The organism is Variovorax robiniae, assembly GCF_037889955.1.
Classification (GTDB): domain Bacteria; phylum Pseudomonadota; class Gammaproteobacteria; order Burkholderiales; family Burkholderiaceae_C; genus Variovorax; species Variovorax robiniae.
On record NZ_JBBKZS010000008.1, the window covers coordinates 225,267 to 276,237 of the forward strand.

The 50,971-nt window shown below is 67.4% G+C and carries 69 protein-coding genes and 1 pseudogene (2 of these 70 only partly in view); 40 read left to right on the forward strand and 30 right to left on the reverse strand.

Features of this window, described 5'->3' with window-relative positions:
- The 9 genes from WKW79_RS19960 to WKW79_RS20000 all read left to right on the forward strand — a co-directional run.
- Nucleotides 1–241 carry the 3' portion of a heavy metal translocating P-type ATPase gene (locus WKW79_RS19960; protein ID WP_340336932.1) on the forward strand. It extends 2,084 nt beyond the left edge of the window, so 241 of the gene's 2,325 nt are visible here — the last part of the coding sequence; its start codon lies beyond the left edge, outside the window; it ends in the stop codon at nt 239–241.
- On the forward strand, nt 241–378 hold the full coding sequence (ccoS, locus tag WKW79_RS19965) for a cbb3-type cytochrome oxidase assembly protein CcoS (protein WP_340336933.1): 138 nt from the start codon (nt 241–243) through the stop codon (nt 376–378). Before WKW79_RS19960 ends, ccoS begins: the two co-directional genes overlap by 1 nt.
- Nucleotides 379–447: 69 nt before the next feature.
- Nucleotides 448–1,887: a cytochrome-c oxidase, cbb3-type subunit I gene (ccoN, locus tag WKW79_RS19970; protein ID WP_340336934.1), complete on the forward strand. Its 1,440-nt coding sequence runs from the start codon at nt 448–450 to the stop codon at nt 1,885–1,887.
- 9 nt (nt 1,888–1,896) lie between these two features.
- On the forward strand, nt 1,897–2,526 hold the full coding sequence (gene ccoO / locus WKW79_RS19975; protein WP_340336935.1) for a cytochrome-c oxidase, cbb3-type subunit II: 630 nt from the start codon (nt 1,897–1,899) through the stop codon (nt 2,524–2,526).
- A 13-nt stretch (nt 2,527–2,539) separates the two neighbouring features.
- Nucleotides 2,540–2,677, forward strand: coding sequence for a cbb3-type cytochrome oxidase subunit 3 (locus tag WKW79_RS19980; RefSeq protein WP_340336936.1), 138 nt, complete (start codon nt 2,540–2,542; stop codon nt 2,675–2,677).
- A gap of 12 nt (nt 2,678–2,689) precedes the next feature.
- The gene (gene ccoP / locus WKW79_RS19985) at nt 2,690–3,616 is read left to right on the forward strand and encodes a cytochrome-c oxidase, cbb3-type subunit III (protein WP_340336937.1); all 927 of its coding nucleotides are present in this window, start codon (nt 2,690–2,692) and stop codon (nt 3,614–3,616) included.
- 17 nt (nt 3,617–3,633) lie between these two features.
- A complete protein-coding gene (gene ccoG / locus WKW79_RS19990; protein WP_340336938.1) occupies nt 3,634–5,061 on the forward strand; it encodes a cytochrome c oxidase accessory protein CcoG in 1,428 nt (475 codons plus the stop codon).
- A gap of 17 nt (nt 5,062–5,078) precedes the next feature.
- Complete coding sequence (locus tag WKW79_RS19995) at nt 5,079–5,357, forward strand: FixH family protein (RefSeq protein WP_340336939.1); 279 nt, start codon at nt 5,079–5,081, stop codon at nt 5,355–5,357.
- Nucleotides 5,354–5,620 carry a hypothetical protein gene (locus WKW79_RS20000; protein ID WP_340336940.1) on the forward strand — a complete coding sequence of 89 codons (267 nt, stop codon included), beginning with the start codon at nt 5,354–5,356 and terminating at the stop codon, nt 5,618–5,620. Before WKW79_RS19995 ends, WKW79_RS20000 begins: the two co-directional genes overlap by 4 nt.
- On the opposite strand, the gene fnr is transcribed toward WKW79_RS20000, so the two are convergent.
- Nucleotides 5,601–6,320 (reverse strand): fumarate/nitrate reduction transcriptional regulator Fnr, encoded by a 720-nt coding sequence (gene fnr / locus WKW79_RS20005; RefSeq protein ID WP_340336941.1) that lies wholly within the window; start codon nt 6,318–6,320, stop codon nt 5,601–5,603. The two genes, WKW79_RS20000 and fnr, sit on opposite strands and share 20 nt — an antisense overlap.
- 128 nt (nt 6,321–6,448) lie before the next feature.
- On the opposite strand from fnr, the gene hemN reads away from it, so the two are divergent.
- The 4 genes from hemN (at nt 6,449) to WKW79_RS20025 (ending at nt 9,948) form a co-directional block, all read left to right on the forward strand.
- The gene (gene hemN, locus WKW79_RS20010) at nt 6,449–7,867 is read left to right on the forward strand and encodes an oxygen-independent coproporphyrinogen III oxidase (protein ID WP_340336942.1); all 1,419 of its coding nucleotides are present in this window, start codon (nt 6,449–6,451) and stop codon (nt 7,865–7,867) included.
- Nucleotides 7,867–8,577 carry a sulfite exporter TauE/SafE family protein gene (locus WKW79_RS20015; protein ID WP_340336943.1) on the forward strand — a complete coding sequence of 237 codons (711 nt, stop codon included), beginning with the start codon at nt 7,867–7,869 and terminating at the stop codon, nt 8,575–8,577. Before hemN ends, WKW79_RS20015 begins: the two co-directional genes overlap by 1 nt.
- Nucleotides 8,578–8,840: 263 nt before the next feature.
- Nucleotides 8,841–9,089, forward strand: a complete 249-nt coding sequence (locus WKW79_RS37065; protein WP_422823928.1) for a PDZ domain-containing protein — start codon at nt 8,841–8,843, stop codon at nt 9,087–9,089.
- 16 nt (nt 9,090–9,105) lie between these two features.
- Nucleotides 9,106–9,948 carry a universal stress protein gene (locus WKW79_RS20025; RefSeq protein ID WP_340336945.1) on the forward strand — a complete coding sequence of 281 codons (843 nt, stop codon included), beginning with the start codon at nt 9,106–9,108 and terminating at the stop codon, nt 9,946–9,948.
- 6 nt (nt 9,949–9,954) lie between these two features.
- Here WKW79_RS20025 and WKW79_RS20030 read toward each other — a convergent pair whose 3' ends face one another.
- A complete protein-coding gene (locus WKW79_RS20030; RefSeq protein WP_340336946.1) occupies nt 9,955–10,149 on the reverse strand; it encodes a YgaP family membrane protein in 195 nt (64 codons plus the stop codon).
- Between the two features lie 205 nt (nt 10,150–10,354).
- Here WKW79_RS20030 and WKW79_RS20035 point away from each other — a divergent pair, with 205 nt between their 5' ends.
- Nucleotides 10,355–11,707, forward strand: a complete 1,353-nt coding sequence (locus tag WKW79_RS20035) for an MBL fold metallo-hydrolase RNA specificity domain-containing protein (protein WP_340337049.1) — start codon at nt 10,355–10,357, stop codon at nt 11,705–11,707.
- An 8-nt stretch (nt 11,708–11,715) separates the two neighbouring features.
- Here the strand turns inward: WKW79_RS20035 and WKW79_RS20040 are convergent, their stop codons facing one another.
- On the reverse strand, nt 11,716–12,261 hold the full coding sequence (locus WKW79_RS20040) for a hemerythrin domain-containing protein (protein WP_340336947.1): 546 nt from the start codon (nt 12,259–12,261) through the stop codon (nt 11,716–11,718).
- 19 nt (nt 12,262–12,280) lie between these two features.
- Complete coding sequence (locus WKW79_RS20045; RefSeq protein ID WP_340336948.1) at nt 12,281–12,796, reverse strand: flavodoxin family protein; 516 nt, start codon at nt 12,794–12,796, stop codon at nt 12,281–12,283.
- A 104-nt stretch (nt 12,797–12,900) separates the two neighbouring features.
- Between WKW79_RS20045 and WKW79_RS20050 the strand changes: the two genes are divergently transcribed.
- Nucleotides 12,901–14,463, forward strand: coding sequence for a bifunctional aminoglycoside phosphotransferase/ATP-binding protein (locus WKW79_RS20050; RefSeq protein WP_340336949.1), 1,563 nt, complete (start codon nt 12,901–12,903; stop codon nt 14,461–14,463).
- Nucleotides 14,464–14,491: 28 nt separating this feature from the next.
- Here WKW79_RS20050 and WKW79_RS20055 read toward each other — a convergent pair whose 3' ends face one another.
- The 3 genes from WKW79_RS20055 to WKW79_RS20065 form a co-directional block, all read right to left on the reverse strand.
- Nucleotides 14,492–14,860 (reverse strand): TraR/DksA family transcriptional regulator, encoded by a 369-nt coding sequence (locus tag WKW79_RS20055; protein WP_340336950.1) that lies wholly within the window; start codon nt 14,858–14,860, stop codon nt 14,492–14,494.
- Nucleotides 14,861–14,983: 123 nt separating this feature from the next.
- Nucleotides 14,984–15,637, reverse strand: a complete 654-nt coding sequence (locus WKW79_RS20060; RefSeq protein WP_340336951.1) for a BON domain-containing protein — start codon at nt 15,635–15,637, stop codon at nt 14,984–14,986.
- Nucleotides 15,638–15,749: 112 nt separating this feature from the next.
- The gene (locus WKW79_RS20065; RefSeq protein WP_340336952.1) at nt 15,750–16,532 is read right to left on the reverse strand and encodes a Rossmann-fold NAD(P)-binding domain-containing protein; all 783 of its coding nucleotides are present in this window, start codon (nt 16,530–16,532) and stop codon (nt 15,750–15,752) included.
- 158 nt (nt 16,533–16,690) lie between these two features.
- Between WKW79_RS20065 and WKW79_RS20070 the strand changes: the two genes are divergently transcribed.
- Nucleotides 16,691–17,428 (forward strand): Crp/Fnr family transcriptional regulator, encoded by a 738-nt coding sequence (locus WKW79_RS20070; protein WP_340336953.1) that lies wholly within the window; start codon nt 16,691–16,693, stop codon nt 17,426–17,428.
- Here WKW79_RS20070 and WKW79_RS20075 read toward each other — a convergent pair.
- Nucleotides 17,422–19,470, reverse strand: coding sequence for an ATP-binding protein (locus WKW79_RS20075; protein WP_340336954.1), 2,049 nt, complete (start codon nt 19,468–19,470; stop codon nt 17,422–17,424). The genes WKW79_RS20070 and WKW79_RS20075 overlap by 7 nt on opposite strands.
- On the reverse strand, nt 19,470–20,198 hold the full coding sequence (locus WKW79_RS20080; RefSeq protein ID WP_340336955.1) for a response regulator: 729 nt from the start codon (nt 20,196–20,198) through the stop codon (nt 19,470–19,472). The genes WKW79_RS20075 and WKW79_RS20080 overlap by 1 nt, the downstream gene beginning before the upstream one ends.
- A 95-nt stretch (nt 20,199–20,293) precedes the next feature.
- On the opposite strand from WKW79_RS20080, the gene WKW79_RS20085 reads away from it, so the two are divergent.
- Entirely contained in the window at nt 20,294–20,509 is a 216-nt protein-coding gene (locus WKW79_RS20085; protein WP_340336956.1) for a hypothetical protein, read from the forward strand.
- Between the two features lie 13 nt (nt 20,510–20,522).
- On the opposite strand, the gene WKW79_RS20090 is transcribed toward WKW79_RS20085, so the two are convergent.
- On the reverse strand, nt 20,523–21,449 hold the full coding sequence (locus tag WKW79_RS20090) for a histone deacetylase family protein (RefSeq protein WP_340336957.1): 927 nt from the start codon (nt 21,447–21,449) through the stop codon (nt 20,523–20,525).
- A 130-nt stretch (nt 21,450–21,579) separates the two neighbouring features.
- Between WKW79_RS20090 and WKW79_RS20095 the strand changes: the two genes are divergently transcribed.
- Both WKW79_RS20095 and WKW79_RS20100 read left to right on the forward strand, forming a co-directional pair.
- Complete coding sequence (locus WKW79_RS20095; protein WP_340336958.1) at nt 21,580–22,422, forward strand: universal stress protein; 843 nt, start codon at nt 21,580–21,582, stop codon at nt 22,420–22,422.
- A gap of 5 nt (nt 22,423–22,427) precedes the next feature.
- Nucleotides 22,428–23,006 carry an NAD(P)H-dependent oxidoreductase gene (locus WKW79_RS20100; RefSeq protein WP_340336959.1) on the forward strand — a complete coding sequence of 193 codons (579 nt, stop codon included), beginning with the start codon at nt 22,428–22,430 and terminating at the stop codon, nt 23,004–23,006.
- Here WKW79_RS20100 and WKW79_RS20105 read toward each other — a convergent pair.
- Together WKW79_RS20105 and WKW79_RS20110 are read right to left on the reverse strand one after the other, a co-directional pair.
- Nucleotides 22,983–23,753 carry a YoaK family protein gene (locus tag WKW79_RS20105; protein WP_340336960.1) on the reverse strand — a complete coding sequence of 257 codons (771 nt, stop codon included), beginning with the start codon at nt 23,751–23,753 and terminating at the stop codon, nt 22,983–22,985. The genes WKW79_RS20100 and WKW79_RS20105 overlap by 24 nt on opposite strands.
- Nucleotides 23,754–23,763: 10 nt before the next feature.
- On the reverse strand, nt 23,764–24,231 hold the full coding sequence (locus tag WKW79_RS20110) for a universal stress protein (RefSeq protein WP_340336961.1): 468 nt from the start codon (nt 24,229–24,231) through the stop codon (nt 23,764–23,766).
- Between the two features lie 284 nt (nt 24,232–24,515).
- Here WKW79_RS20110 and WKW79_RS20115 point away from each other — a divergent pair, with 284 nt between their 5' ends.
- Together WKW79_RS20115 and WKW79_RS20120 are read left to right on the forward strand one after the other, a co-directional pair.
- A complete protein-coding gene (locus tag WKW79_RS20115; RefSeq protein ID WP_340336962.1) occupies nt 24,516–24,743 on the forward strand; it encodes a hypothetical protein in 228 nt (75 codons plus the stop codon).
- A gap of 51 nt (nt 24,744–24,794) precedes the next feature.
- Nucleotides 24,795–25,070, forward strand: a pseudogene (locus tag WKW79_RS20120) (acetyltransferase); the annotation flags it as partial.
- 130 nt (nt 25,071–25,200) lie between these two features.
- Here WKW79_RS20120 and WKW79_RS20125 read toward each other — a convergent pair.
- The 6 genes from WKW79_RS20125 to WKW79_RS20150 form a co-directional block, all read right to left on the reverse strand.
- Nucleotides 25,201–25,620, reverse strand: a complete 420-nt coding sequence (locus WKW79_RS20125) for a hypothetical protein (RefSeq protein ID WP_340336963.1) — start codon at nt 25,618–25,620, stop codon at nt 25,201–25,203.
- Nucleotides 25,617–26,069 carry a universal stress protein gene (locus tag WKW79_RS20130; RefSeq protein WP_340336964.1) on the reverse strand — a complete coding sequence of 151 codons (453 nt, stop codon included), beginning with the start codon at nt 26,067–26,069 and terminating at the stop codon, nt 25,617–25,619. Before WKW79_RS20130 ends, WKW79_RS20125 begins: the two co-directional genes overlap by 4 nt.
- A 115-nt stretch (nt 26,070–26,184) precedes the next feature.
- Nucleotides 26,185–26,805 (reverse strand): PqiC family protein, encoded by a 621-nt coding sequence (locus tag WKW79_RS20135; protein WP_340336965.1) that lies wholly within the window; start codon nt 26,803–26,805, stop codon nt 26,185–26,187.
- Nucleotides 26,802–27,788 (reverse strand): MlaD family protein, encoded by a 987-nt coding sequence (locus WKW79_RS20140; protein ID WP_340336966.1) that lies wholly within the window; start codon nt 27,786–27,788, stop codon nt 26,802–26,804. Before WKW79_RS20140 ends, WKW79_RS20135 begins: the two co-directional genes overlap by 4 nt.
- Nucleotides 27,785–28,570, reverse strand: a complete 786-nt coding sequence (locus tag WKW79_RS20145; RefSeq protein ID WP_340336967.1) for an ABC transporter ATP-binding protein — start codon at nt 28,568–28,570, stop codon at nt 27,785–27,787. The genes WKW79_RS20140 and WKW79_RS20145 overlap by 4 nt, the downstream gene beginning before the upstream one ends.
- Nucleotides 28,571–29,344 (reverse strand): MlaE family ABC transporter permease, encoded by a 774-nt coding sequence (locus tag WKW79_RS20150; protein WP_340336968.1) that lies wholly within the window; start codon nt 29,342–29,344, stop codon nt 28,571–28,573.
- A gap of 228 nt (nt 29,345–29,572) precedes the next feature.
- On the opposite strand from WKW79_RS20150, the gene WKW79_RS20155 reads away from it, so the two are divergent.
- Nucleotides 29,573–30,001: a universal stress protein gene (locus WKW79_RS20155; RefSeq protein ID WP_340336969.1), complete on the forward strand. Its 429-nt coding sequence runs from the start codon at nt 29,573–29,575 to the stop codon at nt 29,999–30,001.
- A gap of 40 nt (nt 30,002–30,041) precedes the next feature.
- On the opposite strand, the gene WKW79_RS20160 is transcribed toward WKW79_RS20155, so the two are convergent.
- The 3 genes from WKW79_RS20160 to WKW79_RS20170 are packed head-to-tail and all read right to left on the reverse strand — an operon-like array spanning nt 30,042 to nt 32,283.
- Nucleotides 30,042–30,242: a hypothetical protein gene (locus WKW79_RS20160; RefSeq protein ID WP_340336970.1), complete on the reverse strand. Its 201-nt coding sequence runs from the start codon at nt 30,240–30,242 to the stop codon at nt 30,042–30,044.
- 8 nt (nt 30,243–30,250) lie between these two features.
- Complete coding sequence (locus WKW79_RS20165; protein WP_340336971.1) at nt 30,251–31,978, reverse strand: cation acetate symporter; 1,728 nt, start codon at nt 31,976–31,978, stop codon at nt 30,251–30,253.
- Nucleotides 31,975–32,283 (reverse strand): DUF485 domain-containing protein, encoded by a 309-nt coding sequence (locus WKW79_RS20170; RefSeq protein ID WP_340336972.1) that lies wholly within the window; start codon nt 32,281–32,283, stop codon nt 31,975–31,977. Before WKW79_RS20170 ends, WKW79_RS20165 begins: the two co-directional genes overlap by 4 nt.
- Before the next feature lie 145 nt (nt 32,284–32,428).
- Here WKW79_RS20170 and acs point away from each other — a divergent pair, with 145 nt between their 5' ends.
- Complete coding sequence (gene acs, locus WKW79_RS20175; protein WP_340336973.1) at nt 32,429–34,405, forward strand: acetate--CoA ligase; 1,977 nt, start codon at nt 32,429–32,431, stop codon at nt 34,403–34,405.
- A gap of 15 nt (nt 34,406–34,420) precedes the next feature.
- Here the strand turns inward: acs and WKW79_RS20180 are convergent, their stop codons facing one another.
- A complete protein-coding gene (locus tag WKW79_RS20180) occupies nt 34,421–35,854 on the reverse strand; it encodes a trypsin-like peptidase domain-containing protein (RefSeq protein WP_340336974.1) in 1,434 nt (477 codons plus the stop codon).
- 108 nt (nt 35,855–35,962) lie between these two features.
- Between WKW79_RS20180 and WKW79_RS20185 the strand changes: the two genes are divergently transcribed.
- The 7 genes from WKW79_RS20185 (at nt 35,963) to WKW79_RS20215 (ending at nt 39,064) form a co-directional block, all read left to right on the forward strand.
- Nucleotides 35,963–36,484: a universal stress protein gene (locus WKW79_RS20185; RefSeq protein WP_340336975.1), complete on the forward strand. Its 522-nt coding sequence runs from the start codon at nt 35,963–35,965 to the stop codon at nt 36,482–36,484.
- 17 nt (nt 36,485–36,501) lie between these two features.
- On the forward strand, nt 36,502–36,657 hold the full coding sequence (locus WKW79_RS20190) for a hypothetical protein (protein WP_340336976.1): 156 nt from the start codon (nt 36,502–36,504) through the stop codon (nt 36,655–36,657).
- A gap of 35 nt (nt 36,658–36,692) precedes the next feature.
- On the forward strand, nt 36,693–36,998 hold the full coding sequence (locus WKW79_RS20195) for a high-potential iron-sulfur protein (RefSeq protein WP_340336977.1): 306 nt from the start codon (nt 36,693–36,695) through the stop codon (nt 36,996–36,998).
- Between the two features lie 119 nt (nt 36,999–37,117).
- On the forward strand, nt 37,118–37,444 hold the full coding sequence (locus tag WKW79_RS20200) for an ArsR/SmtB family transcription factor (protein ID WP_340336978.1): 327 nt from the start codon (nt 37,118–37,120) through the stop codon (nt 37,442–37,444).
- An 11-nt stretch (nt 37,445–37,455) separates the two neighbouring features.
- Nucleotides 37,456–37,914: an ArsI/CadI family heavy metal resistance metalloenzyme gene (locus tag WKW79_RS20205; protein WP_340336979.1), complete on the forward strand. Its 459-nt coding sequence runs from the start codon at nt 37,456–37,458 to the stop codon at nt 37,912–37,914.
- A gap of 8 nt (nt 37,915–37,922) precedes the next feature.
- Nucleotides 37,923–38,429 (forward strand): arsenate reductase ArsC, encoded by a 507-nt coding sequence (locus WKW79_RS20210; RefSeq protein WP_340336980.1) that lies wholly within the window; start codon nt 37,923–37,925, stop codon nt 38,427–38,429.
- Entirely contained in the window at nt 38,426–39,064 is a 639-nt protein-coding gene (locus WKW79_RS20215; protein ID WP_340336981.1) for an aquaporin, read from the forward strand. Before WKW79_RS20210 ends, WKW79_RS20215 begins: the two co-directional genes overlap by 4 nt.
- A gap of 125 nt (nt 39,065–39,189) precedes the next feature.
- On the opposite strand, the gene WKW79_RS20220 is transcribed toward WKW79_RS20215, so the two are convergent.
- The 4 genes from WKW79_RS20220 to WKW79_RS20235 form a co-directional block, all read right to left on the reverse strand.
- On the reverse strand, nt 39,190–39,516 hold the full coding sequence (locus WKW79_RS20220; RefSeq protein WP_340336982.1) for a methyltransferase family protein: 327 nt from the start codon (nt 39,514–39,516) through the stop codon (nt 39,190–39,192).
- A 37-nt stretch (nt 39,517–39,553) separates the two neighbouring features.
- Nucleotides 39,554–39,808 carry a DUF6868 family protein gene (locus WKW79_RS20225; protein WP_340336983.1) on the reverse strand — a complete coding sequence of 85 codons (255 nt, stop codon included), beginning with the start codon at nt 39,806–39,808 and terminating at the stop codon, nt 39,554–39,556.
- 88 nt (nt 39,809–39,896) lie between these two features.
- Entirely contained in the window at nt 39,897–40,442 is a 546-nt protein-coding gene (locus WKW79_RS20230; RefSeq protein ID WP_340336984.1) for an NUDIX hydrolase, read from the reverse strand.
- Nucleotides 40,443–40,446: 4 nt separating this feature from the next.
- A complete protein-coding gene (locus tag WKW79_RS20235; protein WP_340336985.1) occupies nt 40,447–40,968 on the reverse strand; it encodes a universal stress protein in 522 nt (173 codons plus the stop codon).
- A 169-nt stretch (nt 40,969–41,137) separates the two neighbouring features.
- Between WKW79_RS20235 and WKW79_RS20240 the strand changes: the two genes are divergently transcribed.
- Nucleotides 41,138–41,737: a hemerythrin domain-containing protein gene (locus WKW79_RS20240; RefSeq protein WP_340336986.1), complete on the forward strand. Its 600-nt coding sequence runs from the start codon at nt 41,138–41,140 to the stop codon at nt 41,735–41,737.
- A gap of 7 nt (nt 41,738–41,744) precedes the next feature.
- On the opposite strand, the gene WKW79_RS20245 is transcribed toward WKW79_RS20240, so the two are convergent.
- Both WKW79_RS20245 and WKW79_RS20250 read right to left on the reverse strand, forming a co-directional pair.
- Complete coding sequence (locus WKW79_RS20245; protein WP_340336987.1) at nt 41,745–42,017, reverse strand: DUF2164 domain-containing protein; 273 nt, start codon at nt 42,015–42,017, stop codon at nt 41,745–41,747.
- Entirely contained in the window at nt 42,014–42,889 is an 876-nt protein-coding gene (locus WKW79_RS20250) for a class I SAM-dependent methyltransferase (RefSeq protein WP_340336988.1), read from the reverse strand. The genes WKW79_RS20245 and WKW79_RS20250 overlap by 4 nt, the downstream gene beginning before the upstream one ends.
- Before the next feature lie 183 nt (nt 42,890–43,072).
- On the opposite strand from WKW79_RS20250, the gene WKW79_RS20255 reads away from it, so the two are divergent.
- The 6 genes from WKW79_RS20255 to WKW79_RS20280 all read left to right on the forward strand — a co-directional run bounded on the left by WKW79_RS20255 (nt 43,073) and on the right by WKW79_RS20280 (nt 46,455).
- Nucleotides 43,073–43,300, forward strand: a complete 228-nt coding sequence (locus WKW79_RS20255; RefSeq protein ID WP_340336989.1) for a hypothetical protein — start codon at nt 43,073–43,075, stop codon at nt 43,298–43,300.
- Nucleotides 43,301–43,474: 174 nt separating this feature from the next.
- Nucleotides 43,475–44,503 carry a TerC family protein gene (locus WKW79_RS20260; protein ID WP_340336990.1) on the forward strand — a complete coding sequence of 343 codons (1,029 nt, stop codon included), beginning with the start codon at nt 43,475–43,477 and terminating at the stop codon, nt 44,501–44,503.
- A gap of 165 nt (nt 44,504–44,668) precedes the next feature.
- On the forward strand, nt 44,669–45,028 hold the full coding sequence (locus WKW79_RS20265) for a DUF1428 domain-containing protein (protein ID WP_340336991.1): 360 nt from the start codon (nt 44,669–44,671) through the stop codon (nt 45,026–45,028).
- Nucleotides 45,029–45,060: 32 nt separating this feature from the next.
- Nucleotides 45,061–45,447 carry a VOC family protein gene (locus WKW79_RS20270; protein ID WP_340336992.1) on the forward strand — a complete coding sequence of 129 codons (387 nt, stop codon included), beginning with the start codon at nt 45,061–45,063 and terminating at the stop codon, nt 45,445–45,447.
- Nucleotides 45,448–45,466: 19 nt separating this feature from the next.
- The gene (locus WKW79_RS20275; RefSeq protein WP_340336993.1) at nt 45,467–45,589 is read left to right on the forward strand and encodes a hypothetical protein; all 123 of its coding nucleotides are present in this window, start codon (nt 45,467–45,469) and stop codon (nt 45,587–45,589) included.
- 107 nt (nt 45,590–45,696) lie between these two features.
- Nucleotides 45,697–46,455, forward strand: a complete 759-nt coding sequence (locus WKW79_RS20280) for an alpha/beta fold hydrolase (protein WP_340336994.1) — start codon at nt 45,697–45,699, stop codon at nt 46,453–46,455.
- Here the strand turns inward: WKW79_RS20280 and WKW79_RS20285 are convergent.
- Nucleotides 46,442–47,428: a Bug family tripartite tricarboxylate transporter substrate binding protein gene (locus WKW79_RS20285; protein WP_340336995.1), complete on the reverse strand. Its 987-nt coding sequence runs from the start codon at nt 47,426–47,428 to the stop codon at nt 46,442–46,444. The two genes, WKW79_RS20280 and WKW79_RS20285, sit on opposite strands and share 14 nt — an antisense overlap.
- 151 nt (nt 47,429–47,579) lie before the next feature.
- Nucleotides 47,580–48,626 (reverse strand): AraC family transcriptional regulator, encoded by a 1,047-nt coding sequence (locus tag WKW79_RS20290; RefSeq protein ID WP_340336996.1) that lies wholly within the window; start codon nt 48,624–48,626, stop codon nt 47,580–47,582.
- A gap of 120 nt (nt 48,627–48,746) precedes the next feature.
- Between WKW79_RS20290 and WKW79_RS20295 the strand changes: the two genes are divergently transcribed.
- The 3 genes in view from WKW79_RS20295 to WKW79_RS20305 are tightly spaced (each overlapping or abutting the next) and all read left to right on the forward strand, a layout consistent with a single transcriptional unit that may run on beyond the window.
- Nucleotides 48,747–49,490 carry an acetoacetate decarboxylase gene (locus WKW79_RS20295; RefSeq protein ID WP_340336997.1) on the forward strand — a complete coding sequence of 248 codons (744 nt, stop codon included), beginning with the start codon at nt 48,747–48,749 and terminating at the stop codon, nt 49,488–49,490.
- Nucleotides 49,487–50,443 (forward strand): 3-hydroxyacyl-CoA dehydrogenase NAD-binding domain-containing protein, encoded by a 957-nt coding sequence (locus tag WKW79_RS20300; protein WP_340336998.1) that lies wholly within the window; start codon nt 49,487–49,489, stop codon nt 50,441–50,443. The genes WKW79_RS20295 and WKW79_RS20300 overlap by 4 nt, the downstream gene beginning before the upstream one ends.
- Nucleotides 50,440–50,971, forward strand: the 5' portion of a protein-coding gene (locus tag WKW79_RS20305; RefSeq protein WP_340336999.1) for a CoA transferase. 971 nt of this gene lie beyond the right edge of the window; the window shows 532 of its 1,503 coding nt (coding positions 1–532); it begins with the start codon at nt 50,440–50,442; its stop codon lies off the right edge, out of view. Before WKW79_RS20300 ends, WKW79_RS20305 begins: the two co-directional genes overlap by 4 nt.

The window sequence follows — 50,971 nt, forward strand, 5'->3', positions numbered from 1 at the left end:
TTTCATCGTGATGGGCGGGGAGCTCGAGGCCATTCCCGCGGCCCGCGCGCAGGCGAAGCGGACGATGCGCGTGGTCCGCCAGAACCTGTGGTGGGCCGCGGGCTACAACGCGCTGTGCGTGCCGCTGGCGGCGGCCGGCATGCTGCCCGCATGGCTGGCCGGCCTGGGCATGGCCGCCAGCTCGCTCGTGGTCGTGCTCAATGCGGCGCGCCTGGCGCGCCACGGCGAAGGAGGGGCTTGATGGACATCCTGTTCCTGCTCATCCCGCTCTCGGTCGTGCTGGTACTGCTGATCCTGGTCGGCCTCTGGTGGGCCGTGGACCGTGGCCAGTTCGAGGACGTCGAGGCCGAGGGCCAGCGAATCCTGCACAACGATTGATCTGCATCAAGGGGGCGCGCGAGGCAGCCCCGGACACTGCGTGAGTTCACACAAGAAGAGGGGTCCACGATGGAACACAACAACCCGCCCGCCGCGGTCTACAGCGATACCGTGGTGACGCAATTCGCCCTGATGTCCGTGGTGTGGGGCGTCGTCGGCATGCTGGTCGGCGTGGTCATCGCCGCGCAACTGGCATGGCCGGACCTCAACCTCGGCATTCCGTGGCTGAGCTATGGACGCCTGCGGCCGTTGCACACCAACGCGGTGATCTTCGCCTTCGGCGGCTGCGCCCTGATGGCGACCAGCTTCCATGTGGTGCAGCGCACCTGCCAGGTCCGGCTGTTCGCACCGAAGCTGGCGTCCTTCGTGTTCTGGGGCTGGCAGGCAGTGATCGTCGCCGCGGCCATCAGCCTGCCGATGGGCTTCACGCGCGGCAAGGAATACGCCGAGCTGGAGTGGCCCATCACCCTCCTCATCGCCGTGGTGTGGGTGGCCTATGCCATCGTGTTCTTCGGCACCATCGGCATGCGCAAGGTTCGCCACATCTACGTGGCCAACTGGTTCTACGGTGCCTTCATCATCGCGGTGGCGCTGCTGCACATCGTCAACGGCATGACGATGCCCGCGACCTGGATGAAGAGCTACTCGATGTATGCCGGCGTGCAGGACGCGATGGTGCAGTGGTGGTACGGCCACAACGCGGTGGGCTTCTTCCTCACGGCGGGCTTCCTCGGGATGATGTACTACTACATCCCCAAGCAGGCCGACCGGCCGGTGTATTCGTACCGGCTGTCGATCGTGCACTTCTGGGCGCTGATCTTCACCTACATGTGGGCGGGGCCGCACCACCTGCACTACACCGCCTTGCCCGACTGGACGCAGTCGCTGGGCATGGTGTTCTCGCTGATCCTGCTGGCGCCGAGCTGGGGCGGCATGATCAACGGCGTCATGACGCTGTCGGGTGCCTGGGACAAGCTGCGCACCGACCCGATCCTGCGCTTCCTAATCGTCGCGCTGTCCTTCTACGGCATCGCCACTTTCGAAGGGCCGATGATGTCGATCAAGTCCGTCAATGCACTCAGCCACTACACCGACTGGGGCATCGCCCACGTGCACGGCGGCGCGCTGGGCTGGGTCGGCTTCATCACGATGGGCGCGCTGTACTACCTGATCCCGCGCATGTACGGCCGCACCGAGATGTACAGCGTGAAGGCGATCGAGGCGCATTTCTGGATCGCCACCATCGGCGTGGTGCTCTACATCGCCGCGATGTGGATCGCCGGGGTCATGCAGGGAATGATGTGGCGCTCCATCAATACGGACGGCACGCTGACCTACACCTTCGTCGAGGGCGTGAAGGCGACCTTTCCGTTCTACGTGGTGCGCCTGCTCGGCGGCCTGCTGTACCTGGGCGGCATGCTGGTCATGGCCTGGAACGTCTGGATGACGGCCATCACGGGCATCTCCGCCCGCGCGCAGATCCCGCCGCTCGCACCGGCTCACGCTTGAGGCAACGCCATGTCTTCCAATTCGAACCCAGCCACCGGTTTCACCCATGAGAAGGTGGAGACCAACAACCTCCTGATGATCGTGCTGATCCTGCTGGTCGTCGCCATCGGCGGCGCGGTGGAGATCGTGCCGCTGTTCTTCCAGAAGTCGACCACCGAGCCGATCCAGGGGCTCAAGCCCTACACGGCGCTGCAACTGGCGGGACGCGACGTCTACCTGCGCGAAGGCTGCTACGGCTGCCACTCGCAGATGATTCGCCCCTTCCGCTCGGAGACGCTGCGCTACGGGCACTACTCGGTGGCCGGTGAGTTCGTCTACGACCATCCCTTCCAGTGGGGCAGCAAGCGCACCGGGCCCGACCTGCACCGGGTCGGCGGCAAGTACAGCGACGAGTGGCACCGCATCCACCTGAACCAGCCACGTGACCTGGTGCCGGAGTCGAACATGCCGGCCTATCCGTGGCTGGAGAAGAACCTGGTCGATGCGCAATCGCTGCCCGCTCACATGCGCGCACTGCGCCGGGTCGGCGTGCCGTACACGGACGCGGAGATCGCCGCGGCCGCGAAGGAGGTCGAGGGCAAGACCGAGATGGATGCGACGGTCGCCTACCTGCAATCCCTGGGCCTTGCGCTCAAGTGAAGGAGCAAGAACCATGGACCTCACCACCTTGCGCATCGCTGCCACCGTCGCCTGCTTCCTCGTCTTCATCGGCATCCTGGCCTGGGCCTTTTCGCGCCGCAACACGGAGCGATTCGAAGAAGCCGCACGCCTGCCCTTCGAGCAGGACTGAAGGAGGCATGCCATGAGCGACTTCATCAACAACTTCTGGGCCAACTACGTGGCCGCGGCCTCCGTGGTGAGCATCCTCGCCTGCGCCTTGCTGCTGTGGCTGACCGCGCGCAAGCGCGTGGTGTCCAGCGACGACAACACCACCGGCCATGTGTGGGACGTGGACCTGCGCGAGGCCAACAACCCGCTGCCGCTGTGGTGGGTGGGCCTGTTCGTCATCACCATCGTCTTCGGCCTGGTCTACCTCGCGTTCTACCCGGGGCTGGGCGCCTACGACGGCAAGTTCGGCTGGAGCGCTTCCGGGCAGTACCAGGCCGAGGTCGCGCAGGCCGACAAGGAACTGGCGCCGGTCTATGCGGCCTACACGGCGATGCCGGTGGAAGCGATTGCCGGCGAAGCACGTGCCATGGCTATCGGCGAGCGCATCTTCATGAACAACTGCGCGCTGTGCCACGGCTCCGACGCGCGCGGCAGCAAGGGATTCCCGAACCTCACCGACACCGACTGGCTGTACGGCGGCACGCCCGACAAGATCATCGAAACCATCACCAAGGGCCGCGTCGGCGTCATGCCGCCACTTGGCGCGGCGGTGGGCGGGGCGGACGACGTACGCAACCTGGCGCAGTACGTGTTGAGCCTTTCGGGCAGTTCGACCGATTCGGTGCGCGCGGCGCTCGGCAAGTCCAAGTTCACGGCCTGCGCCGCGTGCCACGGCATCGGCGGTGTCGGCAACCAGGCGCTCGGCGCACCCGCGCTCAATGACAAGGTATGGCTGCATGGCTTTGGCCAGGAAGCGATCATCGCGATGATCAACGGCGGCAAGCACAACGTGATGCCGGCACAGGAAGGCCGGCTGACCGAGGCGCAGATCAAGGTCGTCGCGTCCTATGTCTGGGGCCTGTCGAACAAGGCGCAGCCTGCCGCCAAGGCCTCGAACTGACGCCCGGCAATCCTGTCATGTCTCGCGACGCGGAGTCCCGCAAGATCATTCCGATTGCCCCCGCGGCGGCGGAGTCGACCGCGCTGTACGAGGCGTCGAAGAAGATCTATCCGCGCAGCGTGCGCGGCAGGTTCGCGCGCTGGCGCTGGGCGATGGTGTTCGCGACCCAGCTTTTCTTCTACGTCATGCCGTGGACGCAATGGGGCGGGCGCCAGACGCTGCTGTTCGACCTGGCGGCGCGGCGCTTCTACATCTTCGGTCTGGTGCTCTATCCGCAGGACCTGATCTACCTGGCCGGGCTGCTGGTGCTGTCGGCGATGGCGCTGTTCCTGTTCACGGCCGTGGCGGGCCGGCTGTGGTGCGGCTACACCTGCCCGCAGACGGTCTACACGGAGATCTTCATGTGGATCGAGCAGAAGATCGAGGGCAATCGCATCGCGCGCATGCGCCTCGATGGCGAACCCTTCTCGCTCGAGAAGCTGGTGAAGAAGTGGTTCAAGCACCTCGTCTGGCTGATCATTGCGATGTGGACCGGCTTCACCTTCGTCGGCTACTTCACGCCGATCCGCGAGCTGGGCATGGAGTTCCTGCAAACGCGCATGGATTCGTGGGAGGTGTTCTGGGTCATCTTCTACGGCCTGGCGACCTATGGCAACGCTGGCTTCATGCGCGAGCAGGTCTGCAAGTACATGTGCCCTTATGCCCGGTTCCAGAGCGCGATGTTCGACCGCGATACCTTGATCGTGAGCTATGACAGCGCCCGTGGCGAGCCGCGCGGCGTGCGGGCCAAGGGCAAGGACGGCCGGGAGCTCGGCCTGGGCGACTGCATCGATTGCTCGCTGTGCGTGCAGGTGTGCCCGACCGGCATCGACATCCGGCAGGGACTGCAATACGAATGCATCGGCTGCGGCCTGTGCGTCGATGGCTGCAACACCGTCATGGACCGCATGAACCTGCCGCGCGGCTTGATCCGCTATGCGACCGAAAACGGGCTGGCCAAGGGCTGGTCGTCCGCGCAGATCCTGCGGCGCGTGTTCAGGCCGCGGGTGCTGGTGTATTCCTGCGTGCTGGTGGCGCTGGGCATCGGCCTGCTGGCGAGCCTCGTCCTGCGGATGCCGCTGAAGGTGGATGTGGTGCGCGACAGGGGCTCGCTCGCGCGCATCGTGGAAGGTGGCGAGTTCGAGAACGTCTACCGCTTGCAGATCATGAACGCCACGGAGTCGCCGCAGGTCTATCGCATCGCGGTCAGCGGACTGGATGGCTTGCACGTGGCCTCCGCCGCGGAGGCCGAGGTCGGACCGGCCGAGTCGCGCTGGGTGGCGGTGCGGCTGCAACTGCCGGGCGACAAGGCACCACCGGGCTCGCACACGGTGCACTTCGAGGTGGGCACGGCGGATGGCCGTGCGCATGTCTCGGAGAAGGCAGTCTTCCTGGTGCCGAGATGATGAAGAAAGGACAAGCCATGCCAGCCAGCAACCCCCAGACTTCGCTGCCCTGGTGGCGCTTTCCGCTCATGTGGCTGGTGGTCGGCCTGCCGGCGACCGTGGTCGTCGCCGGGCTGTACACCGCGTGGATCGCGATGCACGGCACCGACAGCGTGGTCGAGGAGGACTACTACCGCAAGGGCATCGAGATCAATCGCACGCTCGCCGACAAGAGCCTGCTGCCGGCGCAGAAAGGGCGCAACCATGCGATGACGCCAGCCGAGGACGTGCCCGCGCATGGGAGCGCAAAGCAGTGAGCGCGCGCAGGTGGATCGCGATCCTTTGGCCGGCCTTCCTCGTGGCGAGCCTGATCGAACTGGTCGTGTTCGCGCTGGTCGATCCGTCCGACTTGCGCTGGGGCAGGGAAGGGCTGGGCTATACGCGGCAGGCCGTCTACACCGCCAGCTTCTTCTTGTTCTGGGTAATGTCGGCGGCCGCCTGCGCGCTCGCGGTGGCACTGACGGTGGAGCCGCCCGAGGGCGATGCGCCGCCGGAGCGTTTCAACGCCCGGGCGGATTGACGATGCGTTGCAAGGCCTGCGCATCGAGGATGCGAAGGTTGCGTTGCTGCACGTCGACGATGCCGTCCTCGCTGAACTTCGACAGCGTGCGGCTGATGGTCTCCAGCTTGAGCCCGAGGTAGCTGCCGATCTCCTCGCGCGTCATGCGCAGGATCACCTCCGAGCGCGAGAAGCCGCGCGCATGCAGCCGCTGGACCAGGTTCAGCAGGAAGGCGGCCATGCGTTCCTCGGCCCGCATGCTGCCGAGCAGCAGCAGGACGCCGTTCTCGCGCACGATCTCGCGGCTCATCACCTGGTGCACGTGGCGTTGCAGTGCCGGCACCTCGCGCGACAGGGCCTCTACGCGTTCGAAGGGAATGATGCAAACCTCCGAGTCCTCCAGCGCCACGGCATCGCAGTTGTGGCGCGCGTTGACGATGCCGTCGAGCCCCATGATCTCGCCGGCCATCTGGAAGCCGGTGACCTGGTCGCGGCCGTCGTCGCTGGCCACGCGGGTCTTGAAGACGCCGGTGCGGATGGCATAGAGCGAGGTGAACTTGTCGCCGTTGTGGAACAGCGTCTCGCGCCGGCGCAGCTTGCGCCGCGTCTTGACCAGGCCGTCGATGCGGCGGAGATCTTCGGGCTGCAGGCCCGCGGGCATGCACAGTTCCCGGAGGTTGCAGTTGGAGCAGGCGACCTGGATGGTAGGTGGGATGGTCATGGGCAGCATTCGTCGTTTGCGCCGGATTCTGCTGAGTGCTACCTGGGGTGGTGTTGACGCAGGTCAACACGCGTGACGACCTTCGAGGGCACATTGAATTTCCCTCTTCCGTTGTGCGAGTCATCCCGATGTCCCTCGTCTGTCCCTCCGCCGAGTCTTCCGTTGGCCCCTTGCTGCCCTCCGTCGCGATGCTGCGGCGCTTCGACGTGGCTGGGCCGCGCTACACCTCCTACCCGACGGCCGACCGCTTCGTCGAGGCCTTCGATGCGGCGGACTATGCGCAGGCATTGCGCCAGCGCCGCAGTGCCGGCGCCCGCGCGCTGCCGCTGTCGCTCTACGTGCATGTGCCCTTCTGCGAGTCGCTGTGCTACTTCTGCGCCTGCAACAAGATCGTGACGCGCCATCACGAGCGGGCCACGCAGTACCTCGGCTACCTGGCGAAGGAGATCCAGTTGCAGACGGAGCAACTCGGGCGCGGGGCCTCGGTAAGCCAGTTGCACCTGGGCGGCGGCTCGCCCACCTTCCTCGACGACGCGCACCTGGCACAGCTGATGGGGATGCTGCACGGTGCCTTCAACTTCACGCCGGATTGCGAGCGCTCCATCGAGATCGACCCGCGCACCGTCGATGCCGAGCGCCTGGCCAACCTTGCGGTGCTCGGCTTCAACCGCCTGAGCTTCGGCGTGCAGGACTTCGACCACGAGGTGCAGAAGGCCATCCACCGCATCCAGCCCGCGGCGCAGGTGTTCGAGCTGATGGCCGCGGCAAGGCAGCTGGGCTTCAAGTCCGTCAACATCGACCTCATCCACGGCCTGCCGCTGCAGACGGTGGAATCCTTCGAGCGCACGCTGGCGAAGGTGTGCGAACTGCGGCCCGACCGCGTCGCGCTCTATGCCTACGCGCACCTGCCGGACCGCTTCAAGGCACAGCGCCGCATCCACATCGAGCAGCTTCCGGCCGCGGCGGACAAGGTGCAGATGCTGGCGCGATCGATCGCGGTGCTGAGCGCGGCCGGCTATGTCCACATCGGCATGGACCACTTCGCCTTGCCGCAGGATGCGCTGGCCGTCGCCAAGCGGCAGGGCCGCCTGCACCGCAACTTCCAGGGCTACAGCACGCAGCCGGACTGCGACCTGGTGGCGCTGGGCGTGTCGGCCATCGGGCGCATCGGCGCGACCTACAGCCAGAACGCGAAGTCGCTGCCGGACTACTACGACCACCTGGACCAGCACCGCCTGCCGGTGGTGCGCGGCCTGGCGCTGACGCGGGACGACCTGCTGCGGCGCGCGGTGATCATGGCCCTGATGTGCCAGGGCCGGCTCGATTTCGAGGCGATGGGCCAGGCGCATCTCATCGACTTCCGCGACCACTTCGCGCCGGAGTTCGCCGCGCTCGGGCCGCTGATCGCCCACGGTCTCGTGCGCCTGAGCGACCACGCGCTGGAGGTCACGCCGATGGGATGGTTCTTCGTGCGCGCCATCGCCATGGTGTTCGACCGCTACCTGCAGGCCGATCGCAACCGCACGCGCTATTCGCGCGTCGTGTGATGCAGGCCGGCCTGGCGAGCGCGGCATTGTTGATGGGGCTGGCCGGCGGGCCGCATTGCGTGGCCATGTGCGGCGCGCCGGCGGCGGGCGTGATCCGGCTGGTGCGTGCGCCGCGTGCTTCCGCGGAAGGAGCCGTGCCGCTCGTTGCGCCGGTCTCCACGACCCTTGCGTTCCATGCGGGCCGGGCTGTGAGCTATGCGATGGCGGGCGCGCTGGTCGCCGGGGCGGCACAGTCGCTGGCCCTCGCGGGCGAGCACGTCGCGGCCCTCAAGCCCTTGTGGGTGCTGCTGCATGCGGCCACGCTGGCCTGGGGCCTGGCGCTCATCGTCCAGGGCCGGCAGCCGAACTGGGCACACCGCTTCGGCAAGGCGCTGGCCTCGCGCGTGCGGCCGCACACACGCTCGGCCTTCGGCGTGCTGGCCACGGGCACGCTGTGGGTGCTCATGCCCTGCGGCTTGCTCTACTCGGCGCTCGCGCTGGCCAGCCTTGGCAACGGTGCGCTGGACGGGGCCATGGTGATGCTGCTGTTCGCGCTGGGAAGCGGTGCATCCCTGGTGGCAGCGCCCTGGGCCTTGCAGGTGTTGGGGAACAGGCTCGGTCCTTCTCGTGAAGGCTGGGGCGCACGCATTGCCGGCGGGCTGCTGGCATTGCTGGCGCTGCAGGCCTTGTGGCTGGACGTCGCGCAGGGCATCAGCGACTGGTGCCGCTGAACGAGCGCATGGTTTGCGCGAGCGCAAGGGCGGCGCATCCTGCGGACGCGACCATTTGTCCATGAAATCGGTTCGCTTCCTGTCGGTTGCCATTGCCTTGACCCTTGCCGGCCATGCCATCGCCATGGAAGCGTCATGCCCTGAGCGAGCCGATGGCCGCGTCGGAGACTTCGTGGCGGCCGCCGCGCGCGAAGCGCCATCGGTCGTGACGCTGGTCGCGAGCGGCGTCGACGTGGGGTGGAACGTCGGGCAGGCCGGCGACGATGAAGTGGACGGCATCGGCGCCGCGGGCGCGCCACGGCGCACGCAAGGCGCGCCGTCCGTTGGTCAGCGGGGCGGCGCAGCGCGCGGGCATCCACGTCGGCGACCAGATCCTCGGCGTGAACGATGCCTTGACGAGCACCGTCGACGATTTCGACAGCGCACTGGCGACCGTGCGCAGCAACGATGTCGTCGCCATGCTCGTCGTGCGAGGAACGCTGCGCAGTTTCGTCGCGGTCGACCGTCGTTGAGTGAGAGGGGCTCGTCATGAACCTCAAGACCATCCTCGTGCATCTCGATCACACGGAGCGCTGCAGCGCCCGCGTTGCCCTTGCGGCCAGGCTTGCGCGTGTGCATGTCGGCCATCTGGTCGGGCTGCTCCCGACGGGGCGCTACGAAGCCGCCATTCCCTTCGGGGCGGTGCCTCGGGATGCGCCGGACCTCGCCGCAGCCACCGCCGCCTGGCTGCCCCACCGGGCCGACCATGTCGCGGAGGCCTTCCGCCACCAGATGGCCGGGACGGCCGGCGTGGCCTGGGAGCTGCGCCGCACGGACCGCCCGGCGCTGGAGGCGCTGGTGGCCCATGGCCGTACGGCCGACCTCCTCGTCATGGGCCAGGAGGACGAGCACGATCCGCCCGAAGCCGCGCTGCGCGGGCTCACCGGACGGGTCATGCTGGAAGTGGGCCGGCCGGTGCTCGCGGTGCCTTGCTTCGGCCGCCTCGACACCATCGGCACGAGCGTGCTCGTCGGCTGGGATGGCGGCCGTGCCGCGGCCGTGGCGATGCGCGCGGCGCTGCCGCTGCTGGGCACCACGCCGCGCGTCATGGTGCTGTCACTGCGCCAGCCCGGCGAGCCGGACGACGAGGACGCGCTGCTGCCACCGGAGCAGGTCGCCTGGTTCGAGCGCCATGGCATGCACGCGACGCTCCGGCGCGAGATCGTGGACGGCGACATCGCCGAAGCCCTCTTGTCGAGCGCGCGGGACATGCACGCCGACCTGCTGGTGATGGGCGGCTACGGGCACTCGCGCTGGCGCGAGTGGATGCTGGGCGGCGTCACCGAGCGGATGCTGCGATCGATGACGTTGCCGGTACTCTTCGCCAATTGAGGCCGCTCAGGCCGTCTTCGAAGAACAGGTGCTCAGGCCGAAGATGGTGTACGCCGGGCACACCGCCGCGAGCCCGGTGATGAGCGGCACGAGGCCGACCCATCCCCACAAGCCGATCGTGCCGTTTCCCGTCAATGCGAGGAGCAGCAGGCCGACGATGATGCGCAGTGCGCGATCGATGGTTCCAAGGTTGGTTTTCATGGGGGCACCTTCAATGAGTGGCCAGGGAGATGCCATGCTGCGCGCCTTCCGCCGCCGGAGTCTTGTGTTTGATCAAAGCTTGTGCTCTCCCGCGGCGGCACGATGCCCGCCAGGCGTTCGATGCAGACCGTGCGCGGCGATCGGTGACGCCGATCAAGCCGGACCGGTCGCGACCTGAGACGCTTTGGCAGGCAAGGAGACCATGATGCGCATCCAGTTCCTCGGCGGCACCGGAACCGTCACCGGCTCGAAGTATTTGCTGGAGCACGACGGCAAGCGCCTGCTGCTCGACTGCGGGCTGTTCCAGGGCCTCAAGCAACTGCGGCTGCGCAACTGGGACCCGCTGCCCGTCGACCCCTCGGGCATCGATGCGGTGCTGCTCACGCACGCGCACATGGACCACAGCGGCCATGTCCCGCGGCTCGTCAAGCAGGGCTTCCGGGGCCCCGTGTACTGCAGCCGGGCGACGCGCGCGCTGTGCGAGTTGCTGCTGCCCGATTCGGGCCGGTTGCAGGAGGAGGAGGCCGACTTCGCCAACCGGCACGGCCACTCCCGGCACAGGCCCGCGCAACCGCTGTACGGCGAGGACGATGCGCGCGCAGCGTTGCGCCGCTTCGAGGCGGTCGATTTCGACATCGACCATGCGACCTGGCCCGGATGGACCTGGCGCCTGCAGCGGGCCGGCCACATCCTCGGTGCGGCCAGCGTACGGGTCGCATGGCAGGGCGGCAGCATCCTCTTCTCGGGCGACCTGGGCCGCAGCGACGACTTGGTGATGCGCGCGCCGGAGGCTCCGCCGCCGGCCGACTACCTGGTGATCGAATCCACCTACGGCGACCGCGTGCGCCCCGATGCCGATACGCTCGGCATGCTGGCGGCCGTGATCAACCGCACCGCTGCACGCGGTGGCGTGACGGTGATTCCGGCCTTTGCCATCGGACGTGCGCAATCGCTGCTGCATGGCATCCACCTGCTCAAGCGAGCGGGCCGCATTCCCGCGATGCCGGTCTATCTCAACAGCCCCATGGCCACCGATGCCACGCGCATCTTCCGGCACCATCTCGATGAATTGCGCCTGGACGCCGCGCAATGCGCGAGCCTGAGCGCGGGCGTGACCTTCGTCAACACCATCGAGGAATCGAAGCGGCTCAACGCGCTGGCGATGCCGTCGATCATCGTTTCGGCCAGCGGCATGGCCACGGGCGGGCGGGTGCTGCACCACATCGCAGCCTATGCACCGCATGCGCGCAACACCATCCTCTTCGCCGGCTTCCAGGCGGCAGCGACGCGCGGTGCCGCGATGGTGGCGGGCGCGCCGTCGGTCAAGATCCATGGCGCCTACGTGCCGATCCATGCCGAGGTCGCGAACCTCGACGGTCTTTCGGCCCATGCCGATCGCGAGCAGTTGCTGGCATGGGCGGGCGGCATGCCCGCGCCGAAGCGCGTCTTCGTGACGCACGGCGAGCCGGTGGCAGCCGATGCGTTGCGGCTTGCCCTCGAGGAAAGGTACGGTTGGCCGGCAACGGTGCCCGACTACCTGGAGGCGCGCACGCTCTGAGCACGGGCTCAGGCGGTCTGGCTGAGCGCCTCCTGGAGCTTCCCGAACCCGGCCGCTTGCGCCGTGCCGAACAGCGGATCCGACCGATTGGGCGTTGCCTCGGCCACGGCCTGCCAGTCGTCCTCGTCGAGCAGTCGTGCCGCACGCGGGAGGACCTCGCGCTCCTCGGTGGCGAGGTGATGGCGGTAGTAGACGAGGTAGAGCGCGGCGGCGGATTCCACCCTGGCGCGCGCGACCACGCCATCGGTGGTGATCGCCTTCAGCAGTCCCACCAGTTCCTCGCCGGCGAAGGCGATGGCCCGGTGCTCCTGCTTCAACCGGTTGACCGGGATGCGCATCTCGGGCGCGCGCAGGACCAGGCGCGTGAACGCCATGTCCTCCATCGGATGATGGACGCTGTCGCCGTACTCGCGCAGGTACGCGACGATGTCCAGCATGAGGTCGTAGTCGGGACCGCTGTCTTCATGGAAGGCGTTGACCTGCTGCTTCAGCAGGTCCAGCAGCCGGGAGAAATGGACATGGTCGGCATGCCATCGGGTCATCAGCTTGTTCATGCGGGGATCCTCGGTGTGGTCAGGCGAATTGCATCGGCGGTGCGATCACTTGCGAACCCGGCGTGCCGGCAAGCGCAGCGCCGAACACCTGCATGCGCTCGGCGCAACTGCCGTCCGCCACCTCGCGCGCCGTGACGGTGGTGCTCCATGCGGCCGGCCGGCCGATCCAACGGCCCACCTCCTCGGCGGCATCCGGGCAGCCGGTGCCGCCCATGACCGAAACGACTGCAACCTCCGGCAGCCGCCCGCGGCGGTCCGACAGGAAGCTGCGCATGGGGCTGGCCAGGCGCATCACCCAGATCGGGGAGATGAGCACGACGGCATCGAAGTCCGCCGGGTGCGGCCCCTCGTAGCGAATGGCCGGTCGCAGGTGAAACATGGAGTCCAGGACACAGAGCAGGTTGCCCCATCCGCCCGTTCGGCGATGGACTGGCGTGATCTCCGCCATCGGCCAGTTCTGCTGCGCGCACAGCAGCTTCGCCACGTTGCGGGATGTTCCGGTGAGGGAGTAGAAGACCACTAGGACGTTTTTCATGGCTGCCTCCGGGTGTGCATGCGATTCAATGTAGGGCGCGCGTGCGGGCGATGCCTTGCGTTGAATCAATGAATGCGACCGGGCGCGTGGCACAGTCCGCGTGGATGACTGATCGAGCATCCACATCGCATGCTGCGGACCCTTCGCTGGCCCAGGCTTTGCGTCTGCAACTGCAGCTGGAAACAGGTCATGCGGTGGGCCTGGTCGAGACCCACATCTCCTGGGTGCTGCTGACACCCACCCTGGCCTTCAAGCTGAAGAAGCCGGTCCGCCTGCCTTTCGTCGACTTCAGTTCCCTGGCGGCGCGCAGGCACTTTTGCGAGGAGGAACTTCGGCTCAACCGGGTCCTCGCCCCGGACCTGTACCTGGACGTACGGCCCGTGTGCGGCACATCGGAAGCGCCGTGCATTGGGGAAGAAGGCAACGCAGCCAATGCGATCGACTACGTGGTCCGCATGCGGCGCTTCCCCGACGGAATGCTGCTGGGCGAGCTGCTTGCGTCCGGGCAATTGGAGAACGCGGAACTCGACGACCTCGCGCGCACACTTGCGCGCTTTCATCGCGACGCGCCCGTCGCCGCGGTGGCATCGGGCTTCGGCGCACCGGAGGGGATCGAGCAGCGGGTCATGGCCGCCCTCGACAGCCTGGCTGCCGCATGCGGGCCGGCGCGCGTCGCGGCACTGCGGCGCTGGGTCGAGGGCAAGGTACCGGGCCTGCGCATGGCCTGGCTGCTGCGCCAGCGAATCGGCGCGGTGCGCGAATGTCATGGCGACCTGCATCTGGCGAACGTGGTGCGGCTCGACGGCCGCCTGCAGCCCTTCGACTGCATCGAGTTCGATCCGGCGCTGCGCTGGATCGACGTGATGAGCGACGTCGCCTTCCTCACGATGGACCTGAAGGCGCACGGCCATGTCGACCTGGCCTTCCGTTTTCTCGACAAGTACCTGGAGCACTCGGGCGACCATGAAGGCCTGCCGGTGCTGCGCTTCTACGAGGTGTACCGGGCCCTGGTCCGCGCGCAGGTCGCGAGCCTGCGCGGTCCGTCTGGCGAGGGGAAGCCGGACGTGGAGGACTACCTGCTGTGCGCGGAAGACATCGTGCGTCGTGCGGAACGCCGCCCGCGCCTGCTGATCACGCATGGCCTGTCCGGCTCCGGCAAGTCGACCGTGGCGGCGCAGTTGCTGGAACTCGCAGGCGCGGTGCGCCTGCGCTCCGATGTCGAGCGCAAGCGCGTGTTCGGCCTGTCGGCGCTGTCGCACTCGGCCGATCACGCGGTCGACATCTACACGCCAGAGGCCACGCGGCGAACCTTCGCCCGCCTTGCGGAGGGCGCCCGCCTGGCGTTGCAGGCGGGCTATCCGGTGATCGTGGATGCCACCTTCCTGCGCCACGCCGAGCGGGCCGCATTCCGCGCGCTGGCGGTCTCGTTGCAGTTGCCCTTTGCGATCCTGGACCTGCATGCCAGCCCGGCGCAACTGCGGCGCCGCCTCGCATTGCGTCAGGCCGGCGGTCTCGACGCTTCCGAGGCCGGGCCGGCGGTTCTGGAGCAGCAGTTCGCATTCCAGGAGCCGCTCGATGCGCCGGAGCGTGCGATGGCGATTGGCGTCGAGACCGAAATGCGGCCGGACGCGGCCTCGTTGTGTGCGCTCTGGATGTCGCGCACCTGAAGACGCTGGCTCTTGCGCCGGGACATGCTCACCGGCGCTGGGCCTCCAGCGCCGCCTGGCACGCGGTGCAGCGGATGGCGATCGGCTGCGCGAGCAGGCGCAGGCGCGCGATCTCCTCGCCGCAGTCGATGCAAATGCCGAAGCGTCCGCAGGCCAGGCGGCGCTCCGCTTCCTCGATGTCGTGCAGGCGATGGCGATCGATCTCGATCTCGGCGCTGCGCACTTCCTGCGCGCGCTCGGCCTCGGCGTCGTCCGCATGCGCGTGGACTTCCTGAACGACGGAAGGCGCCCCGTCGTCGACCTGAGTTGCGGCGCCGCGCAGTTCGTCGATGGCCTGGCGCTTCATGGCATCGAGTTGCGTGGCCAGTGCAATGCGCTCGGCGGTGGTCAGCTTCATGATCGGCTCCTGGAAAAGGGTGCGTGGCTGAGTTCGGGTGGGTCTATGGCAGCAGTGGCTCGACGATGCGGGCCATGGTGCCGAAGGGCCCGCTGCTGTCGCTGGCCATGGAATCGTGCATCGCTATGCCTCGACCAGCAGGTTGTTCACGACATTGGCCACGCCGGGCGCGGACCAGGCCGCACCTTGCGCCGCATTGCGTTCGGCCCATGAGTGCACGGTGCCGCGCAGCGTGACGTGGGCGCCGTCGACGGTGATCTCGATGCGCCGTGCCTCGCGGTCGGCCTGGCGTTCGAGCGCGTTCTGGATCTTCAGCGCGATGTCCGTGGGCGTCACGCTCGGCTTGACGATGATGTGGTTGGCCACGCCGGTCACGCCGAGCAGGTCTCGCACCGCCACCTCGGATGCGCGACGCTGGTACTCCCACTCGACCTTGCCGGTCAGGGTGGCGAAGCCTTGCTCGACCATCACCTTGACCTTGCCTTCCGGCACCAGCACGCTCCATTCGAGCGCGCGTTCCGCAGCCAGGGCAATGTCGGCATCGGTGCGTTTGAAATCCGCCGGCAGCCTGACGGTCATCTCGACAGCCACCGCGCGCACGCCAGCGACGCGCTGTGCCGCATGCTCGATGGCGCACTTCTCGGCATGGCTCGAGGGATGGCCGGTCAGCGTGACCACGCCATCCTTGACGATCACGCCGACATCGGTGACGTTGACGGCCGGGTCCCATGCGAGTTCGGACAGGACATCGTTTCTCAGTTGGACATCGGACTTCATGAGGATCTCCAGATGGGTTGGGAAGGAACTTTCAATGTAGGCAGCAAGGTGCGCGCGGGTCTTGTGTCAGATCAAGGGTCAATGCGATCCGCGTCAAGGCCGCGCCCGCTCGTCACGCTTGGCCGATGCTGTCGATCAGGACGGCCTGGATCAGGTTGCAGTGGTTTTCGGTCCGCCGGTTGTCGTCGATGGCGCCGGCGCAGGTGCGGATCGGCCAATGCGCCTGGCGGTACGCCTCGATGACGAAGGTGGCATCGGCCGCCGCAGGGGCCGCGGCATGCACCGCGGTCACCTCGAATCCGATATTGCGTGCCGCCGACACGAACGCCTTGCCCTGCCCGCTGCTCGCGTCGCCGATGAACCGGATCGACAAGGGTGTAGCCGGCGGCAAGGGATGCTCATGGAGCGTCATGAGGTCGGCCAGGAGGCGCAGCGGATGGCTGTCGAGCCCCAGCCCCTCGTAGACGGGCACGCCGGCGGCGGCTTCGATCTGGTGCACCGTGGCCGCCGGCAGGGTGCCGCAGTCGATGGCGTCGTACATCCGGCCCAGGGTCCGGGCCACGAGGCCGACGTCGGCGTGCGGTGTTCCCGTCTGCGGGCGGTAGCGAACCTGCGCGACGCGAGCGCCAATCTCGGTAGCGGCGCGCTGGAGGAGGGCGCGCTTTTCGGCAAGCTGGTCATCGATGAGCAGGGCGAGGTTCCTGCCGCGCAACGGTGCGTGCTGGCGGTGGGTCCGCAGGTCCGCCCGGATCCGGCGGGCGCCCGCGAAGAGTTCGAGGATGCGCGCTGCCCCGGGCGGCCGATGCGAGGACGGCAGGACGGCTGCGAGGATGGGAATGGAGTGCACAGCCGCGAAGGTAGGCGCTGCCGCGCCGCCGATGTTGACCGGCGTCAAACTCTGGTGCGACGCTTCCTCCGCAGGCCTTGCGTCGCAGCAAGACACAATGTGGACACAAAGCATTGACGCACTGTTACCCAAGGCCTCCTGGCTGTCGCGAGCCGGTTGCAATCGCTGCCTAACCTTTCGTTCATCCCACCTGCAAGGAGCCAGCGATGAACGAAGTGTCCAGCATCCCCCGGTCCGGCAATTCCGGTCTCGGCCACATTGCCGACATGCTCCAACTGCTCCAGGACAGCGTGCCGATCCAGCGCCGCGTGGTGCGCAGCGGCGACGTCGTCTACCAGGTCGGCCAGCAGTTCAACTGCCTTTACGTCGTCAACACCGGCTTCTTCAAGATGGTCAACCTCTCGGGCGAGGGGCGCGAGCAGGTGGTGAGCCTGCACTTCAAGGGCGACTGGATGGGCCTGGACGGCATCGCCAACGGCCAGTACGGCTGCGATGCCGTCGCCATCGACACCGGCGAGGTCTGGGCCATCCGCTACGACGCGCTGATCCGGGCCGCGGTTCGCACGCCGGCCCTGCTGACGGCGATGCACGGCGCCATGAGCCGGGAACTGCGGCGCGAGCACGATTCGATGCAGTCGCTGTGCACGCTGTCGGCCGATGCCCGCGTGGCCGGCTTCCTGCGTTATTGGGCCGATGCGCTCGAGCAGCGCGGCCTGCGCACCGACCAGTTCACGCTGCGGATGACACGCGCCGAGATCGGCAACTACCTCGGCATGACGCTGGAAACGGTGAGCCGCGCCCTGTCAAAGCTGGCACGTGGCGATGTCATCCGCTTCACCGAGAAGACCCGGCGCGACATCCACATCCCGCAGGTCGAGGCGCTGACGGATTTCATCCGCGACCTCGGCGCGCCGCACGCGGCCTCTGCCGCGGCGCTTCACTGAGGGCTGGCCAGCACCCGGGCCATGGCGCGTGCCAGCTCGGCGCGGGTGCAGGGCTTGCGCAGCAGTTCGCGGCTGTGCGGCTCGTCGAGCAGGTCGCTGGAATAGCCTGACATCAACAGCACCGGGAGCGTCGGCAAGTGCGCGTGCACGCGGTCGGCCAGTTCGGTGCCGCGCATGCCCGGGCCCAGCACGATGTCCGTCAGCAGCAGGTCGAAGGCCTTGCCGGCGTCGAGCATCTGCAACGCATCCTCGGCATTCGCGCAGGCGGTCGCTTCGCAGGACAGCGAGGCGAGGAAGGCCCGCATGACCTTGCGCACTTCGGGGTCGTCCTCGACCAGCAGCACGCGCAGCCCTGGCCGCAGGTGCTGGCCGGCGGCCGGTTCGGCATCGCTGCCCGAAGCCGCGTGCTCGGCGACCCGAGGCAGGTAGAGCGTGACGGTGGTGCCTTCGCCCGGCGCACTGGCCAGCGTGATCGCGCCGTGCGACTGCCGCGCAAAGCCGTAGACCGTCGACAGGCCCAGGCCGGTGCCGCGGCCGGCCTCCTTGGTCGTGAAGAAGGGCTCGAAGGCGCGCTCCTTCACCGACTCGGACATGCCCTGTCCCGTGTCCGAAATGGCGATGGCGACGTAGCCGTCGGTCGAGCCCGTCGCGCGCTCCGCCGCGGCTTGGGCCGGAAGATCGGTTGCGGACCGGCATTCGATGGTGATGGTGCCGCCCTGGGGCATCGCGTCCCGGGCATTGATGGCGATGTTGAGCAGCGCCGACTCCAGCTGCACCGGGTCGGCCAGGCACAGCAGGGCCTGCGCATGCAGCGTGATGGTGATGCGCTGGTCCAGCGTGCGCCGCAGCATGTCGGTGAGCGAGCCCAGCAGCGCCAGGGTGTCCACGGCGACGGGTTGCAGCACCTGGCGCCGCGAGAAGGCCAGCAGCTTGCTCGTGAGTTCGGCGCAGCGGCGTGTGGCGCGCTGCGCGGCCGCGACCAGCTGCCGGACCATCTCGTCGTCCTCGCAGGCGGGCAGTTCCTCCAGCACTTGCAGGTTGCCCGAGATGACGGTCAGCAGGTTGTTGAAGTCGTGCGCCACGCCACCGGTGAGCTGGCCGACCGTCTCCAGCCGCTGCGCATGGTTGAGTGCGTCCTCGCTGGCCGAGCGCTGCATCACGGTGGCCAGCATGCTAGAGAGCGATTCGAGGAAACGCAACTCGTCGTCGCCGAAGCGCTGCGGCGTGCGGGAGCGGACCGCCAGCGTGCCGATGGTGCGGCCACGGTCGCCCAGCGCCACGGAGAGTTCGCACACCATGCCCGCCGCGATGTAGTGGGCGGGAATGGTGAAGCGCGTTTCGCTGGCGTAGTTGCGCATCAGCACCGCCTCGCCCGTGCGCATCACATGCCCTGCGGGCGTTCCCGGCGTGTTGGGCAGGCGCTGCCCGATCGATTCGTGCGGCAGCAGGCCGACGCCGGCGGCAATGCGGAATTCCACGCCGTTCGATTCGAGTAGCAGGACCTTCGCCATCTCGACCTGCAGCGCTTCCGAAGCGACGACCGGCACCAGTTCCAGCAGCTGGCTCGAATCCCGGGCCTCGACCGCGAGCCGTCCGAAGCGGGCCAGGTGCTCGGCATAGCGCGCGCGCTGCAGGGCCTGCTTGACACGCGGGTACTCGCCGACGGCGCGGATGGCCGCCACCACATAGGGCAGGCCATGGTCGTGCAGCGGGCTCAGGGCGATCTCGACCTTCACCTCGCTGCCGTCGCGGCGGCGCGCCACCAGGTCCATCTGCGTGCCCATCGGGCGGGCGACGGGTTGCGCGGCGTAGGCGTTGCGAAAGGCTGCATGGCGCGGGCGTATCGCGTCCGGCACGAGCTGCTCGACCGACAGGCCGACGAGCTGGTCGACCGTGTAGCCGAGCAGGCCGAGCGCCGTCGGGTTGGCGAGCTGGATCGTGCCTTGCAGGTCGACCAGCAGCAGCGCGTCCGGATAGGCGCTGAAGAGCGAGCGGAACAAGGCGCCGTCGTCCAGGCCCGGCAGCGACGGCAACGCGGTCATCAAGCCGCCTCGACCCGCGGCACCAGGATGTAGCCGGCGCCGCGCACCGACTTGATGATCTGCGGGTTGTCGGGATCGGCCTCGACCTTCTTGCGCAGCCGCCCGATCTGCACGTCGATGGTGCGATCGAAAGGCCCGCCGTCGCGGCCACGCGTCGCGGTGAGCAGGAAGTCGCGCGAGAGCACGCGGCCGGGGTGCGTGACCAGCGTCGTCAGCAAGTCGAACTCGCCGGTGGTGAGGGCGACCTCGTCTCCCTTCGGATCGAGCAGCCGACGGGCGTCGGTGTCGAGCTGCCATTGCGCGAAGCGCAGCGTCGAGGGTGCTGCCGTTTGTGCCGGGGCGGGCGCCACGGCAGGCGGTGTGATCCGTCGCAGCACGGCCTTGACGCGGGCCAGCAGCTCGCGCAGGTCGAAGGGCTTGGTCACGTAGTCGTCCGCGCCCACTTCCAGGCCGACCACCTTGTCCACCGCATCGCCCCGTCCGGTCACGATCACCAGGCCGCAGTGCCAGTGTTCGCGCAAGGCGCGCGCGATCGAGAAGCCGTCTTCGCCGGGCAGGCCCAGGTCGAGCAGCACCAGCGCCGGCGCGTCGCGCGCCATGAGCTCCATGAGTTCCTTGCCGGAATGCAGCTGGCTGATGCGATAGCCCTGGCTGCCGAGGTAGGTTGCCAATAGTTGCGTGATGTCGGCTTCGTCGTCGAGGACGGCCAGATGGGTCTTGATGTTCACGCGTGGATGGTAGTCCGGGCGGGACTGTTGCGCCATGTCAACACGCGCGATGGTCGGCGGTGGGCAGCTGGATTCCTCATCCACAGGAGATCACCATGCCCCATGACGACAAGCCCGCGCTTCCCTCACCGGATGCCCTGATGCAACCACTCCTCGACTGGCAGAAGGCCTTCACGGATTTCATGCTGCAAGGGCAGCAGAACCAGCTCCAGGTCATCGCAGCCTGGCAGCGGGCGATGCAGGACGCGCAGCGCGATTGGGAGGACCGGTGGATCTGCCGCTTCGGCGGCGGCGTGCCGCTCGACGGTTGAGCTCCGCGCCGGATCAATCGCCGCTCATCAGCATCCTGACGTGCGCGGCGACGCTGCGCGCAAGCGGCTCCAGCGCATAGCCGCCCTCGAGGCAGGAGACGACCCGGCCACGCGCGTGCCGGTGCGCGATGTCCATGACCTGCCGTGTCACCCAGGCATAGTCGCTCTCGACCAGTCCGAGGTTGCCCATGTCGTCGTCGCGGTGCCCGTCGAAGCCCGCGGAGACGAACACCATCTGCGGTGCGAAGGAGTCCAGTGCAGGCATCCAGTGCTGCGTCACGGCATCGCGGAACGCGGCGCTGCCCGAACGCGAGGGCAGGCCCACGTTCACCATGCAGGGGCCGCTGTCGTCTTCGCCGGTGAAGGGGTAGATGCCCTTCTCGAAGATGGAGCACATCAGAACCCGCTCGTCGTCGCGGAAGATGTCCACGCTGCCGTTGCCGTGGTGCACGTCGAAGTCGATGAGGGCGACGCGCTCCAGGCCGTGGACCTCCAGCGCATGCCGGATGCCGACCGCGACGTTGTTGAAGAAGCAGAAGCCCATGGCGGCAGCCCGCTCTGCATGGTGGCCGGGCGGTCGCACGCAGCAGAAGGCCGAGGCCGCCTCGCCCGCCTGCACCATGTCGGTCGCGAGCACCACGGCGCCGGCGGCACGCAATGCGGCATCGATGGTGTGGGGGTTCATACTGGTGTCGGGATCGATGCTGTGCAGGCCTTCCTTGCGCGACGCGGCGACCACGGCCCGCACATGCTCCATCGAATGTGCGCGGCCCAACTGCCCCGGTGTCGCGCGCGGCGCGTCGCATTGCAGCATGCAGTCGAGCAGGCCCAGCGCGAGCAGGCGATCGCGGATCGCCGAGAGCCGCTCGGGGCATTCAGGATGGTGCGGCCCCATGGCATGCAGCGCGCAGTCCGGATGCGTGATGAAGGCGGTGAGCATTTGTCGTCTCCTCGGGTTCATTGCGAACGGCACGAGTCTGACGAGCTGGATCGACGCGGTGTTGATTCGCGTCAAGGTGTGGTGCCGTGGCGAGGAAGAACATGGATGCACCTGAACCCATGCCAAGGCCATGACCTATCCCACCATCCTCGTGCATCTCGATCGCACTGCTGCCTGCCGCGTGCGTGCGGACCTGGCGGCGCAGTGGGCGCGTGCCCACGGCGGCCATCTCGTCGGGCTCATCTCCACCGGGCTGATCGACGGCATCATCCCGGCCGACGAACTCCTGTCCGGCGCCACCGACTACATCGCGGAATGCGCGGAGTACCTTCGCCATCGCGCGGAGGCCATCAGCCACGACTTCCGCGAGCGGGTGACGGCGCAGGGTAACCTGTCGTACGAAGTCCGCCTCATCGATTCCACGACCGTCGACGCGGTGGTCCGGCATGGACGCACGAGCGACCTGGTGGTGCTCGGCCAGCGCGACGATGAACAGGTCAAGGACATCACGACGCAAGACCTGCCGCAACGCGTGGTGATGGAAGTGGGCCGGCCGGTGCTGCTGGTGCCGTACGCGGGCCACTTCGAAGGCGTGCCGAAGAACGCGGTCGTGGCCTGGGATGGCTCGCGCGAGTCGGCCGTCGCATTGCGGGCCGCGGTGCCGGCCTTGCGCCAGGCGTCGAAGGTCACGCTGGTGTCCTGCCGCGCGGTCCATGCCGACGGCGCCCAGGATCGCCTGCTGGTGCCGGACATGCTGCAGTTCCTGGCGCGGCACAAGGTCCATGCGACGGCGGAGAGCGACGTCACCGACATCGACTTTGGCGATGCGCTGCTGTCGCGCCTGTCTGACCTCGGCGCCGACCTGCTGGTGATGGGCGGCTATGGCCATTCGCGCTTTCGCGAGTTGATGCTCGGCGGTGTCACGCGGCAGATCCTGGCGCAGATGACGGTGCCGGTGCTGATGACCCACTGACGGCCATGCGAATCCTCATCATCCAGGGGCATCCGGACCGCTGTGCGCAGCACTTCTGCCATGCGCTCGCAGATGCCTACGCCGAAGGTGCGCGCAGTGCCGGGCATGCCGTGGAATGGATCGACATCGGGATGCTGGATTTCGCCTTCCTGCGCAGTCAGGATGAATGGCAGCATGCGACCTTGCCCCCCGCACTGGCCGAAGCGCAAGCGGCCATCGCGCGAGCTGATCACCTCGTCATCATCTATCCGCTGTGGCTGGGCGGGATGCCCGCGGCGCTCAAGGGCTTCCTCGAGCAGGTGATGCGCCCGGGCTTCGCGGTTCCGGCGGATCGGCCGAGCCTTCGGGCCAGGCTGCTCGCCGGTCGCAGCGCACGGGTGATCGTCACCATGGGCATGCCGGCATTCGTCTACCGCTGGTACTTCCTCAGCCACGGACTGCGGCTGCTCAAGCGCAACATCCTCGGGCTCATCGGCATCGCGCCGGTACGCGACGCGGTCATCGGCTCGGTGGAGAACCTCACGCGCAAGCAGAAGATCGTGTGGATGCGGCGCTTGCGGTCATGGGGGAAGGCGGCGGTCTAGCAGGGCGCGCGCACGCGGCAGGTCGCGCCACAGCGGCGGCACCGACAGCCCCAGCAGCAGGGCCGCGAGCGGCACCACGAACACGAAGCCCACGTGCTTGAAGCCCAGCGCGCCGGTGATGCCGCCCAGAACGAACATCGCGACCAGACCGCCGGAAATGCCCATGCGATGGCGGTTGCGCCGCAACTGCTGCCGTGACGGCGCATGCCTGCTGCGGGCCCAGTAGAGCGACTTGCCCAGTTCCATGCCGAGGTCCGTGATATTGCCCGTCATGTGCGTGGTGCGCACGCTGCCGCCCGAAGTCTTGGACGCGACGGCGTTCTGCAAGCCCATGATGAAGGACAGCAGCAGCACCGTAAGCGGCACCGCGAAGGGCGTGGACCAGGTCAGCGTGATGGCGCCGGCCAGCCCGAAGGGAAACATGAGCGCGGCCTCCAGCAGCAAGGGCAGGGCGTAGACGCTGTGCAGGCGATGGCGGCGGCTCCAGTTCACGAGCACCGCGCAACTGGCGGCACCGACCATGAACGCGAGGATGGCGCCGACGGCATTGAGCACCAGCGTCGTGTTCCCCAGCACCAGGCCGTCCGCGACCTGCGAGGCGAAGCCGGTCATGTGCGAGGTGTACATGTGCAGCACCAGGAAGCCGCCCGCATTGACGGCGCCTGCATTGAAGGCGAGCAGCAGGCCGAGGACGGCGTTCGTCGAAGGCGCGCGGTGGCGGTTGGTGAGCAGGAGCAGCCGGCGCATCGGCGTGCGGTCAGGCCGCGGCCGCGGCCACCGGTGCGGCGCGCACCAGCAGCACCGGCACCGGCGAAGTACGCAGCACCGCCTCCGCGCCGCTGCCCAGCAGCATTCGCTTGACGCCGTGGCGGCCGTGCGTGCCCAGCACGATGATGTCCGCGGGCCACTTGCTTGCCTGTGCCGCGACCAGCTCGGCCATCCTGCCGGTGAAGCTGCTGTGCAGGACAGTTTCGGATTCGACGCCTGCGGCGCGGGCCGTTTCGCTGGCATCTTCGAGCACCTTGGTGCCATACGCGCGCATCGCCTCGACCCACTGCCCACCGTGATCCTCATAGGCATCCATGGCATGTGCCATCGCCATGTCGCCGATGGCGTGGAAAAGGCGCAGGCGTCCCTTGGTCAGTCCCGCCAGGCGAATGGCTTCGTCCAGGCCGCGCTTCGATGTTTCGGTCCCGTCGAGGGGGACGAGGATGTGCTCGTACATGGCAGCTCCTGTCTGGATGTGGGGTGCGGATCCAGTATGGAATCGCAGGTGGCCGGGCGCCTTGACATGGCGCAAGCGCATGGTTGCGCCAGGTCAAGCCGCGAGCGTGCGCGGACTTGATCCACAGACAAAGCCGTTTCGCAGCGATGTTGCGTTGCCTCAAGGTCCGATCTCGCCAATGCGGAGACGATGCAACGGGGTGAGAGCCCTGTTCAATGGTTCAACGAGAGGTGCAACATGAATTCCGCCGACAGATCCGCGTCGCCAGCGTGGGAGGTGCAGCCATGAAGACGTTGTGGACATGGGTCCATGCCGTGGTCGCGCTGATCGCATGGCTGTTCATCCTGGTGGTTCTCTCGCTCGGCTTGCTGACCGCGCAATCGTCCATCCACGAGGACACCACCTACGTCCTGATCGTGCTCTTCGTGGTCATCGGCCACCTGAGCGCGGCAAGCTACCTGGTGCGCAGGATTCGCGACGATCTTCGTGCGGCGAGGACAAGCCACACCTGAGGGCCGGGGTAGGGGACTGGCATGGTCACGGGCTCGTGGCACAGTCGCGCCATGAGCCACTGGGATGTTTTCAATGGCGACGCCGACGGCATCTGCGCGCTGCACCAACTGCGCCTCGCGCAGCCGCGCGCCGCCACCCTGGTCACGGGCGTGAAGCGCGACATCGCCCTGCTCGAGCGCGTGCCGGCGCAGGCGGGCGACAGCGTCACCGTGCTGGACGTGTCGCTGGATCGCAACCGCGAAGCCCTGCTGGCGCTGCTTGCGCGCGGTGTCGAGGTGCGGTACTTCGATCATCACTTCGCGGCCCAGTTGCCCACGCATCCGCACATTGCCTGCCCAGGGCGCGCCATGCGGCTTTTGTCGAAGCATTTGCGCGGGCATTCCCCGGCGGGGAGCGCGGTTGACGCACTGGATCAGGGTCTTCGCTGCGGCGTTGGGCCATTCGCCCCGCGACGCTTCAAGGTTCCGATGCCGCAGGCCAATGGAGAACCGCGTGCACCGCTCCCGCGCCCGCCCGCACATCGACCTGGCGCGTGACGCCGGCATAGCTGGCGGAGACACGGTAGAGACCGGGACGCAGGGCGACGTAGAAAAGCGGACCGCAGTCGGCGAAGGGACCGAAGGACACGCCCTTGCGATCCGTCGATTCGAGCCTGACCGTCACGCCCGCGACGTAGGCGCCGGTCCCGGCCTCGGCGAAGGTCAGCCGCACGTTGTACAGGTCCTTCTTCGCCAGCATCTCCTGCCGGCCTTCCGCGCTGATGCCGCCACTGGCATGGGTCCCGGCCGCGAGTACCGGCGTGACGGCGCTCGCGGAAGCGCCGTGAAGGACCATCGCCACCACGGGGACGATGCGCAGGATGTCGTGAACTTTCATGGCCTGTCACCGTGAACCAGCAAGACCGGCACGGTGCTGGCGCGTGCCACGCCTTCCGCATCGCTGCCGAGTCCCAGGCGGCTGAAGCCGCGGCGTCCGTGCGTGCCCATGACGATCAGGTCGATGCCGGACTTCGTCGCCTCGTCGACCACCACGTCGGCCACGCGCCGACGCATGACGCTGCGCAGGGCCGTGTCGGCCTGCACGCCGGCCCTGGCCGCCGCCGCGCGGCCTCTTTCCAGCAATTGCTCGCCGGCCGCACGCGCCTCGCGCAGCAAGTCCTCCTCGAACCTGAAGGGCGTGGCCATTCCCAGCAGCAGGGGAAAGTCGTCGATCACGTGAAGCAGGTGGACCTTAGCCTTGTGTTCGGCGGCGAGTTGCACAGCCTCGCGCAGGCCGCGCTCGGCGGTCGCGCTGCCGTCGACGGGGACCAGGATGTCGTGGTACATGGTTGCTCCTTGTCGGGTGCGGGAAGGAAGAACCCGGATGTGGGCGAGTTCATTCTTCACGGCACAGGCGCGTGCCGTCTTGCGCTGTGTCAATGCTTCGGACGGGGCGGCCTCGTCACTTGCGAGCGGGCGGGGACTGCGAAGCCAACGCACGCGCGGCCTCGGTGGCCACACGGTCCAGCAGCATCGTGATCGCGCGGGCGTGCGACTGCGGCGTGTCCGCATCGACGGGGATCGACCAGGCGCGTTCTTCCGCAGAGACCAGGCGAGGCGGCCGGTCGTCGCTCCACAGCAGGAGTCGCGCACGGGCGTCGAGCCGCCGTTCGCTGCGCACGAGATCCATGCGGTCCCACCGCACTTCGAGCGCATAGGCGGGCGAGCGCTCGCCGCAACTGGTCTCGCACAACGTCCATCCGGGCAGGTGGCGCCGCAGTGCATCGTGGAGCTCACGGGTGACCGCGACCTCGATGCGTTCGGACCAGTAGGCGTCGGGCCACTCGGCCAGGGTGCTGTCGTCGGCGCGGTAGCGCACGCGCCGCGCCAGCAGGTACTCCGGCATGACGATTCGCCGCACCGCCAGCACACGGGGCGGCGCCATCGGCGGGGCCGGCGCGGCCATGGCGACATCCATGCGGGGCAGGGTGAGCAACAGCGGCGGCGAGGTCGTCGCGCATCCGGCGAAGGCCAGGGCGATCGCGCACAGAGCCGGCGAAATGCCTCGATGCCGATTCCTCATTCGTGCACCTTTCCGAAGACGATGGCATTGGGCTTGTCTTCCAGCATCTCGCTGAGGGAACGGAAGCTTCGCGCGGCACGCGAGAGATCCGCGACGGTGGCCTCGAGGTCCGCGCGCAGCGGTGCTTCCGGCGCCGCGATGTCGGCCATGCGGTCCATCGCCAGCTTTGCCGACTCCGCAGCTTGACGCGTGCCCACCAGCGCACGCTGCAACTCGGGCTGCGAAGCCGAGACCGTCTCGCGCGAGACGTCGGCCAGGCGTGTCATCGATTGCAAGGTTGCTGACGAATGGCGCTGGACGAGCCGGATCGCCTCGGTCGCCGCTGCCAGTGTCTTGCGGGATTCCATCGCGGTCAGCTGCAATTCCTTCGAGCTGGCCCCGAGTACCGATTGGGCCGTGTCGATCGTGTGCTGGACCGAGACCAGCGTCGTGCGCAACTCCTGCACGGCCTCGCGAATGTCGGTCACCGAATCGCGCAAGGGCAGGCCGGCCACCTGGTCGATCAGCGCGCCGAAGCGCTCGGGCGTGGCGGGTATCTCGGGCACGCCCGGACCGCCCAGCAGGGTGGCGGGGGTGTCGGGCAGCAGGTCGAGGTCGATAGCCTTCTGTCCGGTGACGATGCTCTGCGAGGCCAGCCTCGCGCGCAGCCCGCGCTGCACCAGCTCGCGCACGTCCAGCTTCCTGCCTGCCGTGTCGCCCGAGAGATGCAGCAGCGAGGTCTGCAGCTTCAAGGACACGGGAATCGTGGTCTTGAGCGAACCGGCGTCCATCTGGATGCCGATGTCGGTCACCTGGCCCACGGTGACGCCGCGGAAGGTCACGGGCGCGCCGACGGACAGGCCGCTCACGTTGCCCTGGTAGTAGACGCGCGCCTTCCGCTGCTCGCTGAACAGGTCGTTGCCGCTGAGCCAGAGGATCGAGGCGACCGCGATCAGCAGCGCGACGATGACGAAGCCGCCGATGAGCAATGCGTTGCGCTTCATGACGATGCACTTTCGGCGGGGAGGGCCGGGGCTTTCACGCGCGGCACCTCGCGATGCAGGAAGGCATGCACCGTGGGATGCACGGCACGTTCGGCCAAGTCCCGGGGCGAGCCCTGGGCAATGGGCACCTTGCTGTCCGCATCGAGGAAGATGCCGTCGTCGGCAATCGCGAAGAGGCTTGCCAGCTCATGGCTCACAAGCACGATCGCCGCACCGGTGCGCGTGCGGATGTCGAGGATCAGGTCGTCCAGGCGGCGCGAGCTGATCGGGTCCAGGCCGGACGAGGGTTCGTCGAGGAACAACAGCGGCGGCTCGGCCGCGATGGCGCGGGCCAGGCCGGCGCGCTTCTTCATGCCACCACTGAGGTCCGAGGGAAGGAAGTCCGTGAAGTCGCCGAGTTCCACCCACTCCAGCACTTCGCGTGCCCTGGCCTCGCGCTGGCGGGCGTCGAGCCCGGTCTGGCGCGCCAGCGGCAGGCAGACGTTTTCCAGCACGGTCATCGAAGACCACAGCGCGGCGCTCTGGAACAGCATGCCGAAACGCGAGCGCAGCGTGTTGCGTTGCATCTCGTCGCTGGCCCAGTAGTCGGTGCCGTCGTATTGCACGGCGCCCGCGGCCGGCCGCAGCAGGCCCACGAGATGCTTGAGCAGCGTGCTCTTGCCGCAGCCGCTGCCGCCCATCACGGCGAAGATGCAGCCCTTCTCGACCTTGAACGACACGTCCCGCTGGATCAGCCGCTGGCCGAAGCGCATCTCGAGCCCGTCGACCTGGAGCAATGCCATTCAGACCTCCAGCGCGTTGGCGCACAACGCGAACACGGCGTCCAGCACGATGATGCCGACGATGCTGGAGACCACTGCCGCCGTGGTGGCGATGCCCACCCCCTCGGCATCCCGGCTCGCGCGCAGCCCGTGGAAGCAGCTCACCATGCCGATCAGCACGCCGAAGACGACGGCCTTGGTCACGCCCAGCAGCAGGTGCGGCGCCGCAAGGGCATCGTTGGTCCGCAGCAGGTAGGCGGTGGCAGAGACGTCGAGCATGATCGTCGAGACCGTCATGCCACCGGCCAGCCCCGCGACGCAGGCAAAGACGTAGAGCAAGGGCATCATCAGCAGCAAGGCCGCGACGCGGGGCAGCACGAGGAAGTCGATCGCGCTCAGGCCCAGCACCTCGAGCGCGTCAATCTCCTCGTTGGCCTGCATGGTGGCCAGCTCGGCTGCAAAGGCGGCGCCGGTCCGCCCCGCAATGACCACCGCCGTGATGATGGCGGCCATCTCGCGCACCACCGCGATGCCCACGAGGTCCGCGACGAAGATGCCCGCGCCGAACTTGGCCAGCTGCACCGCGCCGACAAAGGCGAGGATCGCGCCGACCAGCGAATTGACCACCAGCACGATGGGCACGGCCCGGCCGCTGCAATCGGCCAGGACCCGCACGAAATCCTTGAGGCGGAACTGCCACCGGCCGCCCAGCGCCGTGCTCCCCGACACCAGCACGTCGCCGAGGAAGGAGACGGGCCTGGCGAGCGTGCGAAGGCCTGGTGACAGTGCGGTCATGGCGCGTGGTTCAGTGGGTAGGGGCAAGGTTCATGCATCGAGAGGCCTGGGACGCAGGTGTTTCCCTCGCGAGTCTGGGTCGCCGGCGGCGCATGGCCTTGATTTGCGTCAAGTGCGGGCCAGGGCTCCCTCGCATGATGGGATGCACACACATTGAAAGGTGACCCCCATGAAAGACACACGACAGTCCTCATTGCCGCAACACTCCTTCACCGACGAGGTGCGGGCATGAAGATCCTCGTCGGCACCGATGGATCGAAGCACGCGCTGCGTGCGGTCAAGTACGCCGCCGAGCTGGCGCGCCTGGTGCGCTCCGCCTCGAACAGGATCACGCTCGTCAGTGTCCATGACGACACCGGCCTGCGCCACGCGAAGGCCTTCGTGGGCGCCGCCGAGGTTGGCGACTACCTGCGCGAACTCAGCGAGAAGGAACTCCGGCCGGCCGTGCGCTGGCTGAAGACGACAGGGATCGACTACGACATCGAGATCCGCACCGGGCGGGTCGCCGCGGAAATCGTCCATTGCGCAAGGGCAGGAAAGTTCGACCTCATCGTGCTGGGGTCGAAGGGCCGCGGCGCGGTGGCCGACCTGCTGCTGGGTTCGGTGGTCCAGCGCGTGCTGGCGATTTCGCCGCTGCCCGTGACGGTGGTCAAGTAGCGCGGTGGGCGGCCATCCCGCCGCCCACCTGCCTTGCATCTCAGTCCAATGTCACCAGGGTGATCCAGGCGTAGAGCGCAATCCAGAAAAGGCTTGCCGCGAGGGCGATGGCCAGCGCGAGCCGGATCGCGCTCCACGGTCCCCGTGGGCGCATCCCCTTTGGTCCCGGAATGTGGTTCATCTCGTCCTCGCGGCGGCAGGCAGCATGCGGTTCCATGATTCGACTAATGGCGTCCCGCATGCCTGCGCTCAATGCCCGCTCGCGCCGGCGGCGCCGATGCCGGTCTCCGAGCGCACCTGCTGCGCCAGGAAACCGTGCTTGTCGACCTTGGCGCGCGCACTCTTGTCCAGCACCGAGAACAGCCAGATCCCGATGAAGCCGATGGTCATCGAGAACAGGCAGGGCGAGGTGTAGGGGAAGGGCGCGGAGCCCGCCGGGTAGCCCAGGGTTGCTTCCCAGACCGAGGGCGAGACGATGGTCAAGCCCACCGAAGAGACCAGTCCCATGAAGCCGCCGATCACCGCGCCGCGCGTGGTGCATCCCTTCCACAGCACCGACATGAACAGCACCGGGAAGTTGGCCGATGCCGCGATCGCGAAGGCGAGCGACACCATGAAGGCGATGTTCTGCTTCTCGAAGGCGATGCCCAGCACCACGGCCACGATGCCGAGCGCGATGGTGGTGATCTTCGACACGCGCAACTCGGAAGCGCTGTCGGCCTCGCCATTCTTGATGACGGTGGCATAGATGTCGTGCGACACCGCGGAGGCGCCCGACAGCGTCAGCCCCGCCACCACGGCCAGGATGGTCGCGAAGGCCACCGCCGAGATGAAGCCGAGGAACACGTTGCCGCCCACCGCGTTCGCGAGATGGATGGCCGCCATGTTGCCGCCGCCGATCAGCGCACCCTTGGCATCGGTGAACTGCGGGTTGGTCAGCACGAAGGTGATGGCGCCGAAGCCGATGATGAAGGTCAGCAGGTAGAAGTAGCCGATCCAGCTGGTGGCCCACATCACCGACTTGCGCGCCTCCTTGGCGCTGGGCACGGTAAAGAAGCGCATCAGGATGTGGGGCAGGCCGGCGGTGCCGAACATCAGCGCCATGCCGAAGGAGATCGCCGAGATCGGGTCTTTCACGAAGTTGCCCGGCCCCATGATCGACTGGCCGATGCTGGCGGCCACCTCGGCCGTCTTGCCGTCCTTCATGGCCAGGTCGGTCTTGATCTTCACCGCACCGGCGAACATCGCCTCCGGGCTGAAGCCGAAGTGCCACAGCACCGACAGCGCCATGAAGGACGCGCCGCCCAGCAGCAGGCAGGCCTTGATGATCTGCACCCAGGTCGTGGCCGTCATGCCGCCGAACAGGACGTAGACCATCATCAGCGAGCCGACGATCACCACGGCGACCCAGTATTCCAGGCCGAACAGCAGCTTGATGAGCTGGCCCGCGCCGACCATCTGCGCGATCAGGTAGAACGCGACCACCACCAGCGTGCCGGAGGCCGCGAACATGCGCACCGGCGTCTGCTTGAAGCGGAACGCCGCCACGTCGGCGAAGGTGAACTTGCCGAGGTTGCGCAGCCGCTCGGCCATCAGGAAGGTGATGACCGGCCAGCCGACCAGGAAGCCGATCGAGTAGATCAGCCCGTCGTAGCCCGCCGCCATCACCGCGGCCGAGATGCCGAGGAAGGAGGCGGCCGACATGTAGTCGCCCGCGATGGCCAGGCCGTTCTGGAAGCCGGTGATGCCGCCGCCCGCCGTGTAGAAGTCGGCCGCCGAGCGCGTGCGCGATGCGGCCCACTTGGTGATGTAGAGCGTGCCGAGCACGAACATCGCGAACATGCTGATGGCCGTCCAGTTGGTGGCCTGCTTCTGCATCTGGCCGAGGTCGCCGCCGGCGGCAAGCGCTGATGCCGATGCGCCGAGCAACGCGGCAAGCGCCAGCGCGCGGCGAAGGAGTTGGGGCTTCGTGTTCATTTCATTGCTGCCTTTGCGACGGCGTCGCTGAGGGTGTCGAACTCGGCGTTGGCGCGCCGCACGTAGAAGGCCGTGATCAGGATCGTGAACACGATGACGCCGAAGCCGATCGGGATCCCCAGCGTGGTCACGCCGTCGCCCAGCCGCTGCGCGAGGAAGGGCTTGTTGAAGGCCACGAGCATGACGAAGCCGTAGTAGACGACCAGCATGAGCAGCGTCAATGTCCAGCCGAAGCGGTTTCGCCGGCCCTTCAGCAACTGATATTGGGATTGGCTGGCGATGCGCCGCGCCAGGTCTTCTTGCATGAGCGTCTCCTTCAAGGTGGTGGTGATGTCGCGATTGGATGCGTTGGCGCGCGGCGGACCTTTGCGCAAACGCAAGGTTTGCGTTCGCGCTTTCGCCGACCATGGCCGCACCTTCAACCCTGGCTTCCCATCAAAGGAGACACGCATGAATGCCCCTGACAAGTTGCATCGCCTCGCCCCCTACGCACCGCCGCACCAGCTGCTGCACACGGCCCATGTGCCGGGCCACGCCGCGTACCAGGCGCTCGTCGCCGAATCGCAGGAGGACTACGCCGGCTACTGGGCCCGCCTCGCGCGCGTGTTCGTGCAATGGAAGAAGCCCTTCACCCGCACGCTCAACAGCAGCAACGCGCCGTTCTACAGATGGTTCGAGGACGGCACGCTGAACGTCTCGTGGAACTGCCTCGACCGGCAGGTGAACGAAGGCCTCGGCGACAAGACCGCGATCGTCTTCGAGTCCGACGGCGGCACCGTCACGCGCATCAGCTATTCGCAGTTGCTGGCCATGACCTGCCGCATGGCCAATGCCATGAAGGCGCTGGGCGTGCGCAAGGGCGACCGCGTCGTGATCTACATGTCGATGTCGATCGAGGGCGTGGCGGCAATGCAGGCCTGCGCACGCATCGGTGCCATCCACTCGGTGGTGTTCGGCGGCTTCTCGGCCCACGCGCTGCGCGATCGCATCGCCGACACCGGCGCGGTGCTGGTCATCACGGCCGATGAGCAGGTGCGCGGCGGCAAGACGCTGCCGCTCAAGGCGCTGGTCGACGAGGCCTTGGCGCAAGACGGCTGCGGCTCGGTGCGCAACGTGATGGTCTATCGCCGCACGGGCGGCGCGATCGCGTGGAATGCGCACGACCGCTGGATGCACGAGGCGACGAGCGAGCAGCCCGCCGTCTGCGAGCCCGAATGGGTGGGCGCGGAGCATCCGCTGTTCCTGCTCTACACGTCCGGGTCCACCGGCAAGCCCAAGGGCGTTCAGCACAGCAGCGGCGGCTACCTGGTGCAGGTGGCGGCCACGATGAAGTGGACCTTCGACATGCACCCCGAGGATGTGTTCTGGTGCACCGCCGACATCGGCTGGATCACCGGCCACAGCTACATCGCCTATGGCCCGCTGGCCATCGGCGCGACGCAGGTGGTGTTCGAGGGCGTGCCGACCTTCCCGGATGCCGGCCGCTTCTGGAAGATGATCGAGCGGCACAAGGTGACGGTCTTCTACACGGCGCCGACGGCCATCCGCTCGCTCATCAAGGCGGCGGAGACGCATCCCGAGGTGCACCCGGACCGCTACGACCTGCGCAGCCTGCGCATCCTCGGATCGGTGGGCGAGCCCATCAACCCGGCCGCATGGGAGTGGTACCACGAATACGTCGGCGGCGGCCGCTGCCCGATCGTGGACACCTGGTGGCAGACCGAGACCGGCGCGCAGATGATCACGCCGCTGCCCGGCGTGACCACGCTGGTGCCGGGCTCCTGCACGCTGCCGTTCCCCGGCATCACGGCCGCGATCGTCGACGAGACCGGCGAGGACGTGCCCAACGGCCAGAGCGGCCTGCTCGTCATCAAGAAGCCGTGGCCCTCGATGATCCGCACCATCTGGGGCGACGACGCGCGCTACATGTCGAGCTACTACCCGCCCGAACTGCGCGGCTACTACCTGGCCGGAGATGGCGCCGCGCGCGACAAGGACACGGGCAACTTCACCATCGGCGGTCGCATCGACGACGTGCTGAACGTCAGCGGCCATCGCATGGGCACGATGGAGATCGAGTCCGCGCTCGTGGCCTGCACCGAGCTGGTGGCCGAGGCCGCGGTGGTGGGCCGGCCCGACGAGACCAGCGGCGAGGCCATCTGCGCCTTCGTCGTGCTCAAGGGTCCGCGGCCGAGCGGCGAGGCGGCGGAGAAGCTGGCGGTCCAGTTGCGCAACTGGGTCGGCAAGGAGATCGGGCCGATCGCCAAGCCCAAGGACATCCGCTTTGCGGACAACCTGCCCAAGACGCGCAGCGGCAAGATCATGCGTCGCCTGCTGCGCTCGGTCGCGAAGGGCGAGGCCATCACGCAGGACGTCTCGACGCTGGAGAACCCGGCGATCCTGGCGCAGCTGAGCGAAGCGCACTGAGCGCGAGGGACCGGATCAGCGGCTGTCGCGAAGCGCGGCGCCGCGGTCCGGGATCGGCACCGGCACATAGGCCCGGCGGCCGTTGCGCTGCACCAGCAATGCCGCGACGCGGCCGGGCGCCATGCCGGCCAACAAGCGCCCCATGTCGGCGATGCGGTCGACCGAACTGTCGTTGATGGCCATGACGATGTCGCCCGGCCGGAGGCCTTCGCTGCGCGCGGCGCCTGCGGCTTCGCGGACCATCAGGCCTTCCTCGATGCCGAGCTGTATCTTCTGGACGCGCGACAGTTCGCCGAGCCGCAGGCCCAGCCCGTCGTTCCATTCGACAGGCGCTGCGATCGTCTTCGGCGATGGTGCTGGCACTTCTTCCTGGAGGACCGGCGACGCCTTGGCGGCGCGGCCTTGCCGCCAGAGATCGAGCCGTACGGTGGTGCCTGGCTGGCGTTGCGCCACGTCCTGCACCAGCTCCGTGAAATGCGCGATGCGCACGCCATCGATGGCCCGCACGACGTCGCCGCGCAGCAGGCCCGCCGATGCGGCCGGCCCGCCGCGCAGAACGCGCACCACCAGCGCACCGTTCGCATCGGGCAGCCGGAACGATTGTGCGAGCGCGGGATTGACTTCCTGCATCTCCGCGCCCAGCCTGGCGCGCCGCACCTTGCCGTTCGCACGCAGTTCGCTGGAGATGCGCATCGCGAGGTTCATCGGCACGGCGAAGGACAGGCCCATGAAGCCGCCGCTGCCGCTGTAGATCATGGAATTGATGGCCACCACCTCGCCGCGCGCGTTGAACAGCGGGCTGCCGGAGCTGCCGGGGTTGATGGCGACGTCGGTCTGGATGAAGGGGATCTCGCCGCTGCCGGCCACGTAGCGGTTGGTCGCGCTGACCACGCCGGTCGTCACGCTGCCGTGGAAGCCGAAGGGCGTGCCGATCGCGGCCACCCAGTCGCCGGGGGCGAGCTTCGACGAGTCCCCGACGACCGCGGCGTGCAGTCCGCGCGCATCGATCTTCAGCAGGCCCACATCCGTGCGCTTGTCGCAACCCACGATGCGCGCGCTGAAGCGGCGTCCGTCCGACAGGCGCACCTGCGTCTCGTCGGTGTCTGCGATCACGTGGGCGCTGGTCAGGATGTAGCCGTCGCTGCTGATGATGACGCCCGAGCCCAGGTCGCGCTCCTGGTTCGCGCCATAGCCCACGGGCAGGGGCAGGGCGAAGCGGTCGGCAAAGTCGTTGTCCGGAAAGATGTCCGCGTTGTCGACCGCGTCGTTGTAGACATTGCCCTCGCGCTCCAGGCGCAGGGTCACGATGTCGACCACGGATTCGTTGCGGCTCGTCACCAGCGCCGCGAATGCGGAAGTCTCGGATGCGGGCGTGTTCGGCTGTGCCGCCGCGACCGTGCCCAGCATCATGCTGCCAGCCATCCAGGATGCCAACGCGCGTCGTTTCATGGGCTCGATTCTTCGAGTGGTGGCGGCACGATCCCTTGACACGGATCAAGGTGCCTGGCATCCCCCGACCGGACACTGACGGCATCACTTTTCCAGACGAGGTCCACCATGTATGAACGCATCCTGGTTCCCATCGACGGCAGCAACACCTCTCTGCAAGGCCTCGACGAAGCCTTGCGGCTGGCCAGCCTCACGCACGGCCGCCTGCTGCTCGTGCACATCGTCGACCAGCTCAAGTACCTGACCGGCTACGAGAGCGCCGCGGTCTACATGTCCGACCTGCTGCCTTACATGCAGGAGGCCGGCGAGCAGATCCTGCGGCAGGGCCTGGAACGCGCGCAGGGCGCGGGCATTTCGGCGGAAACGCTGGTGTTCACCGCGCTGACCGAGCGGGTCGCCGATGTCGTCGTCAGGCAGGCCAACGCCTGGAAGGCGGATCTCATCGTGATCGGGACGCACGGCCGGCATGGCTTGGGCCGGGTGCTGCTGGGGAGCGACGCCGAGCAGATCCTGCGCGTCGCGCCGGTGCCGGTGCTGCTGGTGCGCTCGAAGCCTGTGGCGTCGGACAAGAAGGCTGAGCCCGTCCCGGCCGCGGCCGACGCGTTGCCTCGCGTCTCCATCGCGGCTTGACACCCGGGAGGTGTTCCATGAAGCTCACCTGGCGAGGGGCGGTGCAGGTCATCGCCTTCATCTCCCTCACCTTGCTGGCCACGGCCCTGCTCGTCGCGGCCGGCTTGAACGAAGCGAACGCCCTGCCTGGCAGCCACTCGGCGTCTCACCAGCCTCATGGCGGACCCGGTTGAACTGCACGAAATCTTCAACAAGACGGAAACCCACGATGACCCCCAACCGCCGCATCTTCCTCATGTCCCTGGCCGCCACCGGCGCCACCCTGTCTGCCGCTCCCGCCTCGGCGCAAGCCGTGGTCGATGAAAAGGACCCGACCGCCGTGGCGCTGGGCTACGTCGCGGACACCACCAAGGCCGACGGCAAGAAGTTCCCCAAGCACGACAACACGCAGCAATGCAATGGTTGCAGCCTGTGGCAGGCCAAGCCGACGGATGCGCTCGGCAATTGCGCGTTGTTCGCCGGCAAGCAGGTGCATGCGAAGGGCTGGTGCAGCGCCTGGGCGAAGAAGGCTTGATCGGACCTTGCGCCCAGCGCGTAGCTGCGCCGGTTCGCATGGCCGAGGGCTGACAGCGCAGGCACCGGGGTCAATCGACTCTGCTTTTCATTGATCCATATTTCCACTATGATGGAAATATGGAAGAAAATGATGTCGTTCGCTCGCTCGCCGCATTGGCCCAAGGCGCCCGCCTGCGGGTATTCCGTGCGCTGGTGATCGCCGGCCACCAGGGCATGACGCCCGGCGTGATGTCTGAAGGATCCGGCATTCCGCCTGCAACCTTGTCCTTCCACCTCAAGGAGCTGATGAACGCGGGCCTGGTCAGCCAGGAGCGTCAAGGCCGCAATCTCATCTATCGGGCCTCGTTCGAGCACATGAATGCGCTCCTGGGCTATCTCACCGAGAACTGCTGCCAGGGTGACGCATGTGCCGTGGACGCGGTGACCAACTGTTCGTCGTGTTGAAGGAAATCTCCATGAAACGATTCCATGTGCATTTGAAGGTGCAGGACTTGCAGGCAAGCATCGCCTTCTATTCCAGGCTGTTCGCGGCCGAGCCGACGCGCGTCGAAAGCGACTACGCGAAATGGATGCTGGCCGATCCGCCGGTGAACTTCGCCCTGTCCACTGGCGGTGTGCCGGGCATCGATCACCTGGGCTTTCAGGCGCAGGACGAAGAAGAACTGGCCGAGTTGAAGGGCCGCGCCGTTGCCGCGGACCGCGCGTTGCTGGACGAAGGCGCCACCACCTGCTGCTACGCACGCAGCGAGAAGCATTGGGTCACCGACCCGCAGGGCATCGCCTGGGAGCAATTCCGGACGCTGGGCAGCATCCCCACGTTTCGTGATGCCGCGTCGTCGCCTCGCCAGGCCGTGTGCTGCACGCCAGCAGGCGGAATGGACAAGCCCGTCAAGCCGAAAGGCACCTGCTGCTGAAGCACGGCATGAGCAACACCCAACCGATCAACGTGCTGTTCCTCTGCACGCACAATTCGGCGCGCTCCATCCTGGCCGAGGCCGCCCTGAACCACATGGGCGGCGGGCGCTTTCGCGCCTTTTCGGCCGGCAGCAGTCCGCGCGCCAACCAGCAGCCCAACCCGATGGCACTGGAGGTGCTGAGCAAGGCGGGCATCGCGACGGCAGGCTTGCGCAGCAAGACCTGGGACGAGTTTGGCAAGCCCGACGCGCCGCACATGGACCTCGTCATCACCGTGTGCGACAACGCTGCAGGCGAGGTTTGTCCCTTCTGGCCCGGGCAACCGGCCACGGCGCACTGGGGCTACGCCGATCCCTCGGAAGTGCAGGGATCTCCCGAGCAGAAGCTGGAAGCCTTTCGCCAGACCTTGCACGCCATCCGCCGCCGGCTCGAGCTGTTGGTGAACCTGCCGCTGGCCAGCGTGGACAAGTTGATGCTCCAGTCGCAGGCGCGGGAACTGGCCAGCAAGTCATGACCCTCTGGCGCAAGGCGCTGGCCGAGCTGCTGGGCACGGCCGGCTTGCTGTGCGCGGTCCTGGGCTCGGGGATCATGGCCGAGCGCCTGGCGGGAGGCAACGTGGCCGTTGCACTGCTGGCCAATACCATCGCGACCGTGTTCGCGCTGTACGTGCTGATCGAGGTCTTCGGGCCGCTCAGTGGCGCGCACTTCAATCCCGCGGTCAGCGTCGTCATGGCGCTGCGCCGCGAACTGCCGGCGGCGAGTTTGCTGGCCTATGTCGCGGCCCAGTTGACGGGTGCAATGCTGGGCGCCTGGCTGGCGAATGCCATGTTCGACCTGAGCGTCCTGCAATGGAGTACGAAGCTGCGCGGCGGCTGGGGGCCATGGCTCGGTGAAGTGGTGGCCACCGCGGGCCTGGTGCTGGTGATCCTGGGTGCGCCAACAGGCAAGGCCGCGCAGTTGGTGGCCTGCTACATCGGCGCAGCCTACTGGTTCACGTCGAGCACTTCGTTCGCCAACCCTGCAGCGGTGTTCGGGCGCATGTTCAGCGACAGCTTTGCCGGGATCGCCCCGGGAAGTGCGTCGGGCTTTGTGGTGGCCGAGTTGATCGGCGCCGCAATCGGCGCCTCCCTCCATCGATTGGTGCGCTGACGGGGCCCTTGTGTGAAAGGCCGCTCATGCCTGACGATTGCCGGCCGGTCGCCAACGATCGACCAACGGCAGGTACGCGCGAAGAACGGTCATTCACTTCTTCGCGCATGCAGCGTTCTTGCCACCTACCCGCGCCATGGGGTGATGCGAGGTATCCATCGCCTCACATTCGCGCGGTAGCGCTTGTACTCGTCGCCGAACTGCTCGCCCAGAACGGGCTCTCCCCAAGCGACAACGAACAGGAAGAATCCGGCCCACACGATCGCGCCGTACGCCAGCACCGTCACGTTGCCGAACAGCAAGCCCTGGCCCGCGATCAACGCCGTGACGGCAACGTACATCGGATTGCGGACGTAGCGATAGAACCCGGTGACCACGAGGCGCCTGGGAGGCATCACGGGCGCCGGTGTGCCGAGGCCCTGCAACGGGAAGCGGGCGAACGAATCGAGCAAGACGGGCGGCGGCGCGCTGCACGGCAGGATCCTCGGTTCATCCGGCATGACTCGACAGGATGCGCAGCGCAACGTAGGGCACCAGGCAAAAGAGAAGAATGCCAAGCTTGTAGACCGCCATGCAAGCGTAGTGAATGCCATCGAAGCGCTCTTCCGAGATGCGGAACCATCGGCCGTGGAGGCCTCGCATCCAGTCATGCGCAAACCTGAAAGCGAGGAACCAGGCAATCAACACAGCGTAGTTGAGCACCGCGCACCACAGCAGGAAATCGCTCGCAAACTGAAGCGTCATGGGTCATCCCCTTCGAACTGGCTGGCCTGCGCGCCATGGTCGCACGAAGCATCTCGATGCACCAGCGCGTGGCCGCGCTCCGCGATGGTCATGGCGTCATCGCTTCAAGCCGATCGAGGAACGCGACCTGCGCCTCGTGGATGTGCGTGCGCGCGGCTGAAAGGGTGAACCATGTGGCGCGATCGACTTCCGCGAAGGCCTGGCGCTGGCCCGAGCGCGGCGGCCATTCCATCTCGAAGGTGTTGGAGACGAGGGCCTGCGGATCGACGTCGCCCTCGAAGGCCCAGGCCATGACCAGCTTGCCATTGCGCAACCGGACTTCACCCAGGGGCGTGCAATGCGCGCCCGGCGCGAAGCCGGTCTCCTCGGTGAACTCGCGTCTGGCCGCATCCAGCGGAGCCTCCGAGGGATCGTCGATCTCGCCCTTGGGTATCGACCAGCCGCCCAGGTCCCGGCGCGCCCACAGCGGGCCGCCGGGATGCACCAGCAGCACCTCGAGTACGCCGGCACGTTGGCGGTACATCAGCAGGCCGGCGCTGCGGCGCCCGGATCGTCGTGGCGAGTTGCCGATGCGCAGGATGGTCCGCCGCCTGGGTCGTTCTTCGCCCTGGCGGGCGATGGCAGGCGCTGCCACGGCCTCATTCCATCGACAGCGCGGCCGACGGAATGCTCACGCGCGCCTCGACCTGCGGCGCCTCCTCGGGCGCGGCCTCTTCAGGCGAGCGCACCAGCAACACCGGTACGGGCGCTGTGCGCAGGATGCTTTCTGCGCCGCTGCCGAGGAACATGCGGCCGATGCCGCGCCGGCCGTGCGTGCCGAGCACGATCAGGTCCGCCTGCCAATTGCTGGCCTCCGCAGCCACCAGTTCCGCGACCTTGCCGTTGAAGCTGTCATGCAGCACCACTTCGGCATCGATGCCGCCGGCCAGCGCCTTCGCCTTGGCATCCTGCAGCAAGCGGGTGCCGTTCTCGCGCAGGGTCTTGAGCCAGTCGCCGGAGTACCCGGCGTAGGCATCCATGTCCAGCGCGAACGAGAGTTCGTCGATGACATGGAACAGGCGCAACCGGCCCTGGGTAAGTCTGGCCAGGCGGATGGCCTCCTCGAGGCCGCGGGTGGACGTGCCGCTGCCGTCGACGGGAACGAGAATCTTCTGGTACATCGCAAGCTCCTTGGGGTGTTGGGGTGCGGCCAGTATGGAAACGCCGATGCGCGAAGGTCTTGACGTGGCGCAATGCTCTGCGAAGTTGGGGATGCGGGAGGGTTGATCTCGCGCAAGGCTCCAAGCCGTCGTTTGCGCGAACCTTTGGGCAACCCACAGGAGGCATCGCATGTCGCAACAAGTCACAAACCACCTCACCACCCGCATCATCCGGGACGAGCATTCCGCGCTGTCGGCCATGCTGCGGTCCATCCTCCTGCTGCTCGCGCAGCACCGCCGCGAGGGCACCCTGCCGGACTTCGCGGCGCTGCGCGCCATGCTGTTCTACGTCGACGAATTCCCGGAGAAGCGCCACCATCGCAAGGAGTCGGAACTGCTGTTCCCGAAGATGCGCGCAAGGACGCCGATCTCGCGCGAACTGCTCGACCGGCTCGACGACGACCACGACCGCGGCGAACGCAAGATCCGCAACGTCGAGCATGCGCTGCTGGCCTTCGAGATGATGGGCGAGTCGCGCCGCGAAGCCTTCGAGACCGCGGTCGAACGCTATGTCGACTTCTACCTGGCGCACATGGCGATGGAAGAGCGCGAGATCCTGCCGCTGGCCGAACGCGTGCTCACCGAGGAAGACTGGGCCGAACTCGACCGCGCCTTCAGCACCAACCACGATCCGCTGACCGGCTGCAAGCCAGATGCCGAATATGCGGCGCTGTTCACACGGATCGTCAATGCCGTGCCGGCGCCAATCGGGCTCGGCGCGGCGCGGTAGTCAGGAGCTACCGCGGCTTCTTCGCCTTCTCATACTTCTGCCAGTAGAGGAAGGGCTCCTCGTGCACCTCGATGTCGATCTCGTTGATGCGCGCCTGCAGGCGCTCCTGCACGTCGGCGACGGCCTGGTTGTAGATGAGCGGCCCGACCTCCTCGAGGAAGAAGCCCAGCAGCGCACCGGCGGCGATGTTGCCGATGCGCTCCTCCATGTGTTCATTGAAGTAGCGTTCGATGGAGGCGATGGCCTGCTGGCGCGCCTCGCGCGGGATTTCGAGGGTCATGGCTTGATGAACTTGAGGACGAACTCGTCCTTGGGTTGCAAGGGCTCGGGCGTGTTCCTGTCGCGCGGGTCGTTGGGGTTGCGCAGGAAGTCGCCTTCGGCCGCGAGCTTGAAGCCTGCCGCCTCGACCTCGCCGCGCAGGAAGGATTCCTCGACACGATGCAGCGTGCCCGATTCGGAGATGCCGGTACCCGGCCGCCCGGCATGGTCCGCGATCACGAACACACCGCCCGACTTCAAGGCGCGATAGATGGCGCGGTTCATCTGCGCACGGTCCACGCCCATGAAGCCCAGGTCGTGGTAGTTGAACATCAGCGTGATCAGGTCGACGCCGCCGTTGGCGACCGCCGATGGCGCGGGATCCTCGAAGCGCTGCGGCACGGCAATGATGGGTGCGGCGGGGGTGTTGCCACCTTTCAGCCTTGCATTGCGCTCGGCCAGCGCGGCGGCGGAAGTGGGGCGCGGTGCGGCGGGTGCCGCGGCAGGGGCTGGCGCCGGGGCCACGCCGCTTGAGTTGCCCTCCGGCGCGGCGGGCGAGGGCGCTGCACGTGCCGGGTCGCGCAGCGGCATCTGCCCGTAGACCACGCCCGTCGGCCCGATCGCGCGAGCGAGCAACTCGGTGGTGTAGCCGCCCGCCGCGCTCACGTCGAGCGCCACCATGCCGGGCCGCACGCCGATGAAGGCGAGCATCTGGTCGGGCTTGCGCCGCAGGTCGTTGATGCGATCGGGGCCGGTGCGGTCAGGGCTCGAGAGGATGGCGGCAATCTGGTCGCGCGTGACCGGCGGCGATCGGGTGGCGCAGGCGTCCAGCAGGCAGACCGCCGCCGCGAGCATGAGGAAAAGCGCTCCCTGGAGCATTCGTTGCGAGGACATCGTGACCACCTGTCGGGAAGAGGTGGGCGCAGTTTAGTCAGCCGCGCGACTTGTGGCGACTTGTTCCGTACGTTCTGGGATCACGCGGCGGCGCGCCAGAAAAATCACGGACATCGCGATGGATGCCGGAACTCGGCGCGGTCCATCGTGATCGACGCTTGATGTTCCAAGGGAGGTTCCAGAATGAGATTCCGAATTCTTGCCGTGACGCTCGTGGCCGCCAGCGCCGCACTTTCAGGCTGTGTCGTCGCACCGCCTGCCGTCCAACCGGCGTATGTCGCACCGGCTGGCGTGGCGTACGTGGCCCCCAGCTACGCCATGCCCGGCCCAGGCTACGTGTGGGCGTATCACGCGAACTTTGGCTGGGGCTGGCACCACCCCGTGCATGGCTGGCATCGCGGTTGGCGCTGACCACCGGGCCCGATCGCGCGCCGACTGCTCTCGAGGCATGGGGCAGGCACGGTCTCCGTGTTGCTGACCTTGAGTGCCCACGCTGCGAATGCCGATGTCGGCTGGCAGGTGCTGAACATGGGGGCCATTGAGGTGGCGGTCGTTGGCATGTGCGCGCTGGTCGCCGGTTAAGGCTTGCTCGTCCTCGGCGTCGACAACCTTATCTTCATCGCCATCCTGGCCGACAAGCTGCCGCCGAAGCAGCGCGACAAGGCGAGGGTGCTGGGGCTCGGCCTGGCGCTTTGCATGCGCCTGGCGCTGTTGTCGGTCGTGTCCTGGCTGGTCACGCTGACGACACCGTTGTTCAGCCTGGGCTCGTTCGCCTTTTCCGGACGGGATCTCATCCTGCTCGGTGGTGGTCTGTTCCTGCTGTTCAAGTCGACCTCCGAGTTGCATGAGCGCCTGGAAGGCGTCCCGCACAGCGCAGCGGCCACGGCGGCCTACGCGAGCTTTTCGGTGGTCGTCGCCCAGATCGTCGTGCTGGACGCGGTGTTCTCGCTCGACGCTGTCGTGACAGCCGTGGGCATGGTCGATCAACTGCCGGTCATGATGGCCGACATCCGCGCGCAGTTGCTGGACACGCCGCATGGCATCTTTCCTGTCTGCCGGGGCTCGCTGGATGCCGTCGTGGGCACGGCGCGCGCCAAGGATTTGCTGGCAGCGATCGTGCGGGACGGCAAGGTGGACGTGAAGCAACTGCGTCCTCCGCTCTACGTGGCCGAATCGACGACCGCCATTCGCGTCATCGACATCCTGCGAACGGCGCGGGGCCAACTCGTGCTGGTCAACGACGAGCACGGCGCGCTCGGGGGCCTGGTCACACCCATCGACGTGCTGGAGGCCATCGCAGGAGAGTTTCCCGACGAGGACGAGACGCTCGAGGTCCAGGCCACCGGGCGCAACCAGTGGACCGTCGCCGGCACGGCGGACTTGCGCTTGCTGGAGCAAACGCTCCAGACCCACGACCTCGTGAGCGACGATGACAGCTACATCTCCATCGCCGGACTGCTGCTGGCCAAGCTGGGCCACCAGCCCCGGAATGGCGATGCCTGGTTGCATGAGGATCTGGAGTTCAGGATCGCCGACGCGGACGCGCAGCGCATCAAGTCGGTCGCAGTCCGCCGGATCACGCGCGAACAGGCTACGCTGGAGGGTCGGGCCTGAGCGCCGTCATGGCGGGTTGGCTCGCAAGCATCCGCTGGACATCGCCGGCCCTCTTGTGAGCAACCTCCTACGAGGTGCCTTGAGCGCGGCTGACAGAGTGCCACGGCGGCGCCGGCCGAGTATTGGGTCCGTCGTTTCAGAAGCTTGTTTAAGGAGCTTTATCGAATGGCTTACATAGACGGGTTCGTGATCGCAGTCCCGACGGCCAACAAGTCCAAGTTCATCGAGCACGCGAACATGGGTGACTGTGTCTTCATCGAGCACGGCGCGATACGCGTTCTCGAGTGTTGGGGCGAGGACGTCAAGGCGGGCAAGCAAACCGATTTTCAGCGTGCGGTGCAGGCGAAGGACGATGAGACCGTCGTCTTCTCCTGGATCGAATGGCCGGACAAGGCGACGCGCGATGCCGCCATGGACAAGGTCATGGCGGACCCTCGCCTCGATCCCAAGAACAACCCGATGCCTTTCGACGGCATGCGAATGATCTTCGGCGGGTTCACGCCGGTCGTGGACCTTGGCAAGTAGCGCTGACCTGGCAACAGCAAGGAGCGAAACGAATGGACAGCAATCCGGTCGGGTGGTTCGAGATCTACGTGGCCGACCTGTCGCGCGCCCGCAAGTTCTATGAATCGGTCCTCGGGGTCAAGCTCGAGAGTCTCCCGAACCCTGACAAGTCGAACGACATCGAGATGCTTTCGTTCCCGATGAAGGAAGGCGGCAGCGGCGCCGCCGGCGCGCTTGCCAGGATGAAGGACGGCCCCGCAGGCGGTGGCACGAGCACGATCGTCTACTTCAGCTGCGACGATTGCGCCGTGGAGGCGAGCCGCGTCGCTGCGGCAGGCGGCGAGGTGATGAAGGAGAAGACATCGATCGGTCCCTACGGGTTCATCGCGCTCGTCTTCGACACCGAGAAGAACGTCATCGGCTTGCACTCGCTCAAGTAGGCCCTCTCGATGACGATCGATGCGCGTTGACGGCAAATGGGATGGCAAGACACGTCGCATCGGCGCGAACGCGCGCCTGTTCAGGGACTTCGATGCGGCGATCGCGCCCGTCAAGGTGATCGACGGCAAGAACCTCTGGTGATCGCGGCGGGGTACCCCGCTTCGTCGTGCGATGACGAATCGCGCGCTCCAAAGTCCACCGCCGCTCAGGTAACCTGCACAGCCTCTGAGAACGATGGAGGCGATCGGATGTATATCGAACAAGGAGGCGAGGGCGCCGACCTTCTGGTGATGCTGCACGGCCTGGGTGCGACCGCGGCCGTGTGGTCGCCCATGTGCGCACAGGCCAGCGAGCGCTGGCGGGGCCGCTGGGTTTCCATGGATCTGCCGGGCCACGGCGAATCCGCACGCCAGGACACTTACGCGATCGGGCAATACGCCGCCAGTGTCGCGCGCGCCCTGTTGCCGCATGTCGATCCCGGCGGGCGGATCACGGTGCTCGGGCATTCGCTCGGCGGCGTCATCGCGCTCGCACTCGCGACGGGATGGTTCGGCGTTGCGCCGCACCGGGTCTTCGGCGCGGGCATCAAGGTCGCCTGGGATGACGACGAGTTGCGGCGCATGGAGTTGCTGGCCCGCCAGCCGACGAGGTTCTTCGCCGCGCAGGCGCAGGCAGCGGACCGCTACCTGAAGGTCTCGGGGCTGGCCGGCATTGCGTCCGCAGAGTCGCCAGTCGCCGCGCGTGGCATTGCACAGGATGCGGACGACTGGCGTCTTGCCATGGATCCTCGCGCCTTTGGCGTCGGCCGCCCGCCCACCGCGGAGTTGATGGCATTGGCGCGATGCCCAGCGCACCTGGGCCGCGGCGCCGACGATGCGATGGTGACGTTGGAGCAGCTTCGCGCCATCGATCCGCATGCGCAGGACCTCGGTCCGCACGGGCACAACGTGATGGTCGAGGCGCATGCGCAGGTGTGGGACTGGATCGAATCCCTCAATCCAGCGTGAGGCCGCCCATGTCCTTCACCACCTTGCCCCAGCGGTCGGTATCGGCCCGCACCAGCTCTTCGAACTTCGCGCCCGAGAGTCCCGTGGCCGTGTAGCCCAGCTCGGCCATGCTCGCTTTGAGCTCGGCCGTCTGCAGCGACTTGCTGATGGTGTCGGCCAGCTTGGCTGTGATGTCCTTCGGCGTCTTCGCCGGCACGAACACGCCCAGCCAGCCGCCCATCGCCGCCAGGCTGGGCTGGCCGGCTTCGGTGAAGGTGGGCACATCGGGCAGGGCAGGGTCGCGCTTGGCGCCGGTCTGCGCCAGTGGCCGCACCTTGCCACCCTGGATGAGACCGCGCGCCGAGCCCAGGTCCGCCACCACCGAGCTGACGTTGCCGCCGATCAGGTCGGTGAGCGCCGGTGCGGCGCCCTTGAAGGGCACATGCAGCAGGTCGATGCCCGCCGACTTGCCGAAAGCGGTGCCCAGCAGATGGCCGGTCGTGCCCGCGCCGTACGAGCCGAAGCTGGCCGTGCCCGGCTTGGCCTTGGCGGCGGTCACGAATTCGGCCAGCGTCTTGGACGGATTGGCGGCGCTCACCAGCAGCAGCAGGGGTGTGTTGCCAGCCTGCGCCACCGGCTGCAGGTCCTTGGCCGGGTCGTAGGGCAGCTTCTTGTAGACGTGCGGGTTGAGGTTGATCGAGGAGCCCGCGGTGAACAGCACCGTGTACCCGTCCGGCGGCGCCTTGACGACGGCGTCCAGGCCGATGATGGCGCCGGCACCCGGGCGGTTGTCCACCGTGACCGGCTGGCCCAGCGCCTCGCTCATCTTCTTCCCGAGCTGGCGCGCAATGGCATCGACGCCACCCCCGGCCGCGTAGGGCACGACCATGCGGATGGGTTTGTTGGGATAGCCGGCGGCGCTTTGCGCGGCGGCGGGCCCTGCAAATGCGGCACAGGCCAGCAGCGCAGCGGCAACGAAGGAAGGCTTCTTCATCAAGTTTGTCTCCTGGAGTCGGCAGCCGTCGTTGCGGCCGCATGGGCGATGCCAGGGATTGTTGAGCCACCCGTCGGTGTCTCCAAGGTCGCGTGCGGTCAGAAACCGGTGGCGCGCGGCCAACATGGCGCCCACCGGGTCGGGAGCGGGCTCACTTTCGGAAGTCGCTCGGGCTCTTGTGCGTCCAGCGGCGGAAGGCGTGGCGGAAGTTGGCGGCGTCGCTGAAGCCCAGCGTGCTGGCGATGTCGTCGATGCCCATGCGCGTGCTGCGCAGGTATTCCTTGGCCAGGTGGCAGCGCACGTCGTCCAGGATCTCCTTGTACGAGGTGCCCTGCGTCGTCAGGTGGCGGCGCAGCGTGCGAGAGCTCATGTTGAGCTTGCGCGCCAGTGCGTCCATGTCGTCGAACTGGCCGGGGCGTTCCATCAGGAGGTTGTAGACGCGGCGGGTCAGCCCACTGGCGTTCCTGGCCTCCACCAGCATGCGTTCGCACACCTCGGCCGCCATCGCCACCGTGATGGGATTGCGGTACGCGGCGGGCTTGTCCAGCAGCGCCGCGGCATAACGCAGTTCAGTCTCCGGCTGATCGAACTCGATGGGGCAGCCGAAGTACACGCCGTACAAGTCGGCATGCGCTGGGCGCGCGTAACGTGCGCGCAACCGGCTCAACTTGAAATCGGGACCGACCATGTCGCGTGCCAGCGTCTGGTGGATGCCGTACTGGAACTCGACGAGAAAGCGGTGCAGCGCATCATCCGGGCCCAGGTCCAGCACGTCGTCGAAAGTCCAGACCGCCTCGCCGTCTTCTTCCCGAAATGTCAGGCCTACCGTCGGCGTGGCCAGCCGGTGGAACTTCACCGCCATCTGCGTGACCTCGCGCAGGGTTTGGCAGCAGAGCAGGGCATAGCCGTACATGCCGTAGCTGGACACATGCATGCGCGTGCCGGCACGAAAGGGCAGTTCAGGATCACCCGTGGCCGCCATGCCGTTGCGGCAGACCGTCGTGAACTGGCGGATGGAGGTCTTCAACACCGTGCTGCGCAGGTCGCTCGCCTGCAGACCTGTACGTTCCAGCGACCGCGCCGGTTCGACGCCGGCCTCGGCCAGCGTATCAACCAGGGTCGCGATCTTGTAGGGAAGGTAGACGCGCTCGTCGGCCAACGGCAATTGCGCAGCGGGACGGGTGGAGGGTTGAGTCACTGAACGTGTCCGGAACTCACCCCATGTTAGCCGCGGTGCACCTTCCATCGCAAACGCGCGGCTCGCACAATGCGACGGCACGCGCCCGCGAATTTGGCCAACCATGAGGGACACCCCAGCATGAAGATCGAGGAACTGTTCAAGCAGGTCAGCACGCCCCTGGGCGCGCCCGCCTTTCCGCGCGGGCCTTACCGCTTCCACAACCGCGAATACCTCAACATCACCTACCGCACCGACATCGAGGCCTTGCGCAAGGTGGTGCCGGAGCCCATCGAGATCGACGAGCCGCTGGTGCGCTTCGAGGTCATGCGCATGCCCGACACCACGGGCCTGGGCAACTACACCGAATGCGGCCAGGCCATCGTGGTGCGACTGGGGCAGGAGCGTGGCGAATACCTGCACGCGATGTACGTGGACAACCATCCGGCCATCGCCAGCGGCCGCGAGGTCAGCGCCTTTCCCAAGAAGCTGGGCGCGCCGAAGCTCTATGTGGATTCCGACACGCTGGTTGGCACGCTCGACTACGGCACGCTGCGCATCGCGGTCGCGACCATGGGCTACAAGCACCAGGCGATGCCGCTGGAAGAAGCCAAGGCCGAGATCTGCGTGCCGACCTTCATGCTCAAGCTCATGCGGGGCTACGACCGGCAGTTGCGGATCTGCGAACTGGTGCGCACGCAGATCCAGGACATCGAGATCAAGTTCGCCTTCCGCGGGCCGGCGCGGCTGCAACTGTTCGAACACGTGCTCGCACCCATGGCCGACTTTCCGGTGCGCGAGGTGGTGGCCGCCAGCCATATCCTGGCCGACCTGTCGCTCACGCCGCCGAGCGTGGTGCATGACTACCTGGCGAAGAAATCATGAGCAATCGAGACGTTCAACAAGTCACCGTGGTCGGCGCCGGCGTCATCGGCGCCTCCTGGGTGGCCCTGTTCCTGGCGCATGGCCTGAAGGTCTGCGTGAGCGACCCGCGCGAGGGTGTGGATGCCGAGGTCCGCGACTACGTGTCGCGCGCCATGCCCACGCTGGCGCAGCTTGGCGCGCCGCGCGCGCATGACGAGATTGGCGAGCGCCTCAGCTTCGAGCCCGACCTTGAAAGGGCCGTGGCACAGGCCGACCTCGTGCAGGAAAACGGCCCCGAGCGGCTGGATTTCAAGCGCGAGCTCTGGCGCCGCATCGAGCAGGCGGCGCCGGGCGGCGCATTGTTCCTCTCGTCCAGTTCGGCGCTGCCGGCCACCGACCAGGCTGCCAACATGGCGACGCCCCATCGCATGCTCGTGGGCCACCCGTTCAACCCCCCGCACATCATTCCGCTGGTGGAAGTTGTGCCGGGTCAGGCCACATCGCCCGAGTCGGTGCAGGCGGCCGTGGACTTCTACCGTGCGGTGGGCAAGGTGCCGAAGGTGCTGCGCAAGGAGGTGGGAGGCTTTGTCGCCAACCGGCTGCAGTCGGCCATCTTCCGCGAGTGCGTGGCACTGGTGGCGGCTGGCGTGGTCACCATCGACGAACTGGACGACATCGTCACGAATTCCGTGGGGCTGCGATGGGCTGCGGGTGGCCCTTTCGCATCGTTCCACCTGGGTGGGGGCGATGGCGGGTTGCGCAGCTTCGTGCAGCAGTTCGGCCCGGGCATGGAAAAGCGCTGGGCTTCGATGCAGCGCGAGGTGCGCTTCGACGAGGTCACGACCAAGTTGCTGTTCGAGCAGGTCGATGCCTCCTACGGCCAGCACACGCGCGCCGAACTCGAGGCTGCGCGTGATGCACGGCAGATCGCGATCCTCCAGGCGCTCGCCGACGACCAGGACCGGGCGCGATGAGCGACACCCTCACTGAATCCATCCGCCGTGCACTGGCGGCCCCTGCGGCGCATGCCGACGGTTTCGATCCGCACGCGCACCTGCGCAGCGTGTTGCAGGGCGTGGGGCTGGCGCCCGAGGACAGCGGCGGTGCCATCCAATTCACCGGACAGGATCCGATCCTCCCCAGCGTGTTCCGCATCGCGTCGGCGGCAGGCATCGGGCTGGCAGCCAAGTCCGTGGCCATGGCGGCGCTGTGGCGCCTTCGCGGTGGTGCGGGACAGGACATCGAGATGGACTTGCGCAGTGCGCCACACCGCCTGTGCCCCTTCTATGACCGCAAGTGGGAACTGATCAACGGCTACCCGCCGCGCAACACGGCCGACCCGGATTCACCGTTCACGCTCAAGTTCTATGAAACGGCCGATGCCCGCTGGGTGATGCCGCTCAACCTGTACCCGCGCATCAAGTCATCGGCGCTGCGCCTGCTGGACTGCAGCGACAGCGAGGCAGCCGTGGCGCAGGCCATTCGCGGTTGGAAGGCGCGTG

What these genes read in the sequence shown, in the direction of transcription:
- ccoS (WP_340336933.1), top strand. Translation starts at nt 241, where the DNA reads ATGGACATCCTGTTCCTGCTCATCCCGCTCTCGGTCGTGCTGGTACTG.
- ccoN (WP_340336934.1), top strand. Translation starts at nt 448, where the DNA reads ATGGAACACAACAACCCGCCCGCCGCGGTCTACAGCGATACCGTGGTG.
- ccoO (WP_340336935.1), top strand. Translation starts at nt 1,897, where the DNA reads ATGTCTTCCAATTCGAACCCAGCCACCGGTTTCACCCATGAGAAGGTG.
- WKW79_RS19980 (WP_340336936.1), top strand. Translation starts at nt 2,540, where the DNA reads ATGGACCTCACCACCTTGCGCATCGCTGCCACCGTCGCCTGCTTCCTC.
- ccoP (WP_340336937.1), top strand. Translation starts at nt 2,690, where the DNA reads ATGAGCGACTTCATCAACAACTTCTGGGCCAACTACGTGGCCGCGGCC.
- ccoG (WP_340336938.1), top strand. Translation starts at nt 3,634, where the DNA reads ATGTCTCGCGACGCGGAGTCCCGCAAGATCATTCCGATTGCCCCCGCG.
- WKW79_RS19995 (WP_340336939.1), top strand. Translation starts at nt 5,079, where the DNA reads ATGCCAGCCAGCAACCCCCAGACTTCGCTGCCCTGGTGGCGCTTTCCG.
- fnr (WP_340336941.1), bottom strand. Translation starts at nt 6,320, where the DNA reads ATGACCATCCCACCTACCATCCAGGTCGCCTGCTCCAACTGCAACCTC.
- hemN (WP_340336942.1), top strand. Translation starts at nt 6,449, where the DNA reads ATGTCCCTCGTCTGTCCCTCCGCCGAGTCTTCCGTTGGCCCCTTGCTG.
- WKW79_RS20015 (WP_340336943.1), top strand. Translation starts at nt 7,867, where the DNA reads ATGCAGGCCGGCCTGGCGAGCGCGGCATTGTTGATGGGGCTGGCCGGC.
- WKW79_RS37065 (WP_422823928.1), top strand. Translation starts at nt 8,841, where the DNA reads ATGAAGTGGACGGCATCGGCGCCGCGGGCGCGCCACGGCGCACGCAAG.
- WKW79_RS20025 (WP_340336945.1), top strand. Translation starts at nt 9,106, where the DNA reads ATGAACCTCAAGACCATCCTCGTGCATCTCGATCACACGGAGCGCTGC.
- WKW79_RS20030 (WP_340336946.1), bottom strand. Translation starts at nt 10,149, where the DNA reads ATGAAAACCAACCTTGGAACCATCGATCGCGCACTGCGCATCATCGTC.
- WKW79_RS20035 (WP_340337049.1), top strand. Translation starts at nt 10,355, where the DNA reads ATGCGCATCCAGTTCCTCGGCGGCACCGGAACCGTCACCGGCTCGAAG.
- WKW79_RS20040 (WP_340336947.1), bottom strand. Translation starts at nt 12,261, where the DNA reads ATGAACAAGCTGATGACCCGATGGCATGCCGACCATGTCCATTTCTCC.
- WKW79_RS20045 (WP_340336948.1), bottom strand. Translation starts at nt 12,796, where the DNA reads ATGAAAAACGTCCTAGTGGTCTTCTACTCCCTCACCGGAACATCCCGC.
- WKW79_RS20050 (WP_340336949.1), top strand. Translation starts at nt 12,901, where the DNA reads ATGACTGATCGAGCATCCACATCGCATGCTGCGGACCCTTCGCTGGCC.
- WKW79_RS20055 (WP_340336950.1), bottom strand. Translation starts at nt 14,860, where the DNA reads ATGAAGCTGACCACCGCCGAGCGCATTGCACTGGCCACGCAACTCGAT.
- WKW79_RS20060 (WP_340336951.1), bottom strand. Translation starts at nt 15,637, where the DNA reads ATGAAGTCCGATGTCCAACTGAGAAACGATGTCCTGTCCGAACTCGCA.
- WKW79_RS20070 (WP_340336953.1), top strand. Translation starts at nt 16,691, where the DNA reads ATGAACGAAGTGTCCAGCATCCCCCGGTCCGGCAATTCCGGTCTCGGC.
- WKW79_RS20075 (WP_340336954.1), bottom strand. Translation starts at nt 19,470, where the DNA reads ATGACCGCGTTGCCGTCGCTGCCGGGCCTGGACGACGGCGCCTTGTTC.
- WKW79_RS20085 (WP_340336956.1), top strand. Translation starts at nt 20,294, where the DNA reads ATGCCCCATGACGACAAGCCCGCGCTTCCCTCACCGGATGCCCTGATG.
- WKW79_RS20090 (WP_340336957.1), bottom strand. Translation starts at nt 21,449, where the DNA reads ATGCTCACCGCCTTCATCACGCATCCGGACTGCGCGCTGCATGCCATG.
- WKW79_RS20095 (WP_340336958.1), top strand. Translation starts at nt 21,580, where the DNA reads ATGACCTATCCCACCATCCTCGTGCATCTCGATCGCACTGCTGCCTGC.
- WKW79_RS20100 (WP_340336959.1), top strand. Translation starts at nt 22,428, where the DNA reads ATGCGAATCCTCATCATCCAGGGGCATCCGGACCGCTGTGCGCAGCAC.
- WKW79_RS20105 (WP_340336960.1), bottom strand. Translation starts at nt 23,753, where the DNA reads ATGCGCCGGCTGCTCCTGCTCACCAACCGCCACCGCGCGCCTTCGACG.
- WKW79_RS20110 (WP_340336961.1), bottom strand. Translation starts at nt 24,231, where the DNA reads ATGTACGAGCACATCCTCGTCCCCCTCGACGGGACCGAAACATCGAAG.
- WKW79_RS20115 (WP_340336962.1), top strand. Translation starts at nt 24,516, where the DNA reads ATGAAGACGTTGTGGACATGGGTCCATGCCGTGGTCGCGCTGATCGCA.
- WKW79_RS20125 (WP_340336963.1), bottom strand. Translation starts at nt 25,620, where the DNA reads ATGAAAGTTCACGACATCCTGCGCATCGTCCCCGTGGTGGCGATGGTC.
- WKW79_RS20130 (WP_340336964.1), bottom strand. Translation starts at nt 26,069, where the DNA reads ATGTACCACGACATCCTGGTCCCCGTCGACGGCAGCGCGACCGCCGAG.
- WKW79_RS20135 (WP_340336965.1), bottom strand. Translation starts at nt 26,805, where the DNA reads ATGAGGAATCGGCATCGAGGCATTTCGCCGGCTCTGTGCGCGATCGCC.
- WKW79_RS20140 (WP_340336966.1), bottom strand. Translation starts at nt 27,788, where the DNA reads ATGAAGCGCAACGCATTGCTCATCGGCGGCTTCGTCATCGTCGCGCTG.
- WKW79_RS20145 (WP_340336967.1), bottom strand. Translation starts at nt 28,570, where the DNA reads ATGGCATTGCTCCAGGTCGACGGGCTCGAGATGCGCTTCGGCCAGCGG.
- WKW79_RS20150 (WP_340336968.1), bottom strand. Translation starts at nt 29,344, where the DNA reads ATGACCGCACTGTCACCAGGCCTTCGCACGCTCGCCAGGCCCGTCTCC.
- WKW79_RS20155 (WP_340336969.1), top strand. Translation starts at nt 29,573, where the DNA reads ATGAAGATCCTCGTCGGCACCGATGGATCGAAGCACGCGCTGCGTGCG.
- WKW79_RS20160 (WP_340336970.1), bottom strand. Translation starts at nt 30,242, where the DNA reads ATGCGGGACGCCATTAGTCGAATCATGGAACCGCATGCTGCCTGCCGC.
- WKW79_RS20165 (WP_340336971.1), bottom strand. Translation starts at nt 31,978, where the DNA reads ATGAACACGAAGCCCCAACTCCTTCGCCGCGCGCTGGCGCTTGCCGCG.
- WKW79_RS20170 (WP_340336972.1), bottom strand. Translation starts at nt 32,283, where the DNA reads ATGCAAGAAGACCTGGCGCGGCGCATCGCCAGCCAATCCCAATATCAG.
- acs (WP_340336973.1), top strand. Translation starts at nt 32,429, where the DNA reads ATGAATGCCCCTGACAAGTTGCATCGCCTCGCCCCCTACGCACCGCCG.
- WKW79_RS20180 (WP_340336974.1), bottom strand. Translation starts at nt 35,854, where the DNA reads ATGAAACGACGCGCGTTGGCATCCTGGATGGCTGGCAGCATGATGCTG.
- WKW79_RS20185 (WP_340336975.1), top strand. Translation starts at nt 35,963, where the DNA reads ATGTATGAACGCATCCTGGTTCCCATCGACGGCAGCAACACCTCTCTG.
- WKW79_RS20190 (WP_340336976.1), top strand. Translation starts at nt 36,502, where the DNA reads ATGAAGCTCACCTGGCGAGGGGCGGTGCAGGTCATCGCCTTCATCTCC.
- WKW79_RS20195 (WP_340336977.1), top strand. Translation starts at nt 36,693, where the DNA reads ATGACCCCCAACCGCCGCATCTTCCTCATGTCCCTGGCCGCCACCGGC.
- WKW79_RS20200 (WP_340336978.1), top strand. Translation starts at nt 37,118, where the DNA reads ATGGAAGAAAATGATGTCGTTCGCTCGCTCGCCGCATTGGCCCAAGGC.
- WKW79_RS20205 (WP_340336979.1), top strand. Translation starts at nt 37,456, where the DNA reads ATGAAACGATTCCATGTGCATTTGAAGGTGCAGGACTTGCAGGCAAGC.
- WKW79_RS20210 (WP_340336980.1), top strand. Translation starts at nt 37,923, where the DNA reads ATGAGCAACACCCAACCGATCAACGTGCTGTTCCTCTGCACGCACAAT.
- WKW79_RS20215 (WP_340336981.1), top strand. Translation starts at nt 38,426, where the DNA reads ATGACCCTCTGGCGCAAGGCGCTGGCCGAGCTGCTGGGCACGGCCGGC.
- WKW79_RS20225 (WP_340336983.1), bottom strand. Translation starts at nt 39,808, where the DNA reads ATGACGCTTCAGTTTGCGAGCGATTTCCTGCTGTGGTGCGCGGTGCTC.
- WKW79_RS20235 (WP_340336985.1), bottom strand. Translation starts at nt 40,968, where the DNA reads ATGTACCAGAAGATTCTCGTTCCCGTCGACGGCAGCGGCACGTCCACC.
- WKW79_RS20240 (WP_340336986.1), top strand. Translation starts at nt 41,138, where the DNA reads ATGTCGCAACAAGTCACAAACCACCTCACCACCCGCATCATCCGGGAC.
- WKW79_RS20245 (WP_340336987.1), bottom strand. Translation starts at nt 42,017, where the DNA reads ATGACCCTCGAAATCCCGCGCGAGGCGCGCCAGCAGGCCATCGCCTCC.
- WKW79_RS20250 (WP_340336988.1), bottom strand. Translation starts at nt 42,889, where the DNA reads ATGTCCTCGCAACGAATGCTCCAGGGAGCGCTTTTCCTCATGCTCGCG.
- WKW79_RS20255 (WP_340336989.1), top strand. Translation starts at nt 43,073, where the DNA reads ATGAGATTCCGAATTCTTGCCGTGACGCTCGTGGCCGCCAGCGCCGCA.
- WKW79_RS20265 (WP_340336991.1), top strand. Translation starts at nt 44,669, where the DNA reads ATGGCTTACATAGACGGGTTCGTGATCGCAGTCCCGACGGCCAACAAG.
- WKW79_RS20270 (WP_340336992.1), top strand. Translation starts at nt 45,061, where the DNA reads ATGGACAGCAATCCGGTCGGGTGGTTCGAGATCTACGTGGCCGACCTG.
- WKW79_RS20275 (WP_340336993.1), top strand. Translation starts at nt 45,467, where the DNA reads ATGCGCGTTGACGGCAAATGGGATGGCAAGACACGTCGCATCGGCGCG.
- WKW79_RS20280 (WP_340336994.1), top strand. Translation starts at nt 45,697, where the DNA reads ATGTATATCGAACAAGGAGGCGAGGGCGCCGACCTTCTGGTGATGCTG.
- WKW79_RS20285 (WP_340336995.1), bottom strand. Translation starts at nt 47,428, where the DNA reads ATGAAGAAGCCTTCCTTCGTTGCCGCTGCGCTGCTGGCCTGTGCCGCA.
- WKW79_RS20295 (WP_340336997.1), top strand. Translation starts at nt 48,747, where the DNA reads ATGAAGATCGAGGAACTGTTCAAGCAGGTCAGCACGCCCCTGGGCGCG.
- WKW79_RS20300 (WP_340336998.1), top strand. Translation starts at nt 49,487, where the DNA reads ATGAGCAATCGAGACGTTCAACAAGTCACCGTGGTCGGCGCCGGCGTC.